The following is a 57,671-nucleotide window of genomic DNA, read 5'->3' on the forward strand; positions in this document are numbered from 1 at the left end:
ATACCGGGACCGATCTGGCTGGCGCTGAAAATCGTTTTCTGTCTGTTCATCTTCGTGTGGGTGCGCGCGACGTTCCCGCGTTACCGTTATGACCAGTTGATGCGGCTGGGCTGGAAGGTCTTCCTGCCGCTTTCACTGCTCGCTGTTGCGGTCGTCTCCGGCGTGCTGGTCGCTTTTGATCTGGCACCGGTGCTGTAAGTATGGAAAGAGGCACACAATGAGCTTCATAGGACGCGGCGCACGGGCGATCTTCCTCTCGGAACTTGTTTCCGGGATGTCGCTGACGTTGCGCTATTTCTTCCGCAAGAAAGTCACCGTCAACTATCCGTACGAAAAAGGACCGCTGTCGACCCGGTTTCGCGGTGAGCACGCACTGCGCCGCTATGCGAACGGCGAGGAACGCTGCATCGCCTGCAAACTGTGCGAGGCGATCTGCCCGGCACAGGCCATCACCATCGAGGCCGAGCCCCGCGATGACGGCTCACGCCGGACCACGCGCTACGACATCGACATGGTCAAATGCATCTATTGCGGTCTCTGTCAGGAAGCTTGCCCGGTCGACGCCATCGTCGAAGGGCCGAACTTCGAATTCGCGACGGAAACCCGCGAAGAGCTGCTGTACGACAAGGATAAACTGCTGGCCAACGGCGACCGTTGGGAAACCGAGCTGGCGGAACGTTTAAGGATCGACGCACCCTATCGTTAAGGGGTGTTTTTGGGGGTTATATGATACAGGCATTAGCATTCTACATGTTTGCCGTTGTTGCGGTCGCCGCCGGCGTGCTGGTGATTTCGGCGCGCAACCCCGTGCATTCCGTGCTGTTCCTGATCCTGACGTTCTTCAACGCGGCGGGACTGTTCGTCCTCATGGGCGCGGAATTCCTGGCGATGATCCTTGTTGTCGTCTATGTCGGCGCCGTCGCCGTGCTGTTCATGTTCGTCGTCATGATGCTGGACATCAATTTTGTCGAAATGCGCCAGGGTTTCCTGCAATACCTGCCGGTCGGCGCGCTGATCGGCCTGATCCTGTTCGTCGAACTGGCGCTGGCCGTCGGCGGATGGACGTTTGCACCCGAAGCCCTGGGGCTGGCCGGAGCACCGATGCCGCCGCCGGATCAGCTCACCAACACGCACGCCATCGGCCAGATCATGTATACCAAGTACATCTATCTGTTCCAGACAGCGGGCCTGGTTTTGCTGGTCGCCATGATCGGCGCCATCGTCCTTACGCACCGCCGTCGCGACGGAGTCCACAAGCAGCGCATCAACGACCAGATTGCGCGCGATCCGAAAGAAGCGGTCAAACTGCGCGACGTCGAGATCGGGAAGGGGATCTAATTGATGGAAATTACATTAGGTCACTATCTGACGGTTGCCGCGATCCTGTTCGTACTCGGCATTTTCGGGATTTTCCTGAACAGGAAGAACGTCATCGTCATCCTGATGTCGGTCGAACTGATGCTGCTCGCCGTCAACATCAACCTGGTCGCGTTTTCGACGCACCTCGGTGATCTGGTCGGGCAGATTTTCGCCATGCTGGTACTGACCGTGGCTGCTGCCGAAGCCGCCATCGGTCTCGCGATCCTTGTGGTCTTTTTCCGTAATCGCGGCTCCATCGCCGTCGAAGACGTCAACATGATGAAGGGCTGAGCCGCATGATCGAGACAATCCTCGTCTTTCTGCCGCTGATCGGCTCGGCTATCGCCGGTGTGATCGTTTTTGCCGGCATTGATGCCGACAAGCACCGCAAACATACGCTCGACCTCGCGTCTCAGATCGTGACCTGCGGCGGCCTGCTGATTTCGGCCTTGCTGGCAGTGCTGATCTTCGTCGATGTCGGTCTGCACGGCAACGCCAGGACCACGGAACTGTTTACCTGGATCGCATCCGGCTCGTTCGAGCTTTCATGGGCGCTGAAGGTCGACACCCTGACGTCGGTAATGATGATCGTCGTCTGCGTCGTGTCTGCGATGGTGCACGTCTATTCCATCGGCTACATGCATCACGATCCCTCGGTGCCGCGCTTCATGTGCTATCTGAGCCTGTTCACCTTCATGATGCTGATGCTGATCACCGCCGACAACCTGGTGCAGATGTTCTTCGGTTGGGAAGGCGTCGGGCTGGCGAGTTATCTGCTGATCGGATTCTGGTACAAGAAACCGAGCGCCAATGCTGCAGCCATCAAGGCGTTCGTCGTCAACCGGGTTGGCGATTTCGGTTTCGCGCTCGGCATCTTCGCGACGTTCATGCTATTCGACACGATCCATCTTGATACGATTTTCGACGCTGTCCCGGGACAGAAAGACGCGGTCCTCAACGTCTTCGGCACGGACTTCCATGCCATGACGGTTATCTGTCTGCTGCTGTTCGTCGGCGCCATGGGTAAATCCGCACAGTTGGGCCTGCATACCTGGCTGCCAGATGCCATGGAAGGCCCGACACCGGTGTCAGCCCTTATCCATGCGGCGACGATGGTCACCGCAGGCGTGTTTATGGTGGCGCGACTGTCGCCGATGTTCGAATATTCCGATACCGCGCTGACCGTTGTCACGATCGTCGGGGCATCGACGGCGATCTTTGCCGCCACTATCGGCTGCGTGCAGAACGACATCAAACGGGTCATTGCCTATTCGACATGTTCGCAGCTTGGCTACATGTTCTTTGCCTGCGGTGTGTCGGCCTATTCGGCGGGTGTGTTCCACCTGATGACACACGGTTTTTTCAAGGCGCTGCTTTTCCTCGGCGCCGGTTCGGTCATTCACGCCATGTCCGACGAGCAGGACATGCGCAAGATGGGCGGTATCTGGAAAATGATCCCGGTGACGTATGCCCTGATGTGGATCGGGTCTCTGGCGCTGGCCGGTGTGCCGCCGTTCGCGGGCTTTTTCTCCAAGGATATCGTGCTTGAAGCTGCTTATGCATCGCATACCGGTGTCGGGCAGTATGCCTTTGCCATGGGCCTGCTGGCGGCGCTGCTGACGGCGTTCTATTCGTGGCGTCTGCTGTTCATGACTTTCCACGGCACGCCACGGTGCGATGAAACCGTGCTTGGCCATGTGCATGAAAGCCCGAAAGTGATGATCATACCACTGCTGGTACTGGCTCTTGGTGCCATTGCCGCCGGTTACGTGCCCTACAGCCTGTTCGTCGGCGAAGGCATGGGGGATTTCTGGGGTGACGCGATCCTGATCCTACCGTCGCACCCGGCGCTTGAAAATGCGCACCACGTACCCGCGCTGGTCAAGTATTCGCCGCTGATCGTCGGTGCCATCGGCATCAGTACGGCTTGGTTCCTGTACATCAAACGGCCCGACGTCCCGCCCATGATCGCCGAAAAGTTCCAGGGCATCTATCTGTTCCTGCTCAACAAATGGTACTTTGACGAGCTATACGACAAGATCTTCGTTCGCCCGGCCTTCGCGCTTGGCCGCGGTCTGTGGAAAGGCGGCGACGGTGCGCTCATCGACGGCTGCGGGCCTGACGGCATTTCATCGGCTGTGCGTATCATGGCGCGCCGGGTATCGGCCCTGCAGACCGGTTATCTTTACCATTACGCCTTCGCCATGCTGATCGGCATCGCCGCGCTGGTGAGCTGGTACATGTTCACGAAAGGGGCGTGAGGACAGATGTTCGACTTGCCGTTACTCACGATCCTCACATTCGCGCCGCTCGTCGGTGTGATCTGTATCCTGTTCGTCCGTCACGAAGATCCCGACGTCGTGGCGACCAATGCACGCCACGTCGCGGCATTCGTTTCCGGCTGCGTTTTCCTGATGTCGCTGATGCTTTGGTTCACCTTCGATCAGACCACGGCGGACTTCCAGTGGGTGGAAAAAGTCACCTGGATGGAAGACTTCGGCATTGCCTATCACATGGGGGTCGACGGCATTTCAGTGCTTTTCGTCATGCTGACGACGCTGCTGACACCAATCTGCATTTTCGCGTCGTGGAATTCGATCAAGGACCGGGTAAAGGAATACATGATTTCGTTCCTGATCCTGGAAACCTTCATGATCGGCATGTTCTGCGCGCTCGATCTGTTCCTGTTCTACATCTTCTTCGAAGCAGTGCTGATCCCGATGTTCATCATCATCGGGGTTTGGGGCGGTGTCCGGCGCGTTTATGCCGCCTTCAAGCTGTTCCTCTATACACTGCTGGGTTCGGTGCTGATGCTGGTCGCCATGCTGACCATGTACTACTACGCCGGCACCACCAACGTCCTTGAACTGATGGCCTATGACTTCCCGATCGATGTGCAAAAGTGGATGTGGCTGGCGTTCTTTGCGTCGTTCGCGGTCAAGGTGCCGATGTGGCCGGTGCATACCTGGCTGCCCGACGCCCACGTCGAAGCGCCGACCGCCGGTTCGGTTATTCTGGCCGGTGTGCTGTTGAAATTCGGTGGATACGGGTTCCTGCGTTTCTCGCTGCCGATGATGCCCGAAGCAAGCCTGTATTTCACGCCGCTGATCTACACGCTTTCCATCGTCGCCGTGATCTATACCTCGCTGGTTGCGCTGGCGCAGGAAGACATGAAGAAGCTGATTGCCTATTCCTCCATCGCGCACATGGGCTTTGTGACGATCGGCACCTTCACGCTGACGACACAGGGCGTCGAAGGCGCAATTTACGTGATGCTGTCGCACGGTGTTGTTTCCGCCGCCCTGTTCCTTATCGTCGGCGTCGTCTATGACCGCATCCATACCCGCGAGATTTCCGCTTACGGCGGCCTCGTCAGTCGAATGCCGGCCTATGCGCTGACCTTCATGGTCTTCGCCATGGCTTCTGTCGGTCTGCCCGGCACCGGCGGGTTCGTTGGCGAGATTCTGGTTCTGGTCGGCGCCTTCAAGGCCAACTCCTGGGTTGCCGCGTTCGCAGCGACAGGGGTGATCCTCGGCGCCGCCTATACGCTGTATCTATATCGCCGCATTATTTTCGGCGAATTGACCAAAGAGAATCTCATGCGCATCAAGGACATGGACCGCCGCGAGATTGCCATTTTCGCACCGCTGCTGTTCATCACCATCTGGATGGGCGTCTATCCGTCGTCTTTCCTCGATTTCATGCATGTATCCGTCTCGCACCTGCTTGAGCAGGTTAACACCTCACTGGCTCAGAGCGGCATGCTCGAGCTGGCTGGCCAGTAGGGGAGAAAGCCGATGCCGATAGCCGAAATGCCCAATATCGTCCCCGCACTGCCGGAATTGTTTCTGGCCGGTGTGATTATGCTGCTTTTGATGTTCGGCGTGTTCCAGAAAGGCGGGCTCAGCGACAACGACGAAGCGACGTTCCGCATCGTTTCCATGCTGTCCATCGTCTCGTTGATTCTCGCCATCTTCCTGCTGGTGCCGGTCGCCGGCCCCCGTGTCGTGACCTTTGCCGGCATGTTCGTCACCGACCAGTTTGCCGTCTTCTGCAAGGCGATGGTTCTGATCGCCGCCGCGCTCGGCATCATCGTTTCGCGTGATTTCATGGAACGGCACAACGTGGCCCGCTTCGAGTTTCCGATCCTGATCGTGTTTGCCGCCCTCGGCATGCTGCTGATGATTTCGGCGAACGACCTGATCAGCCTGTATGTCGGTCTCGAGATGCAGTCACTGTCGCTGTATGTCATGGCCGCCATTCAACGCGACGATAACCGCGCCACCGAAGCCGGCCTCAAGTACTTCGTGCTGGGCGCCGTGGCATCGGGTCTTTTGCTCTACGGATCGTCCCTGGTATACGGCTTTGCCGGCACCACCAGCTTCGATGCCCTGGCGACGCTGTTCGCGACACAGGGCGAAATTTCGACCGGCCTTGTGATCGGCATCGTCTTTATCCTCGCCGGCTTGTCGTTCAAGATTTCCGCCGTACCGTTCCACATGTGGACGCCTGACGTCTATGAAGGCGCACCGACGCCGGTCACCGCGTTCTTCGCCGTGGCGCCGAAAATCGCCGCGCTTGCGCTTCTGCTGCGCGTCATGATTGGACCGTTCGGCGATCTTCTGGTGCACTGGCAGCAGATCATTATCGTCATTTCCGTGCTCTCAATGGCGCTGGGGGCGCTCGCCGCCATCAACCAGCGCAATATCAAGCGACTGATGGCTTACAGCTCCATCGGCCATGTCGGTTATGCGCTTGTCGGCCTCGCCGCCGGGACCGAAGAGGGCGTCAAGGGCGTGTTGATCTATCTCGCGATTTATCTGGTGATGAACATAGGGACGTTCGCCGTCATCCTCTGCATGCGCCAGGGTGGGCGCATGGTGGAAGGGATCGATGATCTGGCCGGTTTAGGCAAGACTAATCCGCTTTTGGCGGCAACGCTGGTGGTGTTTATGTTCTCGCTCGCCGGGATTCCGCCGCTGGCCGGGTTCTTCGGCAAGTTATACGTATTCCTGGCCGCGATCGAAGCTGAGCTTTTCGCTCTTGCCATTATCGGCGTTATCACCAGCGTGATCGGTGCGTTCTACTATCTGCGTATCATCAAGGTCATGTACTTCGACGAAGCCATCGATCATTTCGACACCCCGATCGGCCGTGAAATGACCTTCGTCATCAGTGTTACCTCGATCATCGTTATCCTGTTCTTTATCTATCCGGCTCCCATACTGTCGAGCGCCGCCGCCGCAGCAGCTGCGCTTTTCGCGGGATGAACGAGAAACAATCGCTGCCAAGGCTTCCCACGGTCTACAACCTCGTTCAATTTGAGACCGTCGAAAGCACCATGCTGGAAGCGCGCAAGCTCGCCGAGAACGGCGAGGATGCGGCCCCCGACGGCACGCTGATCTGGGCACGCGAACAAACCGGTGGCAAGGGACGGCGTGGGAATACCTGGGACAGCCCCAAAGGCAATTTCTACTCATCCCTGATCGTTCGCCCTGACGTCCCCGCGGCACGTGCGGCGGAACTCAGCTTCGTTACCGGTTGCGCGGTATTCGACACCGTCGGCGAGGTTTGCGACCCCGGATTCGAATGCCGTTTGAAATGGCCCAACGATATCTTGCTGAATGACGCCAAAATCGGCGGGATATTATTGGAAACCAAGGCCGATGCCGGTAAGCCTGTCGATTATGTGATCATCGGTCTTGGCGTTAATCTGAAATCGCACCCCAAGGATACACCTTACCCGGCCACGGATTTTGTGGAACAGGGACAGGCGATTCCGGATACGGTATTTCTGGAGGCGTATGCACGCCACTTCATGGAGTGGGCGACACGTTGGGTTGAAGAGGGGTTTGAAGTTGTCCGCCATCAATGGAAATGGCGTGCGCAGGGGATCGGCAAGGAGATCACGGTACGGCTCAGTGATGAAACGCTTGAAGGCGTGTTCGAAGACATTGCCGAGGACGGCGCGCTTATGCTGAGCCAGAATGGGGAAATTCGTAAAATCGCTGCCGGTGATGTGTACTTCACGCCTCGGAAGAAAGGGGCCTAGCCATGTTGCTTGCGATTGACAGTGGCAACACCAACACCGTATTTGCGGTCTTCAATGCCGATGGTGAAATCACCGGGCAATGGCGCGCGGCGGCTAAAACCGCCAAAACGGCGGATGAACTCGCAGTATGGCTTCGCCAGTTGATGGCACTGGAAGAAATCGGCCGCGACGAGATTGACGACGTCATCATCGCCACCGTGGTCCCGGAAAATCTGTTCGACCTGAGAACGCTCAGCGAGAAATACTTTAACTGCAAAGCGCTGGTCGTCGGTGATGACAATGTCGCACTCGGGATCGAAGTGCATGTCGACCGGCCCGGCGAGGTCGGCGCCGACCGCCTGGTAAATACCGTGTCCGCGCACGAAACCTATGGCGGGCCGCTGATCGTTGTCGATTTCGGTACCGCGACGACATTCGACGTCGTCGCCGCCGATGGCGCCTATGAGGGCGGGGTTATCGCGCCGGGCGTCAATCTGTCACTCGAGGCCCTTCAACGGGCGGCCGCCAAGCTGCCACGCATCGATATCGGCAAACCGGCCAAGGTCATCGGGACGAACACCATTACCGCCATGCAATCGGGTATTTATTACGGCTATGCATCCATGATCGAAGGCGTGATTACGCGCATCCGCGAAGAAAAGGGGGGCAGCGACATGACGGTTATTGCAACCGGGGGTCTCGCGAAACTGTTCACGTCCGCTTGCCCGTCCATACACAGTACGGATAACGACCTGACGCTTCGAGGTCTTTACGCCATTGCCAAGCGCAACCGCGCATGAGCGACGAACTTCTTTTCCTGCCTCTCGGCGGCGCCGGCGAAATCGGCATGAACCTGAATCTGTACGGTCTGGGTAACCCGAAGGACCCGACGTGGCTGATGATCGATTTCGGCATTACCTTCGGCGACGGCAGCCCACCCGGCGTCGATTTGATCACCCCCGACCCGACATTCATCGAGCAGCGCCGAGACCGGCTGGCCGGTCTCGTGCTGACTCATGCACACGAAGATCATCTGGGCGCGGTACCTTATCTGTGGGACCGGATCCGCTGCCCGATCTATGCCACGCCGTTCACGATGGAAATCCTCAAGCGAAAACTGAGCGAAACCGATTTCGGAGACGAGGTCGAACTGCACGAAATCCCCCTCGACGGCGCTTTCAAGGTCGGGCCGTTCGATCTCGACCTGATCACGCTGACCCACTCGATCCCCGAACCCAACGGCATCGCCATCAAGACACCGCTCGGCACAGTGCTGCACACGGGTGACTGGAAATTCGACCCGGACCCGGTGATCGGCGAGGTTTCCGACGAGGCGGCGCTGGCGCGGCTCGGCGACAAGGGTGTGCTGGCCATTGTCTGCGACAGCACCAACGTGTTCTCGCCCGGACATTCCGGCTCTGAGGCAGACCTCGCCAAGGCGTTGACGGAAATCATCGGCAATAGCATAGGCAAGGTCGCCGTTGCCTGCTTTGCAACCAATGTTGCCCGCCTGCATACCGTGGCCAAGGCGGCGGAAGCCTGCGGCCGCGATGTGGTGCTGGCCGGGCGCTCACTGCAAAGGACGACGACGGCGGCCAGGAAGTGCGGTTATCTGGACGATGTGGCGCCGTTTCTGGACGAAGACGCCGCCGGATTCATTCCCGACGACCGGCAGCTCATCATCTGCACTGGCTCGCAAGGGGAATCCCGTGCCGCACTTGCTAGGATAGCCACCAACAGTCATCCGCGCATTTCAATGGGCAAGGGCGATACGGTGATCTTCTCCAGCCGTGTCATTCCCGGCAATGAAGTCGGCATCTCGGCCATGAAGAACAATCTGGCGCGCCTCGGTGTGAAAATCGTCGAGGACAGCGATGCCCACATTCATGTTTCCGGGCATCCGAACCGCGAGGAACTGGTCGAGATGTACCAGCACGTGCGCCCGGAAATCTCGATCCCGGTACATGGTGAGCGCCGGCATCTGGAAAAGCATGCCGAGCTGGCGCGCGAATGCCAGGTAACCCACACCATCGTCAATGAAAACGGCGGTATGATCCGGCTTGCCCCCGGTAATCCGGAAGTTGTCGACCATGTCACGTCGGGCCGGCTTGTATATGACGGCAACCGGATGATCCCGATGCAGGGCGAAGCGATCCGCAGCCGCGTACAGGGGCTCTGGAACGGCACGGCCGTCGTTTCGCTGTGCATCGACAAGGACGGCCGTCCCGTCGGGGAAATGATGATAACCACGACAGGGATGCTGGAACCCGTCGAGGAAGACGCGGTCCTGGATCAGGTCGCCGATGATATATACGATGCCATCGAGCGTCTTTCGAAACGAAAACGAAGCGATGACGAGGAAGTATCGGAAACGGTCAGACTGACGGCGCGCCGGTCATTTCGCCGATTGCTTGACAAAAAGCCGATCACCGATGTCCATCTTATTCGTGTTTAAGCTGCATTTATGATATAGTTGCGCCATAACGTTTCTTTTAAAAAGAAGGAATTAGTTATGACCAATATTGTAAAATGTCACTTATGCGGAACAACTCTGCATTCAATTGATACAAAGAAATGTGCCACCTGTGGCGCTTACCAAAATAACCCTCTCCGGCAACTCCCATGGTTGACCCTAATCGGCGGTGCTTTAACGGTCTTGGCTGCGGTCGCATCTGCCGGTGCATTTGTGGTGAAGGAAGCCAAGAATATAATCAAAGAACAGAACTGGACGGACAATGTCGAACTCGTCACGATGAAAAGCAAAACGAGCTTTACACTAAGAAACGCGGGAGACGGACGTATACATATCCATGAAATCGTCTACTACAGCCAAAAAATTGGCTACAAGCAGTCAATCCCCATTGCACAGAGTGTTGAATCTCAAAGTATCTACAGCCACTCGACCATCGGCAAAAAATCACTCCGAACACCGCTTACGAGAGAATTGAGTATCAACGAGTTCAACGAGGGATATGAGGCTAAGGATTTTGTTTTCAATTGCGTCACCCATACTGAGGATCAGCCGAACCTTGTCCTAGCTAATATGCAAAACGTTTTTCGATATCCGACAGTTGTGGAAATTGACTTTACCTCGGAGAAGACAGGTGCCTATAAAAAAGTCCGAACAGCCTGCATTGGCTACATTCTCGGACCTTCTCACTAAACCGGGTAAGAAAATTTATGATAGGAAGACTTAATCACGTGGCAATTGCCGTGCCGGATTTGGAAAAGGCCACAGCAATGTACCGCGATGTACTGGGTGCCACGGTTTCGGCCCCGGCGGACGAACCGGATCACGGCGTCACGGTTGTTTTCGTGGAATTGCCGAACACCAAGATCGAGTTGCTGCATCCCTTGGGCGATGCTTCGCCGATCCAGGCGTTCCTGGACAAGAACCCGTCAGGCGGCATGCATCATGTGTGCTACGAGGTCGATGACATCCTTGCCGCCCGTGACCGCATGAAAGCGGAAGGCGCACGCGTACTGGGCGACGGCGAGCCGAAGATCGGCGCCCATGGCAAACCTGTTCTGTTCCTGCATCCCAAGGATTTCTGCGGCACGCTCGTAGAGCTGGAACAAGCCTGATATGGATAACTGGATCACAGGAACTGCCGTTTACGTCGTCATCTGGTGGCTGGTGCTGTTCATTACGCTGCCGTTCGGGGTCAGACCGCCGAATGCTGACGAGATGGAGCCGGGGCAGGAACCGGGCGCGCCCGTCAAACCGATGATGTGGCGGAAAATTGCCGTCTGCAGCGCGATTTCGCTCGTGATCTGGTTGATATTCTACTTCGTCGCGGATGCCGGGCTTATTTCGTTTCGTCCGGACTAAGGTCCGACATGGACGTCACTAAGAAGACACTCGAACATATCATCGAGATAAACCGTGGCCGGATCGGGCTCGATCCGGCTGACGTTGCCGAAGACCGGCGCTTTTCCACAGCTTCAGGGGCCGATACGCGCTTATGTGTGTATGGACGCATGCGGCCAGACGGTCCCGATGCGCATGCTCTTGAACCGCTTGCCGGAACCTGGTCAGAATGCAGTTTCCCCGGTTATCTGCAGGCGGGGGCGCAATGTACGCTCGATGATTGTCCGGGACTTGCATGGACACTGTCACAGGCGTGGAATGATGGTTGTCTTTTAACTTCCGGATCACTGGAAACCGCCTGGGATGTGCTGGATGCGAAGGAAGGCGGGGATTACGCGCGCTTGCTGACGCCTGTTCGCATCGGCGGTGCGGAAAGCATTGCCAACATCTATGTCTCGCGTGACGCGACCGAGGCGCAGCTGCTGATGCTGGATGGCATGAACGTCCATGACGATGTCGATTTTAAATTATGAGGAGTCAACCGGGGCGATTGCCTGGTGATTATCGGATTATCTGAAATCAGGCCCAAAAAACAAAAGCAAGGCCTTTTGGCCTTGCCGTTTTTTTGTTTTGGTTTCCCCCCGCACTCGGACCGTTTAGGAATAAATCCTGTTCCCGAAAGCGTGTAATTTTATAGTCGTTCCTCTTCTTCTTGTCACCCATAAACGACATAATTCTCCAGTTATTCGTACTGAAATATTAATTTAGATCAGCGCGAACTTAAGGATGAATGCAACGGCAATCACATAAACCGCAACGGGGACGTCTTTACCGCGACCGGCCAACAGCTTGATTGCTGCATAACTGATGAAGCCGAGCCCGATGCCCGTAGCGATCGAGAACGTCAACGGCATGGCGATTGCCGTAATGACGGCGGGCACCACTTCGGTGATATCGTCCCAGTCAATCTCGGCCAAGCCTTGCGTCATGATACAGGCGACGAACAACAGCGCCGGTGCCGTGGCATAAGCGGGGATGGTTCCGGCCAGCGGCGACAGGAACAACGACAACAGGAACAGCACGGCAATCGTAACTGCCGTCAGGCCCGTCCGCCCGCCGGCATTGATACCGGCGGCGCTTTCGATATAGCTGGTCGTCGTCGATGTCCCGAGTGCTGCCCCGGCGATGGTCGCTGTCGAATCCGCCAACAGGGCATTACGCAATCTCGGCAGCTTGCCGTTCGCGTCGAGAAGCTTGCCCCGGTGCGCCAGGCCGACGAGGGTGCCGGCCGTGTCGAACAGGTCGACGAACAGGAACGCAAAGACGATCGAAACCAGGCCGATGTTCAGCGCACCTGCAATATCCATCTGCATGAACGTCGGCGCCAGCGACGGCGGCATGGAAACGATACCGCCGGCGGGCGTGATGCCTATGGCAATACCGATGCCCGTGATGGCCAGAATGGCAATGATGATAGCGCCCGGTATTTTTCGTGCGAACAGGACCGCGATCAGGATAAAGCCTGCCGCCGCCAGAAGTGACGATGGGGCGCTGATGTCGCCGAGCGTCACCAGGGTTGCCGGATGATCCACGACCCAGCCCGCGTTCTTCAGCGCGATAATCGCCAAAAACAGGCCGATACCTGCGGAAATGGCGCGCTTCATACCATCGGGGATGGCGTTAATGATCCATTCGCGGATCGGCAGAACGCTCAGGATCAGAAAGATTACACCGGAAATAAATACCGCACCCAGACCGACCTGCCATGTGTAGCCCATGCCGAGGACAACACCGAAGGCGAAATACGCATTGAGTCCCATGCCGGGAGCAAGTGCGACGGGGTAATTGGCCAACACTCCCATGATCATTGTCCCGATGGCTGCCGCCAGACAGGTGGCGACGAATACAGCACCATGATCCATGCCGGCTTCCGCCAGAATCGACGGGTTGACGAACATGATGTAGGCCAGCGTCAGAAACGTCGTGACCCCGGCGATGATTTCCGTGCGGACGGACGTCCCGTTTTCGCTAAGCTTGAAATAGGAATCCAGCATTTTGTCCCCCTTGCTGATTTGAATAATCATCCCTCAGCTATTTTTTTCTGACAAGTTATCCCGGAAACCCGCAAACGCTGGCGTGGCGCACAATGCTTATGCATTGGCCTGAAGCACGATCCCGGATAGGTTTTATAAGGACTTAGCAGGAGTTACCCGAATTGATGTCCGAACAGCTGCCTGTGCCGCACCGAGGCTTTCCGCATTTCGAATACGAAGCGCGGACAGCGAACGCACAAAAAATGATGGCGGATTCGGGTCTCGCCGCCATGTTGCTGCTGACTGAACCCGAAGTCCGCTACTTCACGGGATTTCTGACACCGTTCTGGCAAAGCCCGACCCGGCCATGGTTCGTTGTCGTCCCGCTAACAGGTAAGCCTGTCGCCGTCATTCCACAGATCGGCGACGAATGCATGGCCCGCACCTGGATCGACGATATCCGTACATGGTCGTCGCCCTGTCCCGAGGACGAAGGGGTCAGTCTGCTGTCGGAAGCGCTGCACGAACTGACGGGCGGGAAGGGTGCCGTCGGCCTGCCGATGGGGCCGGAAACATCGCTCCGCATGTCGCTGAATGATTTTTACAAACTTTCGGAAATGATCGCACCGCTGCAGTTCCGGGATGCATCGCCGATTATACAGGCCCTGCGCATGCATAAATCCGAAGCCGAAATCGACAAAATCCGCTATATCTGCGGTGTCCTTTCGGACGTATTCGAGGATTTGCCGAGGCATCTCGAAATCGGCATGCGTGAAATCGATATCTTCCGCACCTTCAAGACCCGCGCCATGGAATCCGGCGCCGACGATGTCGCTTATGTCGTCGGCGGTTTGGGTGAAGGTGGGTACGGCGATATCATCTCCCCACCGTCCGAGCGTTTAAGCACGCAGGGCGATGTGCTGATCCTCGATACCGGCGCAACCTTCGACGGTTATTTTTGCGATTTCGACCGCAATTATGCCTTCGGCGAAACCACCGATGCGGCAAAGCGCGCGCACGAGGTCGTGTACCGCGCCACCGAAGCCGGTCTCGAAGCGGCCCGCCCCGGCAACACCTGTGCCGATCTGTTTCATGCAATGCAGCGCGTCATGGATGCAGGCGGCGCCATGGGCAACGATGTCGGCAGGCTGGGTCACGGGCTCGGCATGCAATTGACGGAATGGCCGTCGAACACACCAACGGACATGACAGTCCTGAAACCCGGCATGGTGATCACGCTGGAACCGGGCATGACCTTTGCCGAAGGAAAAGTCATGGTGCACGAGGAAAATATCGTCATCCGCGACGGTCTGGCGGAACTGCTCAGCCGTCGCGCCCCCGCCGAAATGCCGGTGATTGGATAAACGATATGCCGCTTCCTTTCGAATTACAGATCGATCGCGGGCAGGCCATGGGGCTGATTGTCCTGCAAACAGACGAACTGATGGAATTCGAACTCGGGAAGCTGTTTCTGGGTCTGGGCCTCAGGGTCTACCAGAACCGCATCCCTTGCATGCCCGAAGTGCGGCCGGAAACGCTCTCCATGATGGGCGAAACCATGACCACCAGCGCACGCATGCTGCCCGATGAAGCAGGCATTGAAGTCATCGGTTACGGCTGTACCTCCGGCGCAACGATCCTGGGTGAAGTACGCGTCACGGAACTGATCCAGCAGGCGCATCCGAATGTTGTCGTCAGCAACCCGCTGAGCGCACTCAAGGCGGCGTGCCGGTCGCTAGGCATAAAAAGGCTCGGCCTCGTCAGCCCCTATATCGCCGAGGTGACCGATGCGTTGAAAGACGCCATTGAAGACGCCGGCATTGAAATATCGTCGTACGGCTCATTCGAGCAGGCCGAAGACAAGACTGTCGCCCGCATTTCACCGCAATCGACCCTGCGCGCCATGATCGAGATCGGTAAAGGCGACTGCGACGCCGTATTTGCATCGTGTACGAACCTGCGCGCCATGGAAATTATTCCCGAAGCGGAGGATATCCTCGGAAAACCGGTACTGTGCAGCAATCAGGTCCTGGGCTGGCATATGCTGCGTCTGGCCGGGATCGGCAGCGATCACCCGGCTGGCGGCCGTTTGTTCAAAGCCGGGCTGAATGGTTGAAGGGCTGCCGCCCATCGCTTACAAGAAGCAGGCCTGTCCCGCTGGGGCCTGATGCAAAATTGATTTATCCGCGTGCCCCGGTGACGGGACACGTCTCATGGAGATAGCGCAGCCGATGTTTTCCGCGTTTGAATGGATGATGGCGATGCGCTATCTGCGCGCCCGCCGCCAGGAAGGGTTCATTTCCGTCATCGCCTGGTTTTCGCTGGTCGGAATCGCGCTTGGCGTGGCGACCCTGATCATCGTCATGTCAGTGATGAACGGGTTCCGCCAGGAACTGCTGGAACGCATCCTCGGCATCAACGGGCATCTCAGCGTCTACGGCCCCGTTGCCGGGCAAATGACGGACTATCAGCCGCTCATCGACAAGATCGTCGGCGTGGACGGTGTCGTTTCCGTCAATGCCCTGATCGAAGGCCAGGTCATGGCCTCGGCCAAGGGCGTCGCCAAGGGGGCAATCGTGCGCGGTATCCGCGCCGAGGACCTGGAAAAACGCAAGATCGTCGCCGACAACATACGGCAGGGATCGCTGAGCAACTTCAAGGGCGATAACGTCGTCATGATCGGGGCGCGTCTGGCGCAAAGCATGGGTGTGCATGTCGGCGACGATATCACCCTGATTTCACCGAAGGGCAACGTAACCGCGTTCGGCACCGTGCCGCGCATGCGCGCGTTCAAAATCGTCGGCACCTTTGAAATCGGTATGTACGAATACGATTCCGGTTTTGTCTTTATGCCGCTGGAAGCGGCGCAGATCTATTTCCGCATGCCCGAGAAGATCTCCAATCTGGAAGTCTTCCTGGATAATCCGCAGCATGCCGAGACGATCGGGCGCACCATCGCGCGCACGCTGGGCGGGCAGGGCAGTGTGCACGACTGGCAACGCGCCAACGCCAGTTTCTTCAATGCCATTCAGGTCGAACGCAACGTCATGTTCCTGATCCTGACACTGATCATCCTGGTCGCGGCCTTCAACATCATTTCGTCGCTGATCATGCTGGTGAAGGACAAAGGCAGGGATATCGCCATCCTGCGCACCATGGGCGCGACACGCGGCATGATCATGCGCATCTTCCTGATCGCCGGGGCCAGTGTCGGTGTTATCGGCACGTTACTGGGCTTTGGCCTGGGACTGTCGTTCGCCGCCAACATCGAAACCATCCGCCGCTGGATAGAGGGGCTGACCGGTACCGACCTGTTTGCCGCTGAAATTTATTTCCTGTCGCAACTGCCGGCTGTCGTCGATCCGACCGAGGTAACGGCCGTTGTCCTGATGGGGCTCGGCCTGTCGTTCCTGGCGACGATCTATCCGAGCTGGCGCGCGGCGCGCATCGACCCGGCGGAGGCACTCCGTTATGAGTGATCACCTCAACCCCGGACCGGTGCTGGAACTCAGCGGCATCACCCGCACCTTCAAGCAGGGCAAGCGCGTGCTCGATGTCCTCAAAGGTGCCGACCTTCAGGTCGAGGCGGGCGAAGTCGTCGCTCTGGTCGGACCGTCCGGCTCGGGAAAATCGACGCTTCTGCAGATCGCCGGGCTGCTGGAGCAGCCGACGGCGGGGGATATTCTTATCGACGGTCAGTCGTGTGTCGGGCTCGGCGATGACGACCGCACCAAAATCCGCCGCTACAACATCGGCTTTGTCTATCAGTACCACCACCTGCTGCCGGAGTTCTCGGCGATAGAAAACATCACCATCCCGCAGATCATCGCCGGGATCGACAAGTCGACCGCGCGCAGCCGGGCCCGCGAACTGCTGGAATGGATGGGATTGACCGACCGTGGCGATCATCGGCCGGGGCAACTGTCGGGCGGCGAACAACAGCGTGTCGCAATTGCCCGCGCACTGGCGGCATCGCCGCGCGTTCTGCTGGCCGACGAGCCGACCGGCAACCTTGATCCGGAAACGGCGGACGACGTCTTCGGCGTTCTGATGCACCTGGCGCGGGGCGCCGGGCTGGCCGCACTCGTGGCGACCCACAACCCCGAGCTCGCCAAGCGCATGGACCGCATCGTCCGCGTCGAGAACGGGGTGCTGGTGGCGGGTTAAGACAGAAAAAGTTTAACGTTTCGACAGTACGCGGATGAAGTCAGCGACGTTCTCTCTAATGACGTACGCGGCTACGCGTTCTTCAGCATTGCTGATCGCTTCTAGGCTATAAAATTTCAGCCGGCTCGTGTCATAGGGCTCCAGCGTCGAAGCGCTCAAAATTGCACCAACTCTGCCGAGTGTCTCTGCACGAGCTTTCTGCTTTGCTCTTTTGGCAGAGGCCCCTAGAACATCATCGCTGCTGTATCTGTTGGTGATTGTATCGTTATAGATCTCTCGTTCTGTCGAACCGTCCGTCAGTACGTATCGCAAAGCTGCTTCATATTCATCCACGAGGTACTCATCTTTAGTGCGTTCGTGACGGACAATAGTTACATCAAGCAGGAACTTCGCCGGAGATATTTCCTCATGAAGCAATTTATTTGCCCTAAACGAGCGGGTAATGCCCTGTCTCAGGTTCTGAAATTTTGCATCGGTTCCCGTATTTACATTTCGAACGGAAATTGCGCTCGCGAACCGCTCATTTGGTTCAGCCACGAAAACGCCAGGCGCTAGCATCCAGTAGCCGTATGGCTCCGTCGTCTTGCAAGAAACGATGAAGAACGGAATTAGAAAAGTTAGTAGAAGTCGATTTCTGCCAACAATCTTGCTTAAAACGTGCAATTCTTCCTTCCCAATTCCTAGAATATTGTCAGGTCAATTAGCAGATTATACCGTCACTATAATGATGTGCTACGATTCGCCAACACCTAGAATTAGCGAAGATCAAAGCACAGTTTAAGCCGTCATTTCCGCGAACGCGGGAATGACAAAATGGGGATAGATGTCGTTTTGTTGTGGATAAGTCGTTAATCAGCCCCAACATCTGGTGACTCTCGAAAAATGATGTGAGAGTATCGCATCATGTCGCACGCTGATTTCGTCCACCTTCGCGCCCACAGCGCCTATTCGCTCTGCGAGGGGGCGATCCCTGTCAAAAATCTGGTCAAGCTGGCCGCCGAAGCCGACATGCCGGCGCTGGGGCTGACCGATACCGACAATCTGTTCGGTGCACTGGAATTCTCGGCCGCCGCGCTGGACGCCGGGGTGCAGCCGATCATCGGCTGTCAGATATCGATCAAGCTGGTCGAAGATGCACAACCCGGCAACAAACCGATGTTCGAAGACGGCGCCGTGGTCGTTCTGGCGCAGACGGACGAAGGTTACCGAAACCTGCTGAAGCTGCTCAAGATCGCCTACATGGACAGCGAGGATGCGCACCGCCCCGGTATCACGCCGGGCGAGTTGACGGCCAACGCGGCAGGGTTGATTGCGCTCACCGGCGGCGCCGACGGGGCACTCGGGCGGATGATCCGCATGGGCAAGCGCGAAGAGGCGGCGGCATTCCTGGATATGCTGGTCGATGCCTTTTCCGGCCGGCTGTACATGGAAATCCAGCGCCACGGCATGCCCGAGGAAAAATTGACCGAGCCGCAGTTTATTGACTGGGCCTATGCCCGCAATATCCCGCTGGTCGCCACCAACGAACCGTATTTCAAGGATGAAAGCTTCCATCGTGCCCATGACGCACTGTTGTGCATCAAGCAGGGCGCCGTTCTGTCCGTCGATGACCGCCACAAGCTGACCAGCGATCATTACTTCAAATCAGCGGCCGAGATGAGGGCGCTTTTCGCCGATCTGCCGGAAGCCATCGACAACACCCTGGTGATTGCCCGGCGCTGCGCCTTCACGGTCGAGAAAATCGCGCCGATCCTGCCGCCGTATGACTGCGGCGAGGGCCTGACCGAGGCCGACGAGTTGAAACGTCAGGCGCACGAAGGTCTCACCGAGCGCTTGGCCGCACACGTTTTCACCGACGATATGGACGAGGCCGCCCGCAAGAAGGCCGAAACACCGTACCGCGAGCGTCTGGATTACGAACTCGATGTCATTACCCAAATGGGGTTTCCGGGCTACTTCCTGATCGTTGCCGACTTCATCAAATGGGCCAAGGACCATGACATTCCGGTCGGTCCGGGCCGTGGTTCGGGCGCCGGTTCCGTCGTCGCGTGGTCGCTGACCATCACCGATCTCGATCCGCTGCGATGGGGCCTGCTGTTCGAGCGGTTTTTGAACCCGGAACGCGTGTCCATGCCCGACTTCGATATCGACTTCTGCCAGGAACGCCGCGACGAAGTGATCCGCTATGTGCAGCAGAAGTACGGCCGCGATCACGTCGCGCAGATCATCACGTTCGGAAAGCTGCAGGCCCGCGCCGTACTACGTCATGTCGGTCGGGTGCTCGAGATGCCGTACGGCTTCGTCGACAAAATCTGCAAGATGGTGCCGAACAACCCGGCCAACCCGGTTACGCTGGACGAAGCGATCAACAGCGAAGACGGGCTGCGCAATCTGATCCGCGAAGAACCGGACGTCCGTGAACTGGTCGAAATCGCCCGCAAGCTGGAAGGGCTTTACCACCACGCATCGACCCACGCGGCGGGTGTCGTCATCGGTGACCGGCCGCTGGAAGAGCTGATACCGGTCTACCGCGATCCGCGCTCCGATATGCCGGTGACCGGCTTCAACATGAAATTCGTGGAATCCGCCGGGCTGGTGAAGTTCGACTTTCTTGGCCTCAAGACTCTCAGCGTACTGACCAAGGCCGAGAACTTCGTGAACGCCAAGCTGAAGGATGGCGGGGAAAAGCTCGACCTGATCACCATCCCGCTGGATGATCAGAAAACCTACGACATGATCAGCCGCGGCGACACCACTGGCGTGTTCCAGTTGGAAAGTGCCGGTATGCGCGACGTGTTGCGCGGGCTGAAGCCGGATACCTTCGAAGACATCATCGCTGTCGTCGCGCTCTATCGCCCGGGCCCGATGGACAACATCCCGAGCTATATCCGCCGTAAACACGGCAAGGAAGAACCCGATTATCTGCACCCGACACTGGAACCTGTGCTGAAGGAGACCTTCGGCATCCCGATCTATCAGGAACAGGTGATGCAGATCGCCCAGGTGCTTTCGGGCTACACGCTCGGCAGCGCCGACCTTCTGCGCCGCGCCATGGGCAAGAAGATCCAGTCGGAAATGGATGAGCAACGGCAGATCTTCGTCGAAGGCGCCGTCGCCAAAAACGTGCCTGAAAAACAGGCCGACGATATCTTCAACGTCGTCGACAAGTTCGCCGGTTACGGCTTCAACAAATCACACGCAGCCGCCTATGCGCTGGTCGCCTATCAGACGGCGTATATGAAGGCCAATCACCCGGTCGAGTTCCTCGCCGCTTCCATGGCTTTCGATATGGGTAACACGGACAAACTGAACGTGTTCCGCCAGGAACTTGACCGCTTGCAGATTCCGCTTCTGGGACCGGACATCAATGCGTCGGAATCCTCCTTCAGCGTTGAAACGGTCAGCACCGCGGATGGTGAGAAAGACGGCGTCCGTTATGCCCTTGCCGCCGTCAAGAACGTCGGCGCGGCGGCAATGGACACGCTGGTCCACGAGCGCATGGAGAACGGGAAATTCGCCTCGCTAAGCGACTTCGCCAACCGTATCGACCCGCACCAGATCAACAAACGCCAGCTTGAAAACCTTGTCCGTGCCGGTGCCTTCGACCGGCTCGACAACAATCGCCGGCGTGTGCACCGGGGGATCGAAACCATCGTCGCCATCGCCGGCGCCGCGACGAACGACCGCAACTCCAATCAGATGGGTCTTTTCGGCGGCGAAGACGCCAAACCGGAAGAAGTCCGGCTGCCGGACATCGATGACTGGCAATCCATGGACCGGCTGCGTGAAGAGTTCGATGCCGTCGGATTTTATCTGTCAGCGCACCCGCTCGATGCATACGAGCGCGTGCTGGCACGTAAACGCGTCCGTGCCTCGTCGGAAGTGCTCGCGGCGGGGGAAAGCGGTGCGGTGCGGCTTGCCGGCACGTTCGTTTCGAAAAAGGAAATGACATCCAAAACCGGCAAGCGGTTTGCCTTTATCTCGTTTTCGGATGCTTCGGGCGTATTCGAGGCGACGGCGTTTTCCGAGATCCTCGCGCAATATGCCGAACTGCTCAGCCCCGGCAATTCGATGATCGTCGATTGTGCGCTGTCGTTCGACAGCGACGCGCCGCGCATGACCATCCAGCGTCTGGAAAGCATCGATGCCGCAGCCGCCGAAGCGGCCAACGCCGCCAAGGAATTGCACCTGATCGTCGACAGCATCGATCCGCTGGCAGCACTCAGGGACGTGCTCGGCCGCGACAAGGATGCAAACGGCAACGGCAACGGCCGCAAAAAAAAGGGCAAGGTCATGGTCACCGCCAAACTGCGCGAACGCAACGAAGAGGTGATCATCAACCTCGGTGACGATTACGCGCTTTCGCACGAACTGTCGCTGGCGGTCCGTTCGCTACCCGGCATCCTCGACGTTCGGGAACTGTAATAACCGTCATCCCCACGAAAGCGGGAATGACGGAATAGGGTATTAGCGTCCCAGCGCCTTCGCCGTCAGCACCGATAACGCCTGCTTCTGCTTGCCGTTCGCATCGAAATTCGTGGGGTCGAACCACGCCTGAAAAGCTTCCTTCAACGCCGGCCATTCGGAATCGATGATCGAAAACCACGCAGTGTCGCGGTTGCGGCCCTTGTAGATTGTGCATTGGCGGAACACACCTTCAAAGGTGAAACCCAGGCGGGCAGCGGCTGCACGTGACTTCGCGTTGGCGTTGTCGCACTTCCACTCATAGCGCCTGTATCCAAGTTCGTCGAAAACCCGCGCCATCATCAGGTACATGGCTTCCGTCGCGGCGACGGTACGCTGCAAAAGCGGCGAATAATTGATGTGACCGACCTCGATCGAACCGACCTTGGGCTCGATCCTGAGATAACTGGCGACACCGACGGCCTTGCTGCTTTGCAGATCTATGATGGCATGAAACAGCGGATCGTCGCCCATGGCGTCCTTTTCGACCCATGCCCGGTAGGCGTCCTCGGTTTCGAACGGCCCGTATCCCATGTACGTCCAGATGCGGCCTTCCTTATCGGTCATATTGGCGCTGTGAAGGTCACTGGCATGCTTCGCGGCATCCAGCGGCTCCAGACGGCAGGTGCGGCCTTGCATTGGGGCCCTGGGGGGATAATCACAGGGTTTCCAGTCGGGCAGGGGAAAACCGATCGGCTGGCCCAGTTCATTCATATTGGTCATAACGATCTCCAAAAGCTCAATTGGTTGGAAAATGCCTGTAAATCTCAATTTTAGAAAGTACCATTAGTGCGCTATCACACGCTTGATTGGCCCATAGGCGCACCTGTTCAAACAAATTGCTACGAAAGAGAGAATTCACGCAGGCACGGCAATCGGTTAAACTATGCCTGCAAGGAGGTACGAATGGGCCCGGAAAGCGCCGATATACTCAGGTTTTTGGCATTTAGCCTGGTCTGGATTTTTCCCGTAGCGCTGGTCGTCGCGGTTCTGGGCTTTGCAAGCGCCGACGCCAAGGCGCTTCGCGAGGACCCCGGCCCCAACGTTGTCGCCTTTCCGTCCCCAAAGTCCGCCGAGCCGGCCCCCCGTTTAAATTGGCTTGTTCGCTTAAAGCGGCTTGCATTCCCCGGCGCCAGCAGTTAAACCACGCGCGATTTCACACGCGGGTTTTGCGGCAGTTTATGCAAATTCATAAACAACGTCGTTCCGGTGCCGGATTTCCGGCCACACTCGCGGAGGCTTAACCGGAGAAGGAAAAAGGCTTATGGCGCTTCCCGATTTCACGATGCGTCAGCTCCTCGAAGCTGGCGTTCACTTTGGTCACAACACCCGCCGCTGGAACCCCAAGATGGCTCCGTACATCTTCGGCGACCGTAACGGTATCCACATCATCGATCTGCAACAGACCGTGCCGCTCATGCACCAGGCGATGGTCGCTGTCCGCGACGTCGTCAAACGCAACGGCCGCGTGCTGTTCGTCGGCACCAAGCGTGCCGCGCAGTCGCGCGTTGCCGAAGCGGCCAAGCGTTGCGGTCAGTATTACGTCAACCATCGCTGGCTCGGCGGTATGCTGACCAACTGGCGGACGATTTCGAACTCGATCAAGCGTCTGAAAGACCTTGAGAAGATGTTCGACGATCAGGCGCAAATCGAAGGTCTGACGAAAAAAGAACAGCTCATGCTGACGCGCGAGATGGAAAAGCTCGAGCGCGCACTGGGCGGCATCAAGGATATGGGCGGTCTGCCGGACATTCTGGTCATCATCGACACGACCAAGGAAGACATCGCAATCAACGAAGCCAACAAACTGGGCATTCCGGTTGTCGGCGTCATCGATTCCAATGCCGATCCGGAAGGCATCACGCACCCGATCCCGGGCAATGACGATGCAATCCGCGCCATCGGCCTGTACTGCGATCTGATGGTCGGCTCGGTACTTGATGGCATTCAGGCTGAAATCGGCGTTGCCGGTGGCGACATCGGTGCGGCTGAAGGGCCGGCCGAAGAACTTCCGGTCGAACCGGCACCTGCGGAAGCCGTTGTCGTCGCTGAAGCGGCGCCGGCAGCTGAAGAAGCTGCTCCGGCACCGATCGAGGCCGCCGTGGAAACTGCTGCCGATGCTCCGGCCGAAGGCGACGCCGCCAAAAGCTAAGGAACGCAACGGGACGGAGGCCGCTCGTGGCCTCCGCTTTCCCCTGACAAGTAAACACATTTCGGAATAACGAGGAAAAACAATGGCTGAGATCACTGCAGCATTGGTTAAGGAACTGCGCGAAAAGACCGGCGCGGGCATGATGGATTGCAAAAAAGCGCTGGCCGAGAATGATGCCGATCTGGAAGCAGCCGTCGATTGGCTGCGCACCAAGGGCCTCGCCGCCGCTGCCAAGAAAGCCGGCCGTGTTGCCGCCGAAGGCCTTGTCGGCGTTCACATCGAAGGCAACAAGGGCGCCGTATGCGAAGTCAACGCTGAAACCGACTTCGTCGCCCGCAACGACGCCTTCCAGGCACTTGTCGGCAACATCTGCAAGTTGTCCGTTGATGCCGACGACATCGAAGCCCTGAACGGCATGGCGTATCCGGGGACCGGCCGCACCGTCGCCGAGGAAATCACCCACAACGTCGCAACCATCGGCGAAAACATGAATATTCGCCGCATTGCTTCGCTCAGCGTCGAAAAAGGCGTGCTTGCAAGCTATGTTCACAACCAGCTTGTACCGGGCCTCGGCAAGATCGCGGTTCTGGTCGCGATGGAAAGCGAAGGTGGCACGGACGGCCTTGCAGAAGTCGGCAAGCAGCTTGCGATGCACATCGCAGCAGCACGTCCACAATCGATCGGCCGTGAAGATCTGGATCAGAATGCCGTCGAACGCGAGCGACAGGTACTGATCGAACAGGCCCGCGAATCGGGCCGCCCCGAAAACATCATCGAAAAGATGGTCGAAGGCCGTTTGCGCAAGTTTTATGAGGAAGTCTGCCTGCTCGAACAGACCTTCGTCATCGACGGCGAAAGCAAACTGTCCAAGGTCGTCGAAGATGCCGGCAAGGCTGCCGGCGGTGCCGTCAAAGTCACGGGCTTCAAGCTTTTCGTGCTTGGTGAAGGCATCGAAAAGAAAGAAGAGGACTTTGCCGCTGAAGTCGCTGCTGTGGCAGGTGGCAACTAAAAAGTACCGGTCCGGCGCGGTGTTTTGACAGCACCGTGCCGATTTCCGGTCGTGACAACCGGGAACCCTGTTATACTGCGAAATGGGCCGGGATTCGGCCTTTTCTTATACATATTTCGCATACGACAGGTTTGGGTTTTAGGCAGGAGCGGGAATGAGTACACCAACCAAATACAAGCGTGTACTGCTTAAACTGTCAGGCGAGGCCCTGATGGGAAGCCAGGGTTTCGGACTTGATGCCGAAACCGTTGACCGAATTGCCGAAGAAATTAAATCCGTTCACGAAAACAGCGTTCAGGTCTGCCTTGTTATCGGCGCCGGCAACATCTTCAGGGGTGTTTCGCTGGCCGCTGCAAATATCGAACGTACCACAGGCGATTACATGGGCATGCTTGCCACCGTGCTGAATGCACTCGCCATGCAAAGCATGCTGGAAAGCAAGGGAGTCAGCACCCGCGTTCTTTCCGCCATTCCGATGGCTTCGGTTTGCGAACCGTATATCCGCCGCCGCGCCGTCAGGCACATGGAGAAGGGCCGCGTCGTGATCTTCGCCGCCGGCACCGGCAACCCGTTTTTCACAACGGATACGGCAGCGGCATTGCGTGCCGTCGAAATGAACTGCGATGCCCTTCTGAAGGGGACACAGGTTGACGGGGTCTATTCCGCCGACCCGAAAAAAGACTCCACCGCAACGCGTTACGAGCATTTGAGCTATCAGGACGTGCTCTCTCAGGACCTGCGGGTCATGGATACCTCGGCGATCGCCCTGGCACGCGAAAACGCGGTTCCCATTTTGGTGTTTTCCATTCACAATCCGGGCGCATTCGCCGATGTTGTCGCCGGACTGGGAACGTTTACGACAATTTCGGACAACAACGAAAAGTAAGGGAGGCGTTGATGAGTGATATCAACGGCACACGTAAAGATATCGATCACCGCATGACACGGGCTGTCGAGGTTCTGCATGAAGAATTTGGCGGTCTCCGGACCGGCCGTGCATCCACCAGCCTGCTCGATCCCATTCAGGTCAACTGCTATGGCGCGAACATGCCCCTTAATCAGGTTGGCAGCGTCTCCGTCCCGGAAGCGCGAATGCTCTCCATCCAGGTCTGGGATAAAGGCAACGTCAAGGCGGTCGAAAGGGCTATTATTGACTCCGGTCTCGGCCTCAATCCCGCGGTAGACGGGACGCTCGTGCGAATCCCGATCCCGCCGCTCAGCGAAGAACGGCGCCAGGAACTGGTCAAGGTCGCCGGCAAATATGCGGAAGAAGCCAAGATTGCTGTCCGCAATGTCCGCCGCAGCGCACTGGATGACCTTAAAAAAGCCGAAAAGGACGGGGATATTCCTCAAGATGCGCTTCATGATTATTCAGAAGAGGTGCAGGAACTCACCGACAAGCACATCGCCGATATCGACGAAGCGCTGGCCAATAAAGAGCAGGAGATCATGCAGGTCTGACCATGAGCATTGCACCGCTCACGAAAACCGAAGATGAAACTATACCGGTCCATGTCGCAATCATCATGGACGGCAATGGTCGGTGGGCGAATGCTCGTGGAAAACCGCGTTCCATGGGTCATAAAGCAGGCGCCGAAGCCGTACGAAAAACATTAGAATCTGCTGCAGATACAGGCGTCAAGTATCTGACATTGTTCAGTTTTTCTTCTGAAAACTGGAAGCGTCCTGCAACCGAAATTGCTGATCTGATGGGGCTTCTCCGGCTTTATCTCAAAAGAGAAATCAGCAATCTTTGCGATAAGGGCGTGCGCCTCAAGGTTATCGGCGACCGCACGCGGTTGGCGGCGGATATCATTGCCGCCATTGAAGAAGCGGAAAGCCGCACAGCGCAGAATACCCGCATTACGCTGGTTCTCGCACTGAGCTACGGTGGGCGTGACGAACTGGTGATGGCGGCCAGGAAGCTTGCCGAACGTGCCGCTGCGGGCGACCTGAAGCCGTCGCAAATCGATGAACACACATTTGAACAAGCGCTTTACACGTATGGCATCCCCGATCCGGACCTGTTGATCAGGACCAGCGGAGAGAAGCGCATCAGTAATTTCCTGCTATGGCAGCTCGCATATGCAGAGTTTGTCTTCATCGACAAACACTGGCCGGACTTCAACGCCGAAGATTTGGCCTCGGCAATCAAGGAGTACGGGCGACGTGAACGCCGCTTCGGCACCAGCCACAACTGAGAAACGCCTTTCGGGCATGAACTTGCGCGCCGTTTCCGCTGCCGTGATGGCGGTGCCTGCGCTTGCGGCCGTATATTATGGGCCACCCTGGTTTACCGCGCTTGTTCTGGCTGCGGCCATCGCCATGGGTTGGGAATGGTCCCGCATGTGCGGTGGTAATCCAAAATGGCTGATTGCAGGTATTTTATACATCAGCATTCCATCCGGCATCCTGATCTGGCTGCGCGGCGATGTTGCGTCGGGGATGATCACGATTTTCTGGTTATTCGCCGTTGTCTGGACGGCCGACATTGCGGCTTATATCTCCGGGCGCAGCATCGGCGGGCCGAAACTGGCACCACGTATCAGCCCCAAAAAGACCTGGGCCGGCTTTATCGGCGGCATCACGATTGCCACGCTCGTCGCAGGATCGTTCGCCGTCTATTGGGATGGATCCCCATTGTTGCTGGGCATATGGGGTGCCGTCGTCGCAATCGCCAGTCAGGCCGGTGACTTGCTGGAAAGCGCCATAAAGCGACATTTCGGCGTCAAGGACAGTTCGACACTCATCCCCGGTCATGGCGGCGTTCTGGATCGTGTGGATGCCCTTGTTGCCGGTGCCGTCGCGATTGCCATTCTTAAATACACATTGGGACGGGATGTCATGCCATGGCTGTAATCAGTCCATTGGCCACTGAAAGCAAGGCCCCGCGCACGGTAACCGTTCTCGGCTCCACGGGATCGGTCGGCTGTAACACTATCGATCTGATCAAACGTTCCCCCGACCGGTTTCAGGTCGACACCCTAAGCGGCAACAGCAATGTCCAGCTTTTGGCGGAACAGGCCATCGAGGTCGGCGCGAACATGGCCGTCATCGCCGACGAAACCCTTTATGAGGATCTCAAATCCGCCTTGTCCGGTAGCGGTATTGAAGCTGCAGCCGGGCGGAACGCCCTGATCGAGGCCGCTATGCGGCCAAGCGACTGGGTCATGGCGGCAATTGTCGGTGCAGCGGGCCTGGCCCCGACACTGGAAGCAGTGCGGCGGGGCGCCATTGTCGGTCTCGCGAACAAGGAATGTCTGGTTTCTGCCGGGGAGTTTTTCTGCCGCGAGGTTGCCAGTGCAAATGCCCGGCTTATTCCCGTCGACTCAGAACACAGCGCGATCTATCAGGTATTTGATTTCGAGCGTCCGGAACGGGTCGAGAAAATCATTCTGACGGCTTCCGGCGGTCCGTTCCGTGAGCGTTCGCTGGATACCTTGACGAAAGTGACGCCGGCAGAAGCCGTTGCGCATCCCAACTGGTCAATGGGCGCCAAGATTTCCGTCGATTCCGCGACCATGATGAACAAAGGCCTGGAGTTGATCGAGGCGTACCACCTGTTTCCCGTCGCCGGCGAGCAGATCGAGATTCTGGTACATCCACAGTCCGTCATTCACAGCATGGTCGAATATGTCGATGCATCTGTGCTGGCGCAGCTTGGCACGCCCGACATGCGCACGCCGATCGCTTTCGCGCTGGCATGGCCGGACAGGATGGAAGCACCATCGCCGCGCCTGAAACTGGAAGATATTGCCACATTGACGTTCGAAGCCCCGGACCCGGTGCGGTTCCCGGCGCTTCGCCTGGCGCGCGAGGTCCTGAACATTGGCGGTTCCGCGCCGACGGTTCTTAATGCCGCCAACGAAATAGCGGTGAATGCCTTCCTCAAGGGAGGGCTTGGTTTTCTCGATATCGCCGCCGTCGTCGAAGCGACACTTGAGCAAATCCCCAGAACCAATCTGACGTCTCTGGATGATGTCTACGCAATCGATAAAGAGGCGCGACGCATCGCAAGTGAAAAAACAATAGCAAGCAGCAGATAACATTGGTGTATTTTCGTTCCGGACATTGACGGCAAGGCTTTACACCCGCATATCTGTTGCAGAAAAAATCAACAAATAAAGGCCCGCAATGGATTTCGACACCCTCAACACCGTGCTCTGGTTTCTCGTCGTCCTTTCGATCATCGTTTTCGTTCATGAATTCGGTCACTATTGGGTGGCAAGGCGCAATGGTGTCCGCGTCGAAGTGTTTTCCATCGGCTTCGGTCCGGAAATCTTCGGCTGGTTTGACAAGGCCGGCACACGCTGGCGGGTCAGCGCCGTCCCACTCGGCGGCTATGTCAAAATGTTCGGCATGGCAGAGGAAGGCGAAGCTGACAGCGCTCAAGGTTTCCTCGAAAAAGGGGCAGGTGAAGCAGCATCGAACGGCCCACACGAATTAAGCGATGAAGAGAAATCCGTTTCTTTTGCCTTCAAAACCGTCGGACAACGTGCCGCGATCGTCTTTGCAGGCCCCGCCATCAACTTTATCTTCGCCATGCTGGTACTGGCCGTTATCGCCATGTCGGTCGGCGTGCCGCAGATTCGCGTCTCCGTCGGCGAGGTCATGGCGGATTCCGCCGCCGCCACTGCCGGCATCGAAGCTGATGACGTGCTTGTCCGCCTGAACAATGCCCAAATCGATAATCCCGGGGTTGTGCAGGAAATCGTTTCCGCCAGCCCCGGCCAGACTCTGCCGCTGACCGTTTTGCGGGGCGAGCGCGAAATAGAACTGAGTGTTACGCCACAGCCCGCAGACCAGGATGGCCTCACCGTTGGCAGACTGGGCATCCGTATGCAGGGGATCATCGGCGAGCACAAACGCCTCAATCCGTTATCCGCTGCCTGGTTTGGTGTCGAGAAAACCGTCTCCATTACCGGGCAGGCATTGAACAACATCGGCAAGCTTCTGATCGGGCAGGGTAATTTCAAGGACCTCGGCGGACCGATCGCAATTGCGCAGATGTCAGGGCAAGCCGCCGAGCAGGGCGCACTGCAATTATTCTTTTTCATGGCTGTGTTGTCGATCAACCTCGGGCTTATAAATCTGTTCCCGATCCCGATACTTGATGGTGGCCACCTTCTGTTCATGGGAATCGAGGCTGTTCGCGGCAAGCCGCTTGGTGATCGGGCACAAGAATACGGTTTCCGAATTGGACTGGCTTTGGTATTGATTCTCATGGTATCTGTGACTTGGAATGATATCGTTCGGATATTGGGGCTTTGATAAAAGTTCTTTGAATCCGAGAGTATTAGCGCCTGAAAGCCTGTTGGCTCGGCGATTGGGGAGATAAGCGTGACGGGATTGGCCCGGCTTACGGCGGTTGCGTTGATGACAGCGGCCATAGGGCCGCTTTCGTCATTAACCATATCCGCATCCGCAGCCGAGACGGTTGAGATCGCACAGGCCGACGTTATCCAGACCGTAGAAGTGCGCGGCGCACAACGCGTCGACCCCGGCACAGTGCGCTCCTATATGGTTATCCAAGAGGGCGATCCCTTCGACCCCCGGCGCATCGACCGTTCGTTGAAGAGTCTCTTTGCGACGGGTCTGTTTGCCGATATCTCGCTCAGGCGCGAGGGCAATACGCTGGTTGTGAACGTTGTCGAAAACCCGATCATCAACCGCATCGCGATCGAGGGAAACCACGAATTCGATGCCGAAACCATTAAAACCGAAATATCGTTGCGACCGCGCGTCATCTACACCCGGACGAAAATTCAGGACGACGTCAAACGTATCCTGACACTTTATCGTCAAAGCGGTCTGTTCGCCGTCAACGTCGAGCCGAAAATCATTCAGCTCGAGCAGAACCGCGTCGACCTTGTTTTCGAAATCGCCGAAGGGGCCGAGACGGCAATCGGCAGTATTCGCTTTATCGGTAACAGGGAATTCAGTGACGGACGCCTCCGGGAAGTCATCCAAACGCGTGAGACCACATGGTGGCGTTTCTTTTCTACGGATGACGTTTACGATCCCGACCGCATGAATCTCGACCGGGAATTGCTGCGCAGATTCTATCTGGCCAACGGTTATGCCGACTTCAAGGTAAACACGGCGGTTGCGGAACTGACACCTGATAAAAAGGCGTTCTTCCTGACATTCGCGATTGAAGAGGGTGAGCGTTACCGTTTCGGCGATCTTGAAGTCGAAGCACGCCTCAAAAACCTGAATGATGAGGATCTGAAAACCGCCCTCGAAGTTGAGAGTGGCGATTGGTACAGCGCCGATGAAATCGAAAAAACCATCGACCGGTTGACGGAGCTTGTCGGTACGCTGGGGTTTGCGTTCGTGGAAATCCGGCCACGCGTTAACCGTGATCGCGAGAACAAAACCATTAACGTCAAGTATGTGGTGAACGAAGGCCCCAGGGTTTTCGTCGAACGCATCAACATCGCCGGAAACGTCCGAACCCTCGACAAGGTGATCCGCCGCGAGTTCAGACTTGTTGAAGGCGATGCCTTTAACGCTTCAAAACTTCGCCGTTCGAAGACGCGCATCCAGAACCTTGGGTTCTTCGCAAAAGTCGATGTCGAGCAGATTGCCGGAGACGCCCCCGATAAAACCATCATCAATGTCAATGTCGAGGAAAAGCCCACGGGGCAGATCACAATCGGCGCCGGCTTCTCATCCAGCGTCGGGGTTCTCGGCGACATCCGTTTACGGGAAACCAACTTCCTGGGCCGTGGTCAGGATGTCGGGGTTAAGTTCCAGCTTGCGGCTGCGGCTTCAGAACTGGATTTCAGCTTCACAGAGCCATATTTTCTGGATCGGGATCTTAGTGCAGGTTTCGACCTGTTTAGAACAACCCGGGACCTGCAGGATACCAGCTCGTTCGATATTAAGCGAACTGGCGGCAGACTCCGGGCCGGATATGAGATTACCGAGAATCTGTCGGAAGCCTGGCGGTATACGGCACGGCTGACCGATATTTCTAATATTGATGACGATGCATCAAGCTTGATCAGAGCACAGGAAGGCGAGGAAACGCTCTCCGAACTCGGCCATTCCATCGCCTATGACCGCCGCGACAGAAAGATCAAGTCGACGAAAGGCTATATCCTCAAGCTCGATACAGACCTCGCCGGTCTTGGTGGTTCGATCCGCCATGTTCGCAATACCGCAATCGCAGTGAACTATTATTCCTTGGCCGACCAATGGATTATCTCGACGCGGGGCAAAGTCGGCTATATTGCCGGCATTGGGGAAGATGTCGTCTTATCTGAACGCTACTTCGTGGGCGGCGATGATGTGCGTGGCTTTGAAACGTCTGGTATCGGGCCGCGTGACCTTGCAACGGACGATGCTTTGGGGGGGGAATTCATGTATTCCGCTTCCCTCGCGCTATCATTCCCCTCGGGTCTGCCTGACGAACTTGGCGTTACTGGGCGGCTTTTCACGGACCTAGGCTCATCCAGCACGTTGTCACCGACGAATTCCACAACCGCCGACGAGAACTCGTTGCGCATGGGGGTCGGCGCGGGCATAACATGGGAGTCGCCTTTCGGGCCGCTTGGGGTTGATTTTGCGTACCCGGTTCTGAAAGAGGATTTCGACAGAAAAGAATATGTGCGGATTAATTTCGGCACAAAATTTTAGGAGGCAAAGTTGTTTTTACGCACCATAGCATTTTCGCTGATTATAGCTTTCTTTGCGTCCGTGACGCCTGCGAATTCTGTGAAGGCTCAAACACCCGTTGCAAGTGATGCTTTGTTGATCGCGGTCATTGATATCGGCAAAATCCGCCGCGATGCCGTATCGGTCAAATCGATCCGTGAACAGATCATCAATTACCAGAACAAGATCCAGGGTGAAATCCAGAACGAACAGGAAGCCTTAAGATCCGCACAACAGGAACTCGCCAAAAAACAAACGCTATTGGCACCAGAAGCATTTGCCGATGAGCGCCGCAAATTCGAGCAACGTGTAGTCGGCGTCCAGCAAATGGTTCAAGAGCGCCGCCGCGCCCTGGAAGACAGCCAGAAAAAGGCCATGTTTCAGGTTGAAAATGCATTGAATGAAGTTATCGCAAACATAGCGGAAAAAAATGATTACGACGTAATTTTGCGGTTTTCTCAGATCATTTATGTCAAAAACAAGCACGAAATTACGGAAGAGGTTCTCAAGCAACTCGACCAGAAACTGCCGACCATTCAGGTCGACTTGCCGAAAAACTAGATATAATGGCTGATTCCCGGTTCTTCAGGAACGCCGGGCCGTTCAGTCTGGCGCAAATTGCCGAGACGGCCGGTGCCGAGTGCATTAATTCAAAGGATACATCGCGATTATTTCATGATGTTATGTCTTTGGATGTGGCGACAAACGCGCATGTAAGTTTTCTCGATAATCGGAAATACACCGAGACTTTCAGAGCCTCGAAAGCCGGCGCCTGCATTATTGCACCGGATGTAGCAGACCTGGCGCCGGACAGCATGGATCTTCTGGTCACGCCCGAGCCTTATCACGCCTATGCACGGGTTGCGTCCTTGTTCTATCCGATGCCGACATCGGATGGCCAGGTGCATGCCTCGGCCACAATCGCTGTCGACGCCCTGATCGGCGACAACGTTGAAATAGGCGCACATGCCGTGATCGGTAGTCGCGCAGAAATAAGCGATGGTGTGATCATTGCTCCCGGCGCAGTTATTGGCAACGGCGTGCAAATCGGTGCAAACACCCGGATAGGGGCGAACGCCAATATCATGAATGCGATGATCGGTGAAGAGACGATTATCCATGCGGGAGCAAGCATCGGTCAGGACGGTTTCGGCTTTGCAATGGGTCCAGGTGGACACGTTAAGGTTCCCCAACTGGGTAGGGTTATTGTCGGATCGAATGTTGAAATCGGAGCCAATACAACCATCGACCGCGGCACAGGTCCGGATACGGTTATCGGTGACGGTACCAAGATCGATAACCTTGTACAGATTGCCCACAACGTTCAGATCGGACAAAATTGCGTTATCGTCAGCTTGGCCGGGATATCCGGCAGTACGGAACTTGGCGATTTCGTGGTATTGGCAGGTCAGGTCGGTGTCGCCGGACATTTGAAAATCGGCAGCGGATCGCGGATTGCCGCACAAAGCGGGGTCATGCGAAATGTAGACCCCGGTCAGGAAATGGGCGGTAGTCCGGCAAAGCCCGTTCGCGCCTGGTTAAAGGAAGTGGCCATGATCGAGCGTTTGGCCAAGAAAAAGGGGAGCTAGGTATGGACGCTGAAACGACCACTACCGGCCATGACGTGGATATCGCCGGTATCATGGAACGCATACCGCACCGATACCCGTTTCTGCTGATCGACAAGGTGCAGGACATCGTTCCCGGCGAAAGCGCCACGGGCATCAAGAACGTGACGGTAAACGAGCCTTTTTTTCAGGGCCATTTTCCGGACCACCCGATTATGCCTGGCGTACTGATCGTCGAAGCCATGGCGCAAACGGCGGCGATCGTCGTGATCGAAGGATTGGATAACACCGCTGCCGACAAACTCGTGTATTTCATGTCCATTGATAACGCCCGCTTCCGCAAGCCCGTTCTGCCGGGGCATACGCTGAATCTCGAAGTCACCAAGGAACACGGGCGCGGGAAGGTATGGCGTTTCAAGGGCGTTGCCAAATCCGATGGGGCTGTGATGGCCGAAGCCGTATTCACGGCAATGATTGTCGACAAGGCTGATTAGGACATAGGAATGACCGATATTCACCCGACAGCTATCGTCGACCCGGCCGCGGAGATCGGCAGTGGCGTTAAGATCGGCCCGTATTCCGTGGTTGGCAAAGGTGTCCGCCTTGGTGACCGGGTCGAACTTTTGTCGCACGTTGTCGTTGCCGGAAGCACCACTATCGGTGCCGAAACCCGTATCTTTCCGTTCTCGTCCATCGGCCATCAGCCGCAGGACCTAAAATACAAGGGCGAACCGTCAACGCTTGAAATCGGTGAACGCAACGTTATTCGCGAACACGTAACGATGAACCCGGGAACGGACGGCGGCGGCTTGTTGACCAAGGTCGGTGACGACTGCCTTTTCATGGTCGGTGCCCATGTCGCCCACGACTGTCTGATCGGAAATAACGTAATCCTCGTCAACAGTGCCACACTTGGCGGGCATGTCGTCATCGAAGACTGGGCGATCATTGGCGGTCTCTCGGCTGTTCATCAGTTCGTACGTATCGGCAGACATGCCATGATCGGCGGCAAAACCGGCGTTGAACACGATGTCATCCCTTATGGGATTGTCACCGGCAACCGCGCCAAACTGGAAGGCCTGAACATCGTCGGATTGAAGCGCCGTGGTTTCTCGCGTGATTTGATCCATGAGATCCGTAAGGCATACCGCATGATTTTTGCCGAAGAAGGCACGATGGCCGAGCGGCTGCAAGATGTGATTGAGGATTTCAGCGACAATGAACCTGTCATGGAAATCGTCAATTTCATCAACAGTGATTCATCTCGCCGGATCTGCCAGCCGCATATGGAAGATGCCGCATAGCAAGCTCGGCATCCTCGCCGGCGGAGGCATGCTGCCGGTGCTTGTCCGCGACGCATGCCTTTCCCTTAAAAAACCTTTTCATGTGGTCGTTTTCGACGGGCAAGGGGATCCGGCGCAATTCGCCGATGACAGCCACGCCGTCATCCGCCTCGGCGCCGGCGGAGAAACGGTCAAAAATCTGAAATCCAAAGGCTGCGACACGCTGGTCATGGCCGGGTCAATCCGCCGCCCCGGCTTGAAGGAATTGCGGCCAGACTGGTGGGGCATCAAATTCTTCGCCTCAAGCGGTGCCGCCGCCCTCGGCGACGATGGTCTTCTTGCGGCTTTGATCAAAGCCCTCGAGGGGGAAGGCTTCGGCGTTATCGGTGCCGATGAATTGTTGCCGGATTATCTGATGCCGAAAGGGATTGTCGGCAAGATCCAACCAACAGCGGCACAATCATCCGATATCGTGCTTGCCGTAAAAGCCGCGAAAGAGCTTGGCATACGCGATGCCGGACAGGCAGCCGTGGTCCGGGGCGGCGAAATCATCAGTGAAGAGCAAGCCGATGGCACGGATGCGATGCTGAAACGACTGGCCGGTCAGGGAAATGCCGGCGGCATCATGGCAAAGACGTTGAAGCCCGGTCAGGAACGCCGTGCCGATCTGCCGACCATTGGGCCGGAGACGATCATCAATGCCAAAGCCTGCGGTCTGGACGGGATTGTGATCGAAGCCGGAAATGCCTTTCTGATCGATCGCCGGGGTACAGCCGCATTAGCCGACGAGCAAGGATTGTTTCTTGTTGGCGTTGATGCTGACGGGGTATGGCAATGAGCGAGCCGCTGCATATTTTCCTGATTGCCGGTGAACCGTCGGGCGATGTCCTTGGCATGCGCCTGGTGGAAGGTATCAAGGGGTTGAGTGGGGATCGGGAAGTCCGCTTTTCCGGTGTCGGCGGACCACTGATGTCTGACAAGGGCCTTGAAAGCCTGTTTCCTATGGATGAGTTGACTATCATGGGGCTGGCCGAGGTTCTGCCACGCATCCCGAAAATACTCGGCCGCATTCACGAAACCGCCGACGCTGTTCTGAACAGCAAACCGGATGTTGTCGTGACCATCGATGCCCCTGATTTCTGCTTTCGCGTCGCCAAACGGCTCAGGCATTCCGGCGTGCCGGTCGTGCACTATGTGGCACCATCCGTCTGGGCATGGCGGCCGGGCCGGGCCAACAAGGTCGCAAAACTCGTCGATCACGTCATGTGTCTTTTGCCGTTCGAGCCGCCGTATTTCGAACGCGCCGGGGTTGCCGCCACATTCGTCGGCCATTCGATACTTGAGAGCGGTGCCGACCGGGGGGATGGGAAAGCCTTTCGCGAACGGCACGGCATCGGATCAGACGAGCGGGTCATCCTGGCCTTGCCCGGCAGCCGTATGAGCGAGATTTCGCGCCTGATCGATATATTCGGCGAAACCATCAGCCGGGCCATATCCATTGTCGGACCCTGCCGGGTTGTGCTGCCGACACTGACAGGCATTGCCAATGAAATTCGCGTTCGCACATCGGACTGGGACAACACCCTGGTCATCGATGATCAGGCAGAGAAATACGATGCCTTTGCCGCTGCCGATGCTGCGATCGCCGCCAGCGGTACTGTTTCGCTGGAATTGGCCATGGCCGGGGTGCCGAGCCTGATCGCCTATCGTCTGTCGCCGCTGACAGCGTTCATCGCCAAAAGGCTGATCCGGGTTAAATATGCTTCGATCGTCAATCTTATCCTCGACAAGCCCGCAATCCCTGAATTCCTGCAGGAAAACTGCACCCCCGACGCCATGGCGCCCGCGCTGGCCGACCTGCTGCGCCCCGGTGCAGGTACCGCACCCCAGCAAACCGCCGATATCGCCCGTGCTCTTGATGATCTCAAACCCGGCGATGACCTGCCATCGGTCGCCGCCGCGCGTGTTGTGTTGAACTCAGTCAAATCAGGCAGCGCATAATAAAACGGCGCGGGATCGCTCCCGCGCCGTCGAAGAGTGACCTGTATTTGCGTTAGCGCTTGGCGATTTCGAGGTAATCGCGCTTTTCGGCACCGGTGAAGAGCTGGCGGGGACGTCCGATTTTCTGGCTCGGATCCTCGATCATCTCGTTCCACTGGGCAATCCAGCCGACAGTACGCGCCACGGCGAACAGCGCCGTGAACATGGTCGTAGGAATCCCCATCGCTTTGAAGATGATACCCGAATAGAAATCGACGTTCGGATACAGCTTCTTCTCGATGAAGTATTCGTCCTCAAGCGCGATTTTCTCGAGCTCAAGGGCGATTTCGAGCAGCGGCTCGTCATGCACGCCGAGTGCATCAAGTACCTTGTGGCACTGGGTGCGCATGACACGCGAACGCGGATCGAAGTTCTTGTAGACACGGTGACCGAAGCCCATGAGACGGAACGAATCTTCCTTGTCCTTGGCTTTTTCGACGAACGCGCTGACGTTCGACTTGTCGCCGATTTCTTCCAGCATGTTGAGCACCGCCTCGTTGGCCCCGCCATGTGCGGGCCCCCAAAGCGACGCAATGCCCGCCGAGATGCAGGCGAACGGATTGGCGCCCGACGAACCGGCGAGGCGGACCGTCGATGTCGAAGCGTTCTGTTCATGGTCGGCATGCAGGATCAGGATAACGTCCATGGCTCGCGCCAGGACCGGATCGATCTCATATTCCTCGCACGGGGTGGAGAACAGCATGTGCAGGAAGTTCTCGGCATACCGCAGCTTGTTTTTCGGATACGTGTAGGGCTGGCCGAGGTTGTACTTGTATGCCAGTGCCGCAATGGTCGGCATCTTGGCGATCATGCGGTACGAAGAAATCATACGGTGCTTCGGATCGCTGATATCCAGTGAGTCGTGATAGAACGCCGACAAAGCGCCAACCATACCGCACATCACCGCCATCGGGTGTGCATCGCGGCGGAACCCGCGCAGGAAGGTCTGCATCTGTTCATGCACCATCGTATGGTAGGTGATGTCATGCTCGAACTTGGTCTTATCTGATTCCGTCGGCAGGTTTCCGTACAAGAGCAGATAGCAGACTTCCATAAAGTCGGAATGTTCGGCGAGCTGTTCGATCGGATAACCGCGATACAGCAAAACACCTTCGTCACCGTCGATAAAGGTGATCTTGGATTCACAGCTACCTGTCGAGGTGAACCCCGGATCGTAGGTGAAGCAGCCGGTCTGAGCATACAATTTGCGCACATCGATCACGTCAGGACCGAGTGAACCGTGCATCACCGGCAATTCCCAGCTATCGCCACTCTGGTTATCGGTGAGGGTAAAACTTTTTTCGTTACTCATTCAGGTCTCTCCTCTGTTGCGTGCGGCCGGCGATCCGGTCCGCAGTCGCGCTCTTTGTTTGAGCGCGTTTTGTTGTCGCCGGTGCGTGTCAGTTCACGTCATCCAGCCGGGCGAGGGTTTCTTCACGGCCGAGAACGGCCATGACCTCGAATATTCCGGGGGACACCGTGGTCCCCGTCAGCGCCGCACGAAGCGGCTGCGCCACTTTGCCGAGCTTCATTTCGTGTTCATCGGCATATGCCTTGGCGGCTGCTTGGACGTTTTCTTCCGTCCATTCGTCGATATCAGCCACACCGGCACGAAATGCGGTTAGTGTCTGCTTAGCCTCGTCGGTCAGGATTTGCGAGGCTTTTTCGTCTGGTTGGAGAGGGCGTGAAATTGCATAAAACACTGCACTTTCAGAAAGTTCAATCAAGTTCTTAGCACGTTCCTTCAACCCATCCATACCCATTTTTACCCGAGCGGCAGCCCCTTCGGCAAGCTTTCCATCAAGCACCTCGTTGAGGCGCGCCATCACCAGATCCGTCAACCGGTCGTTATCCGTATGGCGGATATAATGGCCGTTGAGGGATTCCAGCTTCTGGAAGTCAAACCGTGCAGCGCCACGACCGACGGCATCCAGCCCGAACCATTCGATTGCCTGCTCGGTAGAGATAATCTCTTCGTCGCCATGCGACCATGACAGACGCATCAGATAATTTCTGAGCGCTTCGGGCAGATACCCCATGTCGCGGTATGCATCGACACCAAGCGCACCGTGGCGTTTCGACAGTTTGGCGCCATCCGGTCCGTGTATCAGCGGGATATGCGCAAATTCCGGCAGGTCCCATTCCATTGCCTTGAACAGCTGTACCTGGCGGAAGGCATTGACCAGGTGATCGTCGCCGCGAATGACGTGCGTGATCCCCATGTCATGATCGTCGACGACGACAGCCAGCATATAGGTCGGCGTCCCGTCAGCACGCAGCAGTACCATGTCATCAAGCTGTTCGTTGGCGACTTCAACGCGGCCCTGGACCAGATCCTCGATCACCGTGGCACCCTCGATCGGCGCACGCAGGCGGATCACCGGGTCTATGCCGTGTGGCGCATCACCGGGGTCCCGGTCGCGCCAGGTGCCGTCGTACATGCGCTTTTGCCCCTCGGCACGGGCCTTGTCGCGCATTGCCGTCAGTTCTTCAGGGCTGCAGTAGCACTTGTAGGCCATCCCCTTGTCGAGCAACTGCTGAACCACCTCCTGGTGGCGCTCGCGGCGTTCAAACTGGGAAATGGCGTCCCCATCCCAATCCAGGCCCAGCCAGCTCAGACCGTCGAAGATTGCCGCGACCGCTTCATCCGTCGAACGCGCCCGGTCCGTATCTTCGACCCTGAGCAGAAACGTACCACCATCACCATATTGTTCATGGTGCTTTGCAAACAGCCAGTTGAAGAGCGCTGTACGGGCGCCGCCGATATGCAGAAATCCAGTCGGCGAGGGGGCGAATCGGGTAACGACGGGCATGTAATCTCCTTGAAAATTGCACCAAGGAAACGAGGCGCGGAGTGTATCTATCACAAATATCTCGCGTGTGCAGCATAAACGCGCGCAGACACAATTTATCGCTTAAATCCTCCCATTAATGGAAACATGGGGATCAAACAGGCGTTCGCACAGATTAAAAATGCATGGCTGGCCGAACGGCCTCAATGGGCGCTTTGGTTGCCGGTTTTCCTGGGCGCCGGGATTGCCGCTTATTTCGCCTTACCCTCAGAGCCGCCACTCGTGCTGGGGACGTTCGCAGCGGCATTCGGCACGCTGGTAACGGTGAACGTGAAAACCGATCGCTTCAGGGTTGCCGCAATAGCCCTGACGGCGTTTGCCCTTGGTTTTGCGTCGGCGCAATGGCGCACGGAAAGCGTGCGGGCACCGGTCATTTCGAAGCGAACAAAGCCGCTCGGATTGTCCGGAACGATTGAGCGGATTGAGCTTTCCGGCAGGGGCGGCAGAATCATCGTGTCCAACCCGGCGTTCACCCGGAAAATCCGAATGCCGATACCCGAAAAAATTCGCCTGAGCTTTAAAGGCGACCGTGAAAACAGTACCGATCTGTTACCTGGCGACCGGGTATCGCTGCGCGCCGTACTTCGCCCACCACCGCCGCCGACCATGCCCGGCGCCTTCGATTTCCAGCGCCGCGCCTGGTTTATGGGTATCGGGGCATACGGCTTCGTGCTTGGTGATATACGGAAAACCGGGGATGCAGCACGCGCACCACCCTGGGGCATGCTTTCCGTGCAGCGGGAAATCGAAACGCTGAGGCTTACGATCTCGACACGCGTCCATGAACTTGCACCGGATGAAAATGGCGCCGTGGCAGCAGCACTCCTCACAGGGCATCGCAGCTATATCGGCGCGGATGTCCTGCAGGTCATGCGTGACGCAGGCATTGCGCATCTGCTGGCGATTTCCGGCCTGCATATCGGCCTTGTCGCCGGTATCGTTTTCGCCGGGGTCCGGTTGCTATGTGCTGCAATCCCCTTTATCGCGCTTCGCCTCAACACCAAGAAGACCGCCGCGCTCATGGCGATCCCGGCGGCCTTTGCCTATGCGGTGCTGGCCGGGTTCACCGTGCCGACGGAGCGCGCCTTTCTGATGACCGGGCTGATGCTGGCCGGTGTTCTGATGGATCGCCGGGCGTTGAGCATGCGGAACGTTTGCTGGGCGGCAGCGGTGATCTTGCTGTTTCGTCCCGAAAGCCTGACCGGCCCGGGGTTTCAGATGTCCTTTGCCGCGGTTACGGCATTGATCGCGATTTATTCAGCCCTCGGCAAGCACCGCAGGAAAGCCGCAGCCAATGGCGCGGGCGGCCCTGTAGAACGGGCAGGGCGCAATCTGGGGCGTTATCTGATGGGTGTGACTCTGACCACCGTCGTTGCAAGCACGGCGACGGCACCATTTGCCGTATATCATTTTCAACACGCCGCCGCCTTTGGCCTTGTTGCCAATGCTGTGGCCGTCCCGCTGGCGGCACTCTGGGTGATGCCCTTGGGCATCGTCACGCTCTGGGCCATGCCGTTCGGGCTTGAAACCGTGCCGCTGCAAATGATGTGCACAGGCATCGATCTGATCCTTTCAAGCGCCCGGTATCTGGCGTCGCTACCGGGGGCAACCGTCGATCTCGCGGCACCGCCGCTTTGGAGTCTCTGTATCATGGTCCTGTCCGGGCTGTGGATGTGTCTATGGACCGGGCGATGGCGGTTGTACGCACTGCCGCTTTTGATGATCGGTTTCTGCGGTTCGGTTTTCTCTGCTCAACCCGATATCATCATCGATGGCCAGGGCCGGCTGATTGCCGTGTTGCATGAACAGGGGGCGTTTCTGACATCTTCCGGCCGTAAAGCTCGATTCGAATCCGAAGACTGGCAGCAAAGATCAGGACACAGCGAAACGCCGCATCCCTGGCTCAGAAGTGCAGAGCACACCCAGGGGCGGCTCCGATGCGATGACAATGGATGCGTGTTCGATGTCGCCCACAAGCCGATCGCTATTTCGATGAGTGAAATAACGCTCATGGACGACTGCCGGCGGAGCTGGATGCTGGTTGCCACCATCCCCGTCCGCGGCAAGTGCCGGCCACCGTGGGGCGTTATCGACCGCTTCGATCTGTGGCGGTACGGCACGCATAGCATCAAGTTCACGGACCGGGGGCCCGAAATCAGAACCGTCAATGGCGAGCGGGGCAGGCGGCCATGGGTCCTGAGCCATGCTCAGGACGACGGCATACGCAGAAATCAGTAATACCGGTACAGTGCCTTGAGAACGCCCTGAACCTTGACCTGATCGGGGCCGAAGATGCGGGTCTCGTAAGCGGCATTGGCGGGTTCCAGCGCAATCGACGCGCCCTTGCGGCGCAAACGCTTCAGCGTCACCTCGCCATCATCGATAAACGCGACAACAATCGCGCCGTTCTCAGCCGTTTCCGTTTCCTTGATGATCACCGTATCCCCATCGAGGATTCCTGCCTCGATCATGGAATCGCCATCGACCTCGAGCGCATAGTGATCACCGCCCGAGAGCATGGCGGCCGGCACATCGATGAATCTGTCGGGGTCGCGCAAGGCTTCGATCGGCGTTCCTGCGGCAATCCGGCCATACAAGGGCAACTGGACAGCATCGGCAGCCTCGGCGGCATGCGCGCCGACCATGCTGAATTCGCCCTCGATAACCTTCGGTTTGAATGTCGGCGTAACCTGTTTCGGTGCAGAGGATTTCGCAGGTGTCGCATTTTCCGGCAATTTCAGAACTTCCAGGGCGCGGGCGCGATGTGCCAGACGGCGGATAAAACCGCGTTCCTCAAGCCCCGTAATCAGACGATGAATGCCCGACTTCGATTTCAGTCCGAGCGCTTCCTTCATCTCGTCGAAGGACGGCGAGACACCATGGTTCTTCAATGATTCATCGATGAACATGAGGAGTTCGTACTGTTTTCGCGTGAGCATATAGCTATTCCTGACATACAGACACCCAAGATGTAGAGATCATCCAGGGATCATAAGAAGAACAAACAACAAACAATTATCAATTGTTCTACTTAAGTTCTCTTTTTCTGTCAACAGGGTAAATGCCGCGTTCACAGCTTCTAGGCTAGAATTTCGTCAGGGAAAAGCCGAGCGGCACGATTTTCACGATATCGCCGGCCTTGGCTTCAGGCGCGCCGATTTCACGCATGACCAGGCAATCGGCATCGGCGAACAGCGCCATCATGGAACTGTCCTGACGCTCGAACGGGGTCGCCGTCGGCAGGTCGCAATCGCTCGGCGCGAGGCTGGCGCGCATGAAATCGAGTCGTTTGCCGTTGGCCTTGAGGTCGCGGCCGAGGCGGGCCGCCTGATAGAGCGGGGCGGCTGCAATGCCGAGCATGCATTCGACGGCAGCCTTCAGGAAGATCGCCGCCGTCACGCCGGTCGACACCGGATTGCCGGGCAGACCCAGCAGGTATGTTTCACCGATACGCCCAAAGATCAGCGGCTTTCCCGGGCGCATGGCGATCTTGTAAAAACCCAGCTCCAGCCCTTCATCGCCGAACACCGACTGTACCAGATCGTGGTCGCCGACACTGGCACCGCCCGATGTCACCAGAATATCGAAACCCGCTGCATCCCTGAGCCGTTCACGCAGGCTGTCGGGACGATCCTCGGCAATGCCGATGGAAACACCTTCCGCGCCCAGCACTTCGGCATAAGCAACCAGCGCAACGGAATTGGAACTGACGATTTGATCGGGACGTCTGGGGGCTCCCGGCATGACGATCTCGTCGCCGGTCGAAAGTACCGCAATGCGCGGTTTGCGGCGCACGCGGATCCACGTCGCCCCGGCAGCGGCGGCAAGGCCGATATCTCGGGCCGTCAGCACGCGGCCAGCGCTCAGCAGCACTTTACCGGCAGCGAAATCCAGGCCTTCCGGTCGCACCCATTCACCTAGCACGGCGGCCTGTTTGACGATGACGGCCGAACCGTCGGTGTCGGTGTCTTCCTGAATGACAATGCTGTCCGCGCCTTCGGGCAGTCCACCACCGGTAAAGATGCGCGCGCATTCGCCGGCACCGATCTTGCCCTCGAACGTGTGCCCGGCAGCGGCTTCGCCGATCTGCGTCAGCGCCACCGGCACGCTGGCCGCATCCTCTGCGCGAACGGCATAGCCGTCCATGGCAGAAACCGCCTGCGGCGGATGGCTGACCGTGGCGATCACATCCTCGGCTAAAACCCGCCCCAGACCATCGGTAATGAATATTTCCTCGGTGCCGAGCGGGCTGATGCCGGCGCGGATCTTGTCGAGCGCTTCTTCGATGCTCAGCATTTATTCGGCCTCGAACGTGCCGGACTTGCCGCCTGCTTTATGGGTCAGGCGGATATCGGAAATTCGCATGCTCCGGTCAACGGCCTTGCACATGTCATAGACGGTAAGCGCGGCAATCGATACGGCGCTCAACGCTTCCATTTCGACGCCCGTCTGTCCCTTGAGCTTGCAGGTTGCCTCGATATCGACGGCATGGCGCTCGGGATCGCAGATCAGGTTCACCTTTACCGAGGTCAGCGCCAGCGGATGACAGAGCGGGATAAGCTCGGGCGTCTTCTTGGCCCCCATGATGCCCGCCAACTGCGCCACGGACAGAACGTCGCCTTTCTTGACGCCGCCCTGCATGATCTTGGCCAGTGTTTCGGACTGCATATAGATGCTGCCTTTGGCGCTCGCCGTGCGTTCGGTATCGGCCTTGTCGGAAACATCGACCATAACCGCGTTTCCGTCGCCATCGATATGCGTGAATTCCGCCATCTAAGCCGCCATGTCCGGGTCGAGCAGGGCGCGGGTCGCAGTCGCGACATCGTGCTCGCGCATCAGGCTTTCGCCGATCAGGAAACAACGCGCGCCGACACGCGCCATGCGGTCAAGATCGGTGCGTTTAAACAATCCACTTTCACAGACCATGATCCGGTCGTCGGGAACCAGTTCGGAAAGTGCTTCCGTCGTCGCGATATCGACTTCCAGGGTCTTGAGATTGCGGTTGTTGATGCCGAGCAACGGCGATTTCAGCTTCAACGCCCGGTCCAGTTCCCTGGCATCATGAACTTCGACCAGCACATCCATGCCGTAATCCATGGCCGCGCCTTCGAGTTCAGCGGCCTGATCATCGGACAACGCCGCCATGATCAGCAAAATACAGTCGGCCCCCAGCGCCCGCGATTCAGCGATCTGATAGGGATCGACCATGAAGTCCTTGCGTAGCACCGGCAGCGAAACCGCGGCACGCGCCGCCAGCAGATAGCTGTCGTCGCCTTGGAAATACGGCTTGTCCGTCAGCACGCTGAGACACGCAGCGCCCCCGGTCTCATACGCCGTAGCGAGAGAAGGGGGATCGAAATCGGCACGGATCAGGCCTTTTGAGGGCGAGGCTTTCTTTAATTCGGCAATCAGTCCGTACCCGCCCGCATCCATCTTGGCCCGAAGCGCCTGCACGAACCCGCGCGTTGCCGCCTGCGCCCGCGCATCCGCCTCGACCTCGCTCAGCCCACGCACCGCTTTCGCCGCTGCAACGTGCTCGCGTTTGTCGGCACAGATTTTCGCCAGTACGTCGCTCATGGTTTATCCAAATAAAACGTCAGGAATTGGTGATCGCGACAAGCTTGTCCAGTGCCGCGCGGGCCGCGCCTTCGTCGATAGATTTCACAGCAAGCGCAGCACCTTCGTTCAAATCACCGGCCTTGCCGGCGACGATCAGCGACGCCGCCGCGTTCAGCACGACAATATCGCGATAAGGACCGGGTGCGCCCGCCAAAAGCATACGCAATGCCTCGGCATTCGCATCGGGATCGCCACCCTTGAGTTCATCAGCCGTCGCCGTCGGCAACCCGGCATCACCCGGCGTCACCTCGAATTCCGTGATTTCACCGTTCGCCAACTGGCAGACATAGCTCGTCCCGGTTGTCGTCAATTCATCGAGACCGTCTGCTCCGTGCACGACCCAAGCGGCCTCGCATCCCATGTTGGCCAATGCCTCGGTCATCGGCCGCAACCATTCTTTCGAGTACACACCGGTAAACTGGCGTTTCACACCAGCCGGGTTCGACATCGGTCCGAGGATATTAAAGATCGTCCGCACCCCCATCTCGACGCGGACAGGGCCGACGAAGCGCATCGCGCTATGGTGGCGCGGCGCCATCAGGAAACCGATCCCGGCTTCGGCTATGGCTTTTTCAATGACCGGGAATTCCGCATCCAGATTGACGCCCAGCGACGACAATACATCGGCAGCGCCAGACTTTGACGAAAGCGCCCGGTTACCGTGCTTGGCGACAGGCACCCCGGCGCCGGCGACAACGAAGGCCGCGCCTGTGGAAATATTGAAGGTACCGGATGCATCGCCGCCGGTGCCGACGACGTCCATCGCCCCCTCGGGGGCTTCGATGCCCGTCATCTTGGCGCGCATGGTGCGGACCGCGCCGGTAATTTCATCGACGGTTTCACCACGTACGCGGAGCGCCATCAGAAAACCGGCAATCTGCGCCGGTGTCGCTTCGCCGGACATGATAATCGCGAACGCGGCTTCGGCTTCATCGGCGCTCAGGCTTTCGCCGGCGGCGACCTTGTTCAGGACCGGCTTCATCTCGTCGCTCATCAGGCTGCCTCCTTACCGCGCGTCATGTCGATGAAGTTCCTGAGGATATCGTGACCGTGCTCAGAGGCGATGCTTTCCGGGTGAAACTGCACACCATGGATCGGCAGGGCCGCGTGGCGGATACCCTGTATCGCCCCATCCTCGCTGTGAGCTATCGCAATCAATGAATTCGGCAGGGTCTCTGGATCGATGGCCAGGGAATGATATCGCGTAGCTTCGATCGGCGAGGGCAGGCCGCGGAATACGCCGGTGCCGTCGTGGGTAATTGAGGACATCTTGCCGTGCATCGGCATGGGCGCGCGGACGATGTGGCCGCCGAAAGCCTGACCAATCGCCTGAAACCCCAGGCAGACACCGAATACAGGTACAATGCGTTCCGCAGCAGCCGCTACCAGATCAAGGCAGATACCGGCTTTGTCCGGATCGCACGGACCGGGCGAAATGACGAAGCCCTCGGCCCCCATCGACATCGCTTCTTCGACGGTAATCTCGTCGTTCCGGCGCACAACGACCTCTGCGCCCAGCTCGCCCAGATAATGCAGCAGGTTGTAAGTAAAACTGTCGTAGTTGTCGATCAGCAGAAACATTGCGTGGCCCCACTTAAAACGAAGCCGAAGATTGCATCCCAGACCCGACACGGTCAAGCCAACTCGCCCCGAAAGGGGCAAGGCAACTCAAAGCTTTAGGGCTTGTCCGGCAGAGAATCAGATAGCGCGACGGCGCTCCACATGACCATGATTCTTCAGCTGGCGGCGGCGGCGGTCGGGACCGAAGAAATCGCCGACCCGGATAAACGGCCGCGGGTTTTCGATCACGCTGCAAAGACGTGAATAGATGGTCTTGGCGGAAATCGGTTTGGCCAGGAATTCGGTCATGCCATTGTCGCGCGCAAAGCAGACATGGCGAAGTTCCGTATTGGCGGTCACGACCACAATCGGCGCATAGGGATTCGGCGTGTCCAGAGCCTGGCGAATCTGACGCAGGAAAGCCATGCCGTCGAGATCCGGAGTCCAGTCACAGAGAATGATATCCGGTTCGTTATTGCAGAAATATTTATAAGCTTCGCGGGGATCGGGGGTCGAGAAAACGGTTGCGACGCCAAACTCGGCAAACACGTCTGTCAACAGCTTGCGGACAAGCAAATGTTTCTCAAGAACCAGGATATTAAGCTGGCTAAGGTCGTACGACTTCATTAACTCTTCCCTTTTGGAGCGCTGTTAACGTTTCGTATACGCATCGTGCCTGACCGGAACCTGACAAAACCACTATTTTCTACATACTTAACTTCAAAAGCTGATAAATCAGACAATTGACCGTACGGCACTGGTGCTTTAGGCAATCTTCGTTACGCACCCAAGCAACGGAAATCCTGACGTGGCGCCAAAACCCGCAGAAAACCCTATATCTGGACGCGGAAAGCTCTCGGGCTGGCCACGTCCGCGCCAATCAATTGCCAAAAGGATCGGACTTAGCCCGATTCGCATGGCACTTTTGATCGTAATGGCGTTAGGTGGATTATTCGGCGGCTACTACCTCGGCAAAGAGGTCGCGCCAGCCCCCAAAACGATACCTGCGGAAAACCCGCCTGCAACGTCTCATCCCCCCGACGCAGGGCATAGTATATACGAAGAATCTCTTCCTCGCGATATCATTATTGAAAGCGGCGGGATTCTAAAGCGTATCGGGCTGCCGGAACCGGACGGCGTAATCGACCTCGGAAACGGCACCAAAAGCGCTCTCCAGCCAGAAACTGCCAAAAAACCGGACGAGACTGAGCAGCCTTCAGATAAAGGCATTTCCGCGCCGCCGTCAGAAGCTTCTCAACAACCTGTAACGGATGATACGGCAGTCAAACAGCCGCCGCCTGTCGAAACCGCGCGCCTCCCCGATACGCGCCCGGAAGCGGCCTTACCCGCGAATATCGCGGAACTGCAACGCGCCCGCGGCGAAAGTCTCCCGGCATGGCAACGCTACGCATTGCCGGTGACGCGGAACGGCAAGCCTGCAATCGTCATTGTGATCGACGATCTAGGCCTGGACCGTCGCCGTGCCCGGCGCATGGTGGCACTTCCAGGGCCGCTGACGCTTTCTTTCATGTCCTATGCCGAGGATCTACAGAACCAGGCCACACAGGCCCGCAAAGCCGGTCACGAGCTTATGCTGCATGTTCCGATGGAACCCGGTTCGGCAAAGATAAATCCGGGGCCGAACGTGCTGCTTAGCGGCATGCCCAGGGACGAACTTTTAAAAAACGTCACATGGAACCTCGAACAGATGAGCGGATACGTCGGCATCAACAATCACATGGGGAGCCGCTTTACCTCAGATGCAGGCAGCATGAAAATCGTCGTCGCCGCGCTTAAGGAGCGGGGCTATCTGTTCCTGGATTCCGTCACTTCCGGGCAATCGGTCGCCCATGAGACAGCACGGGACGGCGGCATTCCATTCGCCGTCCGCAACGTGTTTCTGGATCATGAAGACGATCTGGAAGAGATTCGCACGCAGCTTCGCCATACCGAGCAGATCGCCCGCAAGACCGGATTAGCCATTGCCATCGGCCATCCGCGCGACAACACGATCGAAGCGCTCAAATCATGGCTGCCGACCCTGAAGGAGAAGGGGTTTCAACTGGTGCCGATTTCATCGGTTGTTCGGGTAAAGGCGGATTAACCTGAAAACTTGACCGCATCCTCGGCGGCGCGGACCAGGGCACGGGCCTTGTTGACCGATTCCTGATATTCGAACTCGGGATCGCTGTCGGCCACAACACCGCCACCGGCCTGGATATAGAGCATGCCGTCCTTGATGACGCCTGTTCTGAGCGCAATCGCTGAATCCATGTCGCCATTGGCACCGAAATAGCCGATACAGCCGGCATAAACCCCGCGCCGGACGGGTTCGACCTCGTCGATGATTTCCATGGCGCGGATTTTCGGCGCCCCGGATACCGTCCCCGCAGGAAAGCCCGCGAACAGGGCGTCCAGCGCATCCTTGCCTTCGGCCAGATCACCTTCGACGTTCGACGAGATATGCATCACATGCGAATAATATTCGATGGTGAATTGTTCCGTCGGCTGCACAGTGCCGATTTTCGCCACCCGCCCAACGTCGTTCCGCCCGAGATCGAGCAGCATCAGATGCTCTGCCCGTTCCTTGGGATCGCTCAGCAAATCTTCCGCCAGGGCCTTGTCTTCTTCCGGGGTCGCGCCGCGTTTGCGCGTCCCGGCAAGGGGGCGCAACGTAATCCGTCCGTCGCGTACACGGACCAGTATTTCCGGGCTGGACCCGACGACCTGAAAATCGCCGAAATTCAGGAAATACAGATACGGTGACGGATTGAGACGCCGCAACGAACGGTAAAATGCAAACGGCGGCAGCTTGAACGGGACGCTGAATCGTTGCGACGGGACAACCTGAAAGGCGTCACCGGCATTGATGTAATCGACACATGTTCTGACGGCATCGTGAAACTGCGCGCGCGTCATGTTGGACTGCGGCTCTAGCGGCACGATCTCGGCGTCATTGCTGGCACGCGGCAGGGATACCTCGCGGGCAAGGTTTTCCACCGTCGATGCGATGCGCGCTTTACCGGCCGCATAGGCTGTATCCGCATCGACGCCGTCCGCCGGCCATATCGGCGAAATGACAAACACGGAATCCTTGAGTGCGTCGAAGATCGCCATCACCGTCGGGCGCAGGAAGATACTGTCGGGCACACCGATCGTATCGGGATTGTCGTCGGGCAGGCGTTCGGCAAGGCGCACCATGTCATAGGACATATAGCCGACAAGCCCCGATGCCATCGGCGGCAGGTTCTCTTCGACGTCGAAACGGCATTCATTGACCAGCGCACGCAGCGACGCCAGTGCACCGTCTTTTTCGGCGACCGGGCAGGGCGCAAAGGCATCGGGTGCGCTCAGCGCCGTGCGGTTGATCTCGGCCCCGCCCGGAAAACAGCGCCACACCAGATCGGGATCGAACCCGATGATCGAGTAACGGCCGCGTGTCGCACCGCCTTCGACGGATTCCAGTAGAAAACTGTTCGGCCGCTCTGCGGCCAGCTTGAGCATCGCCGAAACCGGCGTTTCAAGATCGGCAACGATCTCGGCCCACATGACCTGCGTCTCACCGTTATCGTACTTTCGGCGGAAGCCTTCGGCATCAGGCAGAATTTTCATCAGCCGATCCCTGCTCAGAGCGGTTGGCGCGGATCGAAACGGCCCGGCTTGATAACCGCGTCGAAGACGCGCTGATTGACCGTCACGCCAAGCTCGGACCGCATGGCTTCCATAAGCTGTGCCGAAAGATCACGACCAACGTCCAGATCGAGCTGATCGTCGACTTCGTTCAGGCTCATGATGCCTTCGCCACTGGCCGGTGCGATCACGTCACGAAGGTGAACCACCGCATAATCGTTGCCGATACGCGCGATCCCGGCCTTGTTGGGCTGCAGCTTGAACATCGCTGCTATCACCGGCGCCGGCGCTTTGTCGCGTTCCGTGCGGGCGAGCGGACCCACGGTCTCGATCGAGGCCGGGACAACGCCCGCCAATGCCGTGAAAGCCGTGCCGCCATCGACGAGTTGCGCCAGTTCCTTGGCCTGCTTTTCGGCGCTCTTGATCCGTTCAATATTTTTCCAGGCATCGACGACTTCGTCTCGCACCTGTGCCATCGGCCTGAGGGCAGGGGCGGTGATGCCGTCGACGCGCAGCATGAAAAAGCCCTTGTCGCCGGCTTCGGTCAGTTCGCTTTCGATCCCCTGTTCGGCGGCGAATGCAACCGGCAGCAGGCTGGCCAGCCCCTCCGGCACACCGGCCGCTTTTTCGCCGCCAGGCGCCTTGCCGTCACGGTCGACGGCAACGATGGTCACGGCGGGCGAACCGACGCTGGCGCCAGCTTCCTCGAGTGTTGCGCCACCGCCGATCTGGTCCTCGAAGCGGGTCGACAGATCGTACAGCGCATCGATGGCATGTTCGTGTTTGACGATTTTCGTCAGTTCGTCACGTACTTCGTCCAGGCTCTTCGTAAAGCCCTTGTCGATTTTCGTGATCTTCAGGATGTGCCAGCCGAGCGGCGATTTCACCGGCCCGGCGTACGCCCCCTCATCGATATCGAAGGCGACCTTGGCAAGATCGGGCAGCAGGCCTTCACGAGTGATCGAGCCGAGGTTGACCGCCGCCGGTTCCATTTCCGCGACTTCCGTCGCCACTTTCATGAAGTCCTGGCCTTGCAGAAGCATTTGCGCGGCTTCATTGGCCTTGGCCTCGTCGGTCAGAACCATCTGCTGAACGGTACGCTGCTCCGGCTTGATATAGCTCTGTGCGTTGGCGTCATAAGCCGCCTGCAGTTCTTCCGGGGTCGCCGCGACATCGTCCATCAGCAATTTCGGATCAAGATGCACATAGGTGATCTTGCGGTATTCCGGCGCCGTGAAACGCTGCGACTGATCGTCATAGACCTGCTTGAGCTGCTCATCCGTCGGCATGCCCGGATCGGCCTGATCCGAAGCCATGATCATCAGCGTGTCTGCGGTGCGTTTCTCAAAACGGTAGGCGCGCAGCATCTCGGTCATTTTTTTCGGCGACGCCGGCGAATGGTCGACGGCACCGACGAGCTGGCGCAACGCAATGTCGGCGCGCACGCGTTCGATATACACCTGTTCGGGGAAGCCGCTGGCGCGCATCACTTCGTTAAAGCGGGTGCGGCTGAACTTGCCGTCGAAGCCGTGGAACGTCGCATCATTGTGGATCGCCTGCGTGACCTGCTCGTCGGACACCAGAATGCCGAGGTCCGCAGCCTTTGAAGCCAGCGCGGCGTCGTTGATCATCCGTTGCAGCACGGCATTGCCGATACCGAGCCCGACCAGTTGTTCCTCGGTCAGGCTGCCGCCGAAAGTCTGGCGCAGGCGCTGGGTTTCGCGGCTCAGCTCGTAATCGAATTCCTGCGGATCGATATCGCGCTCACCGACACTGGCCACGGTCAGTTCCGACGCGCTGGTGCCGATGATGTCCTGAATACCCCAGGCGGCAAAACTGATGATCAGGAGACCAGCCATTGCCTTGACGACGATCGATGCCGTTTTGCTTCTGATTGCTTGGAGCATGCCTATCTATTCCCAGTACTTTAGCGTTAACTTCTGACGTCCACGCGGCCGACCCTGCGGCGCCTGCATTGCGGCGGCATATTAGGGAACGGGGAAGGGGGCGGCAATAGCGCGTTGGCGAATTGAAGCCTCCCCACCGGCGTGGTATTTAGCTCTCGCATTTTAGACATCGAAGGAAACCACATATGGCTGATCGCACGACCCTGATTGCCGGCAACTGGAAAATGAACGCCAGCAGCGAAATGGCGATAACACTGACCGACGGCCTGAACGCCTGGCCGGGGGCCGCGAACGTTGAAATGCTGATCTGTCCGCCGTTTCCCTATCTGGGGCCGGTCGGCGCGATGATTTCCGAAAGCGACATCAAACTCGGCGCGCAGACCTGCCATGCCAATGCATCCGGTGCGCACACCGGCGACGTGGCGGCGGAAATGCTGGCCGATCTCGGCTGCAGCTACGTCATCGTCGGCCATTCCGAACGCCGCGCCGATCACGGTGAAACCGATGCCGATGTCTGCGCCCAGGCCACAGCCGCACACCGGGCGGGGCTTTGCGCCATCGTCTGTGTCGGCGAAACCGAAGCCGAGCGCGATGCCGGCAAGACCCTCGATATCGTCGGGTCTCAGGTTGCGGCTTCAATCCCCGATGGTGCAACCGCCGATAACCTCGTCGTCGCCTACGAGCCAGTCTGGGCCATCGGCACCGGCCGCACGCCGACGAATGACGAAGTGCAGGAAGTCCACGCCGCCATTCGCGCCAGCCTGAGCGCTCGTTTCGGCGAGGTGGTGGCGGGCGGTGTGCGCCTGCTTTACGGCGGCTCTATGAAGCCGTCGAACGCCGCCGAACTGCTCGCGTTGGCGGATGTCGACGGTGGCCTGATCGGCGGCGCCAGCCTGAAAGCCGAAGACTTCACGGCGATTGCCGACGCGGCGGGCTGAATACACGCCTGACCCTCTCTACAAGCAAGCTCGGGTTAAGCAATTAACCCGCCCATCCTTGCATAGCTTCCGATGAACGAACGATTGGAGGGCAGGGGTATGCGCGTTAAACTGGCAATCATGACCGGATGGATGACACGAACAGCATTGTGCATCGCGCTGTTGATGAGCGCGGCAGCACCGGTGCGTGCCGATGAGGCGTCGACGGGCGGCCCGGCAAATGTGCCGCCGCCGCTTTTCCAAATGCGTTTTATCTATGCTGGGGATCAAACCAAAACGACGAGCAAATGCATAGGAAATCCGATCACGCCGCTGTGTGTGGCGGATACAAAATTCGCGCGAGATTTTTTCAATAATGACGAACAACTCGGCGAGATCGCCTGGGGGCAGAAGCCCGGCATTGAGGGAATAGAGTTAGAGGGAAAGAAGTCCTCTCGTGCGCATGACATGTGTTACCAGCTAATCGGCTACTGGTACCACCATGAGGGTGACAGCAATTTTGAAAAGAACCCAATGTATAAACCCGGCGACGTCGCGCTTCAGTTTTACATTGGCGTTGTTGTAAACGATACGTGCGACTTATTTCATTTCGACGACATACCATATGAGCAAGGAATGCTAATCCGCAAAGGACCCTATGGCTGGCGGATTTATAATTGGCATCACGCGATAGATTATGTTCGGCAACCGGACTGTTATCATTGTACAGATGAAAAATGATCGGATGGCCGCCGAAATTCAATAGATCGGGTGTGTGTCTGGCCTTGATCGGCCAGACACACATTTAACTCAGCTTCGTTTAAAAAGCCGACCCGTCCCGAAAGCGATCGAACCGCGCCGCTTCCCCTTTTGCGGTCGCTTCGTTTCTAACATCATGTTTGCGAGCATCCGCGAGGGCGTCCATCAGGCGTTTTCGCGTTACTGGGTCCGCAGCCAGTTTTTGGTAAGCACCAAAGGTCTCCGGACCGACAGGACCATCCGCCTTTACGGCACCCGGCGTCACGGTGTTGATCGCATTTTGAACGACCCTTCCGCCTTGTCCGCTTGGTCTTTGCCGAAGCTCTCAACGGATTTCCGGTCAGACTGATCGATCCCAGCCCCGGGTCTGCGCCCGGGACAAGCTTTGGCCGGGGTCCAGAGCATCCGGTGAAACTGGATTCCGGCTTGCGCCGGAATGACGGGAAGAATTTTGCAACGTCTCGTTCAGCACCTTGCCCGCCTGACCGACGCGTTTCGTCAGACCGGCATTCACGGCGTTTGCGAAAAATCTCGCCCATCCTTGCATAGCCTTCGATGAACGAACCGTTGGAGGGCAGGGGTATGCGCGTTAAACTGGCAATCATGACGAGATGGATCGCTTGGCCGGATGGTTCGGCCTGATGATGACACCCGGGAACGCCTCAAGGGCATTTATTATTGATTGCAGAAATGTGAGAATCTAAAGATGTCCGGCAAAAAAAAGATCGAGCTAGCGCCACTAGGCTTCGCAGCTGTCTTCGTGATGCTTCTTTTTACCGGCGATCTGGCGAAACTGGCAAAGCAATGGTCCATCGGCAGAACTGAGCCTGCAGACACAGTCGGCGTTTCGGCAGAGCCGGCGTCCGATAAACCCCGCGCCGCATCTGCCGACATATCTCAGCCCGCCAATCCGCCTGTCCCGGATGACGGCGGCCTTCAAGGTGGCCTGAACGATCCGGGCGCTAAGGCAGACCTGTCGGCATCTGCCGACAACTTCATGGACCCCGCTTATCTGAAGTTCCGTCCCGGTGCGGAATCCCCACGCGTTCAGGAAGCAATGCGGTTGGATGGCGCCAAGAATTACAAATCCGCATTCGAGATATTTTCAGAGGAAGCCAAAAATGGAAATCCACACGCACAGTTCATGATGGCCAAGTACTTTGATCATGGGATTGGCCGACCGATTAATGTTCTGGAGGCCCTCAAATGGTACAGATTGGCGGCGTCAAATGGGCATATCGTCGCACACTACAATTTGGGTGTCATGTTCCAGACAGGCGATGGCGTCCCCGACAATTATCGGGATGCAATGAAGCATTACACCGTTGCTGCTGAAGCATGTTACTTAAACGCTCAAAATAATCTTGGAATATTGTACGCGCGGTTACCCAAAAAAATTCGCGATTACGCTCAAGCGCATATGTGGTTGGAGATTGCTATTGCATTGGGTGACAAAAAAGCAAAAGAGGTCAACGACCTGCTGCGCCATAAGGTCACGATTTATACAGAATATGAGGCAGGCGTACGAAAAGCACAGGAGTGGCTTGAGAGCCACTCCTGTGAGTAGTATCGCCCACAAATTTATGCAGCATCAATCATCAGGGCGAATTGCTTGGTCAATCGCCTGATCGGTGCCGAAGCCGACGATGTCGCCGACAATTCCTCTGACCCGGCTGCCGACGGCATCGCCGCCGATGGAACCGACGAAATTGGCAATGCCGAACTGAAACGCCCGTTCGATGGCGTCATGGCCGGCTTCGGGATGTTTCTCCGCCCATTCCGCAAGCGCATTTGGATCGGTGATATCGACCCCGTCGCGGCGTGCCGCAGCCATACTTTCCTTACGGAGTGCCTGTGAAAACGCGGTCGCCGCAGCAGGCGCTGCGGCAACTGCCCCCATAGCAGGGCCCTTGACGGCGCCCCCCACACCAATCGCTGCGGATGCCGCTTTGTCGATCGTATCCTCCTTGCGCCTGGCGCGCGTTTCCAGCTTTTCTTCATGCGCAGCACCTTCGTGATCTATCTCCGGATGCGGCGGACGCGGAATGCGCGCGTATTCAGCAGCGGCAGCGCGCACCTTCTGAGCGCCATCCTGCATCCGCTGACGAATGCCATCGACACGTTCGCGTGCAGCCGGCAAGGCGGCTTTTGCTGAGCGGTCACCCTTGGCGGCTTCATTCGCCAGAAAGTCGGCTTTGAATTCAGCGCCTTCCAGTTGGGCCGCATTAACGGCTAGTCCGACAAAAGCGTCTTCGTACGCCATACGATGCTTACCGCGCGCCTCGGCGTTCGCCGTGCGTTCAGCTTCTGTGGTACGCCGGTAGTAAGTGGCCGATTCCTGCTGTGCACGACGGCGGACAGGATCGTGTGCAAGGCCGTTCAGTTCGGCCTGAATTTTTCCGGCCTCCGATTTGTCGCCACGTTGAAGCGCATCGACCATATTGTGCGCCCGGCGTCGGGCATCCGTATCAAATGCGAACCCGCGGTCCATGCTGTCACGCAGCTTTTCCAGCCGGTCCTTGTCCAGATGCTCGTCCGCTCGTTGCGCTGCCTCGATCTCGCCAAGCGCATCAAGGGCGCTCTCGATCTTGGCCTTTTGCTCGTCCGCGCCGACACCCTGTCCTTCGATCTGGTCGCCATGACCGGACGGTGCCTCGGCGTCGCCGGGTTGCACATAAGCGGCCCCCCCTTCGGTCATGGGCTGCTCGGGAATGTTCCAGATATCACCCGGCGCATCCTGCGGCGCGGACGGTTCTCCGGTGTCGGGTGCCGCGCTGTGCTGATCCATTCCTGTTTCGGCTTTCGCCTTCAGTGGCATCATCTCCGGCTTGTCCCGGTCCGGACGATA

The 57,671-nt window shown here is 57.7% G+C and carries 55 protein-coding genes (2 of these 55 only partly in view); 40 read left to right on the forward strand and 15 right to left on the reverse strand.

All coding sequences use genetic code 11. From position 1 onward, the window contains the following. The 14 genes in view from nuoH to L2D14_11440 are tightly spaced (at most 57 nt apart) and all read left to right on the forward strand, a layout consistent with a single transcriptional unit that may run on beyond the window. On the forward strand, positions 1–198 hold the 3' portion of the coding sequence (gene nuoH / locus L2D14_11375; GenBank protein WNJ98468.1) for an NADH-quinone oxidoreductase subunit NuoH. 816 nt of this gene lie to the left of the window's left edge; only the last 198 of its 1,014 coding nucleotides appear in the window; its start codon lies off the left edge, out of view; it ends in the stop codon at positions 196–198. 19 nt (positions 199–217) lie between these two features. Next, entirely contained in the window at positions 218–706 is a 489-nt protein-coding gene (gene nuoI, locus L2D14_11380) for an NADH-quinone oxidoreductase subunit NuoI (GenBank protein ID WNJ98469.1), read from the forward strand. Positions 707–726: 20 nt separating this feature from the next. Continuing rightward, positions 727–1,338 (forward strand): NADH-quinone oxidoreductase subunit J, encoded by a 612-nt coding sequence (locus tag L2D14_11385; GenBank protein ID WNJ98470.1) that lies wholly within the window; start codon positions 727–729, stop codon positions 1,336–1,338. 3 nt (positions 1,339–1,341) lie between these two features. Beyond that, on the forward strand, positions 1,342–1,650 hold the full coding sequence (gene nuoK, locus L2D14_11390) for an NADH-quinone oxidoreductase subunit NuoK (GenBank protein ID WNJ98471.1): 309 nt from the start codon (positions 1,342–1,344) through the stop codon (positions 1,648–1,650). 5 nt (positions 1,651–1,655) lie between these two features. Next, positions 1,656–3,620 carry an NADH-quinone oxidoreductase subunit L gene (gene nuoL, locus L2D14_11395; protein WNJ98472.1) on the forward strand — a complete coding sequence of 655 codons (1,965 nt, stop codon included), beginning with the start codon at positions 1,656–1,658 and terminating at the stop codon, positions 3,618–3,620. 6 nt (positions 3,621–3,626) lie between these two features. Then, positions 3,627–5,144, forward strand: a complete 1,518-nt coding sequence (locus tag L2D14_11400; protein ID WNJ98473.1) for an NADH-quinone oxidoreductase subunit M — start codon at positions 3,627–3,629, stop codon at positions 5,142–5,144. Between the two features lie 12 nt (positions 5,145–5,156). Continuing rightward, a complete protein-coding gene (gene nuoN / locus L2D14_11405) occupies positions 5,157–6,629 on the forward strand; it encodes an NADH-quinone oxidoreductase subunit NuoN (GenBank protein WNJ98474.1) in 1,473 nt (490 codons plus the stop codon). Next, positions 6,626–7,411, forward strand: a complete 786-nt coding sequence (locus L2D14_11410; protein WNJ98475.1) for a biotin--[acetyl-CoA-carboxylase] ligase — start codon at positions 6,626–6,628, stop codon at positions 7,409–7,411. Before nuoN ends, L2D14_11410 begins: the two co-directional genes overlap by 4 nt. Before the next feature lie 2 nt (positions 7,412–7,413). Further along, entirely contained in the window at positions 7,414–8,190 is a 777-nt protein-coding gene (locus L2D14_11415; protein ID WNJ98476.1) for a type III pantothenate kinase, read from the forward strand. Beyond that, positions 8,187–9,845 (forward strand): ribonuclease J, encoded by a 1,659-nt coding sequence (locus L2D14_11420; protein WNJ98477.1) that lies wholly within the window; start codon positions 8,187–8,189, stop codon positions 9,843–9,845. Before L2D14_11415 ends, L2D14_11420 begins: the two co-directional genes overlap by 4 nt. Before the next feature lie 57 nt (positions 9,846–9,902). Beyond that, positions 9,903–10,553 carry a hypothetical protein gene (locus L2D14_11425; GenBank protein WNJ98478.1) on the forward strand — a complete coding sequence of 217 codons (651 nt, stop codon included), beginning with the start codon at positions 9,903–9,905 and terminating at the stop codon, positions 10,551–10,553. Positions 10,554–10,570: 17 nt separating this feature from the next. Beyond that, complete coding sequence (gene mce / locus L2D14_11430) at positions 10,571–10,975, forward strand: methylmalonyl-CoA epimerase (GenBank protein WNJ98479.1); 405 nt, start codon at positions 10,571–10,573, stop codon at positions 10,973–10,975. Between the two features lies 1 nt (position 10,976). Next, positions 10,977–11,222: a DUF1467 family protein gene (locus tag L2D14_11435; protein ID WNJ98480.1), complete on the forward strand. Its 246-nt coding sequence runs from the start codon at positions 10,977–10,979 to the stop codon at positions 11,220–11,222. An 8-nt stretch (positions 11,223–11,230) separates the two neighbouring features. Further along, on the forward strand, positions 11,231–11,734 hold the full coding sequence (locus tag L2D14_11440) for a hypothetical protein (protein ID WNJ98481.1): 504 nt from the start codon (positions 11,231–11,233) through the stop codon (positions 11,732–11,734). Positions 11,735–11,965: 231 nt separating this feature from the next. Here L2D14_11440 and L2D14_11445 read toward each other — a convergent pair whose 3' ends face one another. Further along, positions 11,966–13,255 (reverse strand): NCS2 family permease, encoded by a 1,290-nt coding sequence (locus L2D14_11445; protein ID WNJ98482.1) that lies wholly within the window; start codon positions 13,253–13,255, stop codon positions 11,966–11,968. Between the two features lie 164 nt (positions 13,256–13,419). Here L2D14_11445 and L2D14_11450 point away from each other — a divergent pair, with 164 nt between their 5' ends. From L2D14_11450 to L2D14_11465, 4 genes are all read left to right on the forward strand, one after another. Beyond that, positions 13,420–14,598, forward strand: a complete 1,179-nt coding sequence (locus tag L2D14_11450; GenBank protein WNJ98483.1) for a Xaa-Pro peptidase family protein — start codon at positions 13,420–13,422, stop codon at positions 14,596–14,598. Between the two features lie 5 nt (positions 14,599–14,603). Continuing rightward, positions 14,604–15,350 (forward strand): Asp/Glu racemase, encoded by a 747-nt coding sequence (locus L2D14_11455; GenBank protein WNJ98484.1) that lies wholly within the window; start codon positions 14,604–14,606, stop codon positions 15,348–15,350. Between the two features lie 115 nt (positions 15,351–15,465). Further along, positions 15,466–16,713: a lipoprotein-releasing ABC transporter permease subunit gene (locus tag L2D14_11460; protein ID WNJ98485.1), complete on the forward strand. Its 1,248-nt coding sequence runs from the start codon at positions 15,466–15,468 to the stop codon at positions 16,711–16,713. After that, entirely contained in the window at positions 16,706–17,401 is a 696-nt protein-coding gene (locus tag L2D14_11465; protein ID WNJ98486.1) for an ABC transporter ATP-binding protein, read from the forward strand. The genes L2D14_11460 and L2D14_11465 overlap by 8 nt, the downstream gene beginning before the upstream one ends. 12 nt (positions 17,402–17,413) lie before the next feature. On the opposite strand, the gene L2D14_11470 is transcribed toward L2D14_11465, so the two are convergent. Continuing rightward, the gene (locus tag L2D14_11470; protein ID WNJ98487.1) at positions 17,414–17,938 is read right to left on the reverse strand and encodes a hypothetical protein; all 525 of its coding nucleotides are present in this window, start codon (positions 17,936–17,938) and stop codon (positions 17,414–17,416) included. A 366-nt stretch (positions 17,939–18,304) separates the two neighbouring features. Between L2D14_11470 and dnaE the strand changes: the two genes are divergently transcribed. Next, positions 18,305–21,826, forward strand: coding sequence for a DNA polymerase III subunit alpha (gene dnaE / locus L2D14_11475; protein ID WNJ98488.1), 3,522 nt, complete (start codon positions 18,305–18,307; stop codon positions 21,824–21,826). 42 nt (positions 21,827–21,868) lie between these two features. Here the strand turns inward: dnaE and L2D14_11480 are convergent, their stop codons facing one another. Further along, on the reverse strand, positions 21,869–22,588 hold the full coding sequence (locus L2D14_11480; protein ID WNJ98489.1) for a GNAT family protein: 720 nt from the start codon (positions 22,586–22,588) through the stop codon (positions 21,869–21,871). A gap of 183 nt (positions 22,589–22,771) precedes the next feature. On the opposite strand from L2D14_11480, the gene L2D14_11485 reads away from it, so the two are divergent. The 16 genes from L2D14_11485 to lpxB all read left to right on the forward strand — a co-directional run bounded on the left by L2D14_11485 (position 22,772) and on the right by lpxB (position 37,540). Beyond that, on the forward strand, positions 22,772–23,008 hold the full coding sequence (locus tag L2D14_11485) for a hypothetical protein (GenBank protein WNJ98490.1): 237 nt from the start codon (positions 22,772–22,774) through the stop codon (positions 23,006–23,008). Positions 23,009–23,129: 121 nt separating this feature from the next. After that, a complete protein-coding gene (gene rpsB / locus L2D14_11490; GenBank protein ID WNJ98491.1) occupies positions 23,130–24,017 on the forward strand; it encodes a 30S ribosomal protein S2 in 888 nt (295 codons plus the stop codon). A gap of 82 nt (positions 24,018–24,099) precedes the next feature. Next, on the forward strand, positions 24,100–25,026 hold the full coding sequence (gene tsf / locus L2D14_11495; protein ID WNJ98492.1) for a translation elongation factor Ts: 927 nt from the start codon (positions 24,100–24,102) through the stop codon (positions 25,024–25,026). Between the two features lie 154 nt (positions 25,027–25,180). After that, positions 25,181–25,912 carry a UMP kinase gene (pyrH, locus tag L2D14_11500; protein ID WNJ98493.1) on the forward strand — a complete coding sequence of 244 codons (732 nt, stop codon included), beginning with the start codon at positions 25,181–25,183 and terminating at the stop codon, positions 25,910–25,912. 11 nt (positions 25,913–25,923) lie between these two features. Beyond that, positions 25,924–26,487, forward strand: coding sequence for a ribosome recycling factor (gene frr / locus L2D14_11505; protein ID WNJ98494.1), 564 nt, complete (start codon positions 25,924–25,926; stop codon positions 26,485–26,487). A 2-nt stretch (positions 26,488–26,489) separates the two neighbouring features. After that, complete coding sequence (locus L2D14_11510) at positions 26,490–27,227, forward strand: isoprenyl transferase (GenBank protein WNJ98495.1); 738 nt, start codon at positions 26,490–26,492, stop codon at positions 27,225–27,227. Between the two features lie 16 nt (positions 27,228–27,243). Beyond that, complete coding sequence (locus L2D14_11515) at positions 27,244–27,885, forward strand: phosphatidate cytidylyltransferase (GenBank protein WNJ98496.1); 642 nt, start codon at positions 27,244–27,246, stop codon at positions 27,883–27,885. Then, positions 27,876–29,072, forward strand: a complete 1,197-nt coding sequence (locus L2D14_11520; protein WNJ98497.1) for a 1-deoxy-D-xylulose-5-phosphate reductoisomerase — start codon at positions 27,876–27,878, stop codon at positions 29,070–29,072. Before L2D14_11515 ends, L2D14_11520 begins: the two co-directional genes overlap by 10 nt. Positions 29,073–29,160: 88 nt before the next feature. Further along, positions 29,161–30,297, forward strand: a complete 1,137-nt coding sequence (gene rseP / locus L2D14_11525) for an RIP metalloprotease RseP (protein WNJ98498.1) — start codon at positions 29,161–29,163, stop codon at positions 30,295–30,297. A 69-nt stretch (positions 30,298–30,366) separates the two neighbouring features. Further along, a complete protein-coding gene (bamA, locus tag L2D14_11530) occupies positions 30,367–32,670 on the forward strand; it encodes an outer membrane protein assembly factor BamA (protein WNJ98499.1) in 2,304 nt (767 codons plus the stop codon). Positions 32,671–32,679: 9 nt separating this feature from the next. Further along, positions 32,680–33,249 (forward strand): OmpH family outer membrane protein, encoded by a 570-nt coding sequence (locus L2D14_11535; GenBank protein WNJ98500.1) that lies wholly within the window; start codon positions 32,680–32,682, stop codon positions 33,247–33,249. Between the two features lie 5 nt (positions 33,250–33,254). Then, complete coding sequence (gene lpxD, locus L2D14_11540; GenBank protein WNJ98501.1) at positions 33,255–34,277, forward strand: UDP-3-O-(3-hydroxymyristoyl)glucosamine N-acyltransferase; 1,023 nt, start codon at positions 33,255–33,257, stop codon at positions 34,275–34,277. Between the two features lie 2 nt (positions 34,278–34,279). After that, complete coding sequence (gene fabZ, locus L2D14_11545) at positions 34,280–34,750, forward strand: 3-hydroxyacyl-ACP dehydratase FabZ (protein WNJ98502.1); 471 nt, start codon at positions 34,280–34,282, stop codon at positions 34,748–34,750. Positions 34,751–34,759: 9 nt separating this feature from the next. Then, entirely contained in the window at positions 34,760–35,560 is an 801-nt protein-coding gene (lpxA, locus tag L2D14_11550; protein ID WNJ98503.1) for an acyl-ACP--UDP-N-acetylglucosamine O-acyltransferase, read from the forward strand. Next, on the forward strand, positions 35,550–36,377 hold the full coding sequence (gene lpxI, locus L2D14_11555; GenBank protein ID WNJ98504.1) for a UDP-2,3-diacylglucosamine diphosphatase LpxI: 828 nt from the start codon (positions 35,550–35,552) through the stop codon (positions 36,375–36,377). The genes lpxA and lpxI overlap by 11 nt, the downstream gene beginning before the upstream one ends. Continuing rightward, positions 36,374–37,540, forward strand: coding sequence for a lipid-A-disaccharide synthase (gene lpxB, locus L2D14_11560; GenBank protein WNJ98505.1), 1,167 nt, complete (start codon positions 36,374–36,376; stop codon positions 37,538–37,540). The genes lpxI and lpxB overlap by 4 nt, the downstream gene beginning before the upstream one ends. Before the next feature lie 52 nt (positions 37,541–37,592). Here the strand turns inward: lpxB and gltA are convergent, their stop codons facing one another. Then, complete coding sequence (gene gltA, locus L2D14_11565; GenBank protein ID WNJ98506.1) at positions 37,593–38,891, reverse strand: citrate synthase; 1,299 nt, start codon at positions 38,889–38,891, stop codon at positions 37,593–37,595. A gap of 88 nt (positions 38,892–38,979) precedes the next feature. Then, positions 38,980–40,392, reverse strand: coding sequence for a glutamate--tRNA ligase (gene gltX, locus L2D14_11570; protein ID WNJ98507.1), 1,413 nt, complete (start codon positions 40,390–40,392; stop codon positions 38,980–38,982). Positions 40,393–40,518: 126 nt separating this feature from the next. Between gltX and L2D14_11575 the strand changes: the two genes are divergently transcribed. Then, the gene (locus L2D14_11575) at positions 40,519–42,669 is read left to right on the forward strand and encodes a ComEC/Rec2 family competence protein (protein WNJ98508.1); all 2,151 of its coding nucleotides are present in this window, start codon (positions 40,519–40,521) and stop codon (positions 42,667–42,669) included. Here the strand turns inward: L2D14_11575 and lexA are convergent. The 7 genes from lexA to L2D14_11610 all read right to left on the reverse strand — a co-directional run bounded on the left by lexA (position 42,663) and on the right by L2D14_11610 (position 48,237). Next, positions 42,663–43,370, reverse strand: a complete 708-nt coding sequence (gene lexA, locus L2D14_11580) for a transcriptional repressor LexA (protein WNJ98509.1) — start codon at positions 43,368–43,370, stop codon at positions 42,663–42,665. The two genes, L2D14_11575 and lexA, sit on opposite strands and share 7 nt — an antisense overlap. 145 nt (positions 43,371–43,515) lie before the next feature. Next, positions 43,516–44,727: a molybdopterin molybdotransferase MoeA gene (locus L2D14_11585; GenBank protein ID WNJ98510.1), complete on the reverse strand. Its 1,212-nt coding sequence runs from the start codon at positions 44,725–44,727 to the stop codon at positions 43,516–43,518. Continuing rightward, entirely contained in the window at positions 44,728–45,204 is a 477-nt protein-coding gene (gene moaC / locus L2D14_11590; GenBank protein ID WNJ98511.1) for a cyclic pyranopterin monophosphate synthase MoaC, read from the reverse strand. Next, a complete protein-coding gene (gene trpC / locus L2D14_11595) occupies positions 45,205–46,008 on the reverse strand; it encodes an indole-3-glycerol phosphate synthase TrpC (protein ID WNJ98512.1) in 804 nt (267 codons plus the stop codon). It abuts the gene before it with no gap. A gap of 19 nt (positions 46,009–46,027) precedes the next feature. Further along, on the reverse strand, positions 46,028–47,044 hold the full coding sequence (gene trpD, locus L2D14_11600; GenBank protein ID WNJ98513.1) for an anthranilate phosphoribosyltransferase: 1,017 nt from the start codon (positions 47,042–47,044) through the stop codon (positions 46,028–46,030). Next, entirely contained in the window at positions 47,044–47,631 is a 588-nt protein-coding gene (locus L2D14_11605; protein WNJ98514.1) for an aminodeoxychorismate/anthranilate synthase component II, read from the reverse strand. Before L2D14_11605 ends, trpD begins: the two co-directional genes overlap by 1 nt. A 117-nt stretch (positions 47,632–47,748) precedes the next feature. Further along, complete coding sequence (locus tag L2D14_11610) at positions 47,749–48,237, reverse strand: response regulator (GenBank protein WNJ98515.1); 489 nt, start codon at positions 48,235–48,237, stop codon at positions 47,749–47,751. A 289-nt stretch (positions 48,238–48,526) separates the two neighbouring features. Between L2D14_11610 and L2D14_11615 the strand changes: the two genes are divergently transcribed. Continuing rightward, positions 48,527–49,714, forward strand: a complete 1,188-nt coding sequence (locus L2D14_11615) for a divergent polysaccharide deacetylase family protein (GenBank protein ID WNJ98516.1) — start codon at positions 48,527–48,529, stop codon at positions 49,712–49,714. On the opposite strand, the gene trpE is transcribed toward L2D14_11615, so the two are convergent. Together trpE and L2D14_11625 are read right to left on the reverse strand one after the other, a co-directional pair. Then, a complete protein-coding gene (gene trpE / locus L2D14_11620) occupies positions 49,711–51,222 on the reverse strand; it encodes an anthranilate synthase component I (protein ID WNJ98517.1) in 1,512 nt (503 codons plus the stop codon). The genes L2D14_11615 and trpE overlap by 4 nt on opposite strands. A 14-nt stretch (positions 51,223–51,236) precedes the next feature. Beyond that, a complete protein-coding gene (locus L2D14_11625) occupies positions 51,237–53,147 on the reverse strand; it encodes a SurA N-terminal domain-containing protein (protein WNJ98518.1) in 1,911 nt (636 codons plus the stop codon). A 185-nt stretch (positions 53,148–53,332) separates the two neighbouring features. Here L2D14_11625 and tpiA point away from each other — a divergent pair, with 185 nt between their 5' ends. The 3 genes from tpiA (at position 53,333) to L2D14_11640 (ending at position 56,390) form a co-directional block, all read left to right on the forward strand. Beyond that, positions 53,333–54,085 carry a triose-phosphate isomerase gene (tpiA, locus tag L2D14_11630; protein WNJ98519.1) on the forward strand — a complete coding sequence of 251 codons (753 nt, stop codon included), beginning with the start codon at positions 53,333–53,335 and terminating at the stop codon, positions 54,083–54,085. A gap of 99 nt (positions 54,086–54,184) precedes the next feature. Then, entirely contained in the window at positions 54,185–54,805 is a 621-nt protein-coding gene (locus L2D14_11635; GenBank protein ID WNJ98520.1) for a hypothetical protein, read from the forward strand. 724 nt (positions 54,806–55,529) lie between these two features. Beyond that, positions 55,530–56,390, forward strand: coding sequence for a tetratricopeptide repeat protein (locus L2D14_11640; protein ID WNJ98521.1), 861 nt, complete (start codon positions 55,530–55,532; stop codon positions 56,388–56,390). A gap of 24 nt (positions 56,391–56,414) precedes the next feature. Here the strand turns inward: L2D14_11640 and L2D14_11645 are convergent, their stop codons facing one another. After that, positions 56,415–57,671, reverse strand: the end of a protein-coding gene (locus tag L2D14_11645; GenBank protein WNJ98522.1) for a hypothetical protein. It continues 1,296 nt past the right edge of the window; the window shows 1,257 of its 2,553 coding nt (coding positions 1,297–2,553); its start codon lies off the right edge, out of view — the gene reads right to left on this strand; the stop codon is at positions 56,415–56,417.

The organism is Thalassospiraceae bacterium LMO-JJ14, assembly GCA_021555105.2.
In the GTDB taxonomy this organism is placed as follows: Bacteria; Pseudomonadota; Alphaproteobacteria; order Rhodospirillales; family Casp-alpha2; genus UBA4479.

What these genes read in the sequence shown, in the direction of transcription:
- nuoI (WNJ98469.1), top strand. Translation starts at nt 218, where the DNA reads ATGAGCTTCATAGGACGCGGCGCACGGGCGATCTTCCTCTCGGAACTT.
- L2D14_11385 (WNJ98470.1), top strand. Translation starts at nt 727, where the DNA reads ATGATACAGGCATTAGCATTCTACATGTTTGCCGTTGTTGCGGTCGCC.
- nuoK (WNJ98471.1), top strand. Translation starts at nt 1,342, where the DNA reads ATGGAAATTACATTAGGTCACTATCTGACGGTTGCCGCGATCCTGTTC.
- nuoL (WNJ98472.1), top strand. Translation starts at nt 1,656, where the DNA reads ATGATCGAGACAATCCTCGTCTTTCTGCCGCTGATCGGCTCGGCTATC.
- L2D14_11400 (WNJ98473.1), top strand. Translation starts at nt 3,627, where the DNA reads ATGTTCGACTTGCCGTTACTCACGATCCTCACATTCGCGCCGCTCGTC.
- nuoN (WNJ98474.1), top strand. Translation starts at nt 5,157, where the DNA reads ATGCCGATAGCCGAAATGCCCAATATCGTCCCCGCACTGCCGGAATTG.
- L2D14_11410 (WNJ98475.1), top strand. Translation starts at nt 6,626, where the DNA reads ATGAACGAGAAACAATCGCTGCCAAGGCTTCCCACGGTCTACAACCTC.
- L2D14_11415 (WNJ98476.1), top strand. Translation starts at nt 7,414, where the DNA reads ATGTTGCTTGCGATTGACAGTGGCAACACCAACACCGTATTTGCGGTC.
- L2D14_11420 (WNJ98477.1), top strand. Translation starts at nt 8,187, where the DNA reads ATGAGCGACGAACTTCTTTTCCTGCCTCTCGGCGGCGCCGGCGAAATC.
- L2D14_11425 (WNJ98478.1), top strand. Translation starts at nt 9,903, where the DNA reads ATGACCAATATTGTAAAATGTCACTTATGCGGAACAACTCTGCATTCA.
- mce (WNJ98479.1), top strand. Translation starts at nt 10,571, where the DNA reads ATGATAGGAAGACTTAATCACGTGGCAATTGCCGTGCCGGATTTGGAA.
- L2D14_11435 (WNJ98480.1), top strand. Translation starts at nt 10,977, where the DNA reads ATGGATAACTGGATCACAGGAACTGCCGTTTACGTCGTCATCTGGTGG.
- L2D14_11440 (WNJ98481.1), top strand. Translation starts at nt 11,231, where the DNA reads ATGGACGTCACTAAGAAGACACTCGAACATATCATCGAGATAAACCGT.
- L2D14_11445 (WNJ98482.1), bottom strand. Translation starts at nt 13,255, where the DNA reads ATGCTGGATTCCTATTTCAAGCTTAGCGAAAACGGGACGTCCGTCCGC.
- L2D14_11450 (WNJ98483.1), top strand. Translation starts at nt 13,420, where the DNA reads ATGTCCGAACAGCTGCCTGTGCCGCACCGAGGCTTTCCGCATTTCGAA.
- L2D14_11455 (WNJ98484.1), top strand. Translation starts at nt 14,604, where the DNA reads ATGCCGCTTCCTTTCGAATTACAGATCGATCGCGGGCAGGCCATGGGG.
- L2D14_11460 (WNJ98485.1), top strand. Translation starts at nt 15,466, where the DNA reads ATGTTTTCCGCGTTTGAATGGATGATGGCGATGCGCTATCTGCGCGCC.
- L2D14_11465 (WNJ98486.1), top strand. Translation starts at nt 16,706, where the DNA reads ATGAGTGATCACCTCAACCCCGGACCGGTGCTGGAACTCAGCGGCATC.
- dnaE (WNJ98488.1), top strand. Translation starts at nt 18,305, where the DNA reads ATGTCGCACGCTGATTTCGTCCACCTTCGCGCCCACAGCGCCTATTCG.
- L2D14_11480 (WNJ98489.1), bottom strand. Translation starts at nt 22,588, where the DNA reads ATGACCAATATGAATGAACTGGGCCAGCCGATCGGTTTTCCCCTGCCC.
- L2D14_11485 (WNJ98490.1), top strand. Translation starts at nt 22,772, where the DNA reads ATGGGCCCGGAAAGCGCCGATATACTCAGGTTTTTGGCATTTAGCCTG.
- rpsB (WNJ98491.1), top strand. Translation starts at nt 23,130, where the DNA reads ATGGCGCTTCCCGATTTCACGATGCGTCAGCTCCTCGAAGCTGGCGTT.
- tsf (WNJ98492.1), top strand. Translation starts at nt 24,100, where the DNA reads ATGGCTGAGATCACTGCAGCATTGGTTAAGGAACTGCGCGAAAAGACC.
- pyrH (WNJ98493.1), top strand. Translation starts at nt 25,181, where the DNA reads ATGAGTACACCAACCAAATACAAGCGTGTACTGCTTAAACTGTCAGGC.
- frr (WNJ98494.1), top strand. Translation starts at nt 25,924, where the DNA reads ATGAGTGATATCAACGGCACACGTAAAGATATCGATCACCGCATGACA.
- L2D14_11510 (WNJ98495.1), top strand. Translation starts at nt 26,490, where the DNA reads ATGAGCATTGCACCGCTCACGAAAACCGAAGATGAAACTATACCGGTC.
- L2D14_11515 (WNJ98496.1), top strand. Translation starts at nt 27,244, where the DNA reads ATGAACTTGCGCGCCGTTTCCGCTGCCGTGATGGCGGTGCCTGCGCTT.
- L2D14_11520 (WNJ98497.1), top strand. Translation starts at nt 27,876, where the DNA reads ATGGCTGTAATCAGTCCATTGGCCACTGAAAGCAAGGCCCCGCGCACG.
- rseP (WNJ98498.1), top strand. Translation starts at nt 29,161, where the DNA reads ATGGATTTCGACACCCTCAACACCGTGCTCTGGTTTCTCGTCGTCCTT.
- lpxD (WNJ98501.1), top strand. Translation starts at nt 33,255, where the DNA reads ATGGCTGATTCCCGGTTCTTCAGGAACGCCGGGCCGTTCAGTCTGGCG.
- fabZ (WNJ98502.1), top strand. Translation starts at nt 34,280, where the DNA reads ATGGACGCTGAAACGACCACTACCGGCCATGACGTGGATATCGCCGGT.
- lpxA (WNJ98503.1), top strand. Translation starts at nt 34,760, where the DNA reads ATGACCGATATTCACCCGACAGCTATCGTCGACCCGGCCGCGGAGATC.
- lpxI (WNJ98504.1), top strand. Translation starts at nt 35,550, where the DNA reads ATGCCGCATAGCAAGCTCGGCATCCTCGCCGGCGGAGGCATGCTGCCG.
- lpxB (WNJ98505.1), top strand. Translation starts at nt 36,374, where the DNA reads ATGAGCGAGCCGCTGCATATTTTCCTGATTGCCGGTGAACCGTCGGGC.
- gltA (WNJ98506.1), bottom strand. Translation starts at nt 38,891, where the DNA reads ATGAGTAACGAAAAAAGTTTTACCCTCACCGATAACCAGAGTGGCGAT.
- gltX (WNJ98507.1), bottom strand. Translation starts at nt 40,392, where the DNA reads ATGCCCGTCGTTACCCGATTCGCCCCCTCGCCGACTGGATTTCTGCAT.
- L2D14_11575 (WNJ98508.1), top strand. Translation starts at nt 40,519, where the DNA reads ATGGGGATCAAACAGGCGTTCGCACAGATTAAAAATGCATGGCTGGCC.
- lexA (WNJ98509.1), bottom strand. Translation starts at nt 43,370, where the DNA reads ATGCTCACGCGAAAACAGTACGAACTCCTCATGTTCATCGATGAATCA.
- L2D14_11585 (WNJ98510.1), bottom strand. Translation starts at nt 44,727, where the DNA reads ATGCTGAGCATCGAAGAAGCGCTCGACAAGATCCGCGCCGGCATCAGC.
- moaC (WNJ98511.1), bottom strand. Translation starts at nt 45,204, where the DNA reads ATGGCGGAATTCACGCATATCGATGGCGACGGAAACGCGGTTATGGTC.
- trpC (WNJ98512.1), bottom strand. Translation starts at nt 46,008, where the DNA reads ATGAGCGACGTACTGGCGAAAATCTGTGCCGACAAACGCGAGCACGTT.
- trpD (WNJ98513.1), bottom strand. Translation starts at nt 47,044, where the DNA reads ATGAGCGACGAGATGAAGCCGGTCCTGAACAAGGTCGCCGCCGGCGAA.
- L2D14_11605 (WNJ98514.1), bottom strand. Translation starts at nt 47,631, where the DNA reads ATGTTTCTGCTGATCGACAACTACGACAGTTTTACTTACAACCTGCTG.
- L2D14_11610 (WNJ98515.1), bottom strand. Translation starts at nt 48,237, where the DNA reads ATGAAGTCGTACGACCTTAGCCAGCTTAATATCCTGGTTCTTGAGAAA.
- L2D14_11615 (WNJ98516.1), top strand. Translation starts at nt 48,527, where the DNA reads ATGGCACTTTTGATCGTAATGGCGTTAGGTGGATTATTCGGCGGCTAC.
- trpE (WNJ98517.1), bottom strand. Translation starts at nt 51,222, where the DNA reads ATGAAAATTCTGCCTGATGCCGAAGGCTTCCGCCGAAAGTACGATAAC.
- L2D14_11625 (WNJ98518.1), bottom strand. Translation starts at nt 53,147, where the DNA reads ATGCTCCAAGCAATCAGAAGCAAAACGGCATCGATCGTCGTCAAGGCA.
- tpiA (WNJ98519.1), top strand. Translation starts at nt 53,333, where the DNA reads ATGGCTGATCGCACGACCCTGATTGCCGGCAACTGGAAAATGAACGCC.
- L2D14_11635 (WNJ98520.1), top strand. Translation starts at nt 54,185, where the DNA reads ATGCGCGTTAAACTGGCAATCATGACCGGATGGATGACACGAACAGCA.
- L2D14_11640 (WNJ98521.1), top strand. Translation starts at nt 55,530, where the DNA reads ATGTCCGGCAAAAAAAAGATCGAGCTAGCGCCACTAGGCTTCGCAGCT.